The organism is Micromonospora sp. DH13 (assembly GCF_020873825.1).
In the GTDB taxonomy this organism is placed as follows: Bacteria; Actinomycetota; Actinomycetes; order Mycobacteriales; family Micromonosporaceae; genus Micromonospora; species Micromonospora haikouensis.
The window spans coordinates 54,101-110,007 of record NZ_JAHWGR010000003.1 but is presented as its reverse complement, the minus strand read 5'-3'; the positions used below and the strand labels follow the sequence as shown (position 1 = coordinate 110,007).

The following is a 55,907-nucleotide window of genomic DNA, read 5'->3' as shown; positions in this document are numbered from 1 at the left end:
GTCGCCCTCGGTGAACAGGTCCATGGTCAGGCCACCAATCCGGTGAGTACGGCGAAGGGGACCACGAGGTAGCCGGCGCAGAGCACGACGGCGAAGCCCAGCGCGGCGGCGCGCGCCCGGCGCTCCCCGGCGGGGGTCTGCTGGCCGAGGCTGCGGAACGCGCTGAACGCGCCGTGGCGCAGGTGGAACCCGAGCGCCACGACCGCCAGCGTGTAGAAGAGGGTGACGTACCACCGCTCCGGTGCGAAGTCGGCGACCACGTTGCCGTACGGGCGGCCCGGGACGCCCTCGGGGTTCAGGTGACCGGTGGTCAGGTCCAGGATGTGGTAGATCACGAAGAGCAGGATGATCACGCCGCCCCAGCGCATCGTGCGGGCCGCGTAGCTGCCGTTGACCTTCTTGCGGTGCGCGTACCGGACCGGGCGGGCGGCGCGGGCGCGCACCGCGAGCACCGTGGCGGCCCCGATGTGGGCCAGCACGGCCGCCAGCAGTGCGGTGCGCTGGATCCACAGGAACCAGGTCGACGGCAGCAGCGGGGTGCCGATCTCGCGCAGCCAGTGCGCGTAGTGGTCGAACGCGGTCTCGCCCGTGAAGATCTTCAGGTTGCCGAGCATGTGCGCGACGAGGAACAGCACCAGCAGGATGCCCGTCACCGCCATGACGGCCTTCAGGCCGACGTTGGACCGGATGGGCGACCGGGATTTCGTGAGTACCACCTGACCGACGCTAGGAGACCTGGGATCAGTCGTCCAATGCATCGAACTCGCAGTGTCGATAGCCGTAGGCTATGACGATGCAGCTGCACCAGCTCCGGTACTTCGTCGCCGTCGCGGAACTACGACATTTCACCCAAGCCGCCGACCTGGTCGGCATCACCCAGCCCTCGTTGAGTAAGCAAATTCACGCCCTGGAGACCGGCCTCGGGGCCCCGCTGTTCGAGCGGGTGCGGGGCCGGATCGCCCTCACCGCCGCCGGCGAGGTGCTGCTCCCGCTGGCCCGGCGCATCCTCGCCGACGTCGACACCGCCACCCGGGAGGTGCAGGAGCTGGTCGGGCTGCGGCGTGGCCGGGTCCGCCTCGGCGCCACCCCGAGCCTGGCCACCTCGCTCGCCCCGCCCGTGCTGCGCCGGTTCCGCGACGCCCACCCCGCCGTCGACCTGCGGGTGGAGGAGGGTGGCTCGCAGGACCTCGTCCGCGACCTGCTGCGTGGCGACCTCGACCTCGCGCTGATCATCATGCCCGCCCAGGGCGCGGACCCAGGGCTGCACGCCGAGGAGATCCTGCGGGAGAGCCTGGTGGTGGCCTCGCTGGCCGAGGTGCCCGGCACCTCGGCCGCCGGCGAGCTGCGGGTCACCGACCTGCGGGGCCAGCCCCTGGTGATGTTTCGGGAGGGCTACGACCTGCGCGACGCCACCCTCCAGGCGTGCCGGGAGGCCGGCTTCGAACCCACCCTGTCGGTCGACGGTGGCGAGATGGACGCCGTGCTCAGCTTCGTCGAGGCGGGGCTCGGGGTGGCGCTGGTGCCCGGCATGGTGGTGGCCCGCAGGCCCGGCGTCCGGGTCACCCGGCTGGCCCCGCCCGGCGTCCGCCGGACCATCGCCGTGGCCCGACGCCGCGACGTGGTGCCCACCCACGCCGGCCGCGAGCTGCGCCGCATCCTCCTGGAGTACGTGCGGGAGGCGGCCGGACGGGACGCCCTGCCGCCCGGGGTGGAGCTCCGCTGAGGCGTCGGGGCACTGGTCCGAATTATGGGCGAATATTCCCTATACGCCCCATATCAGGGCCTTCGTGCCTGGTTCGTCGCCTATGGTGAAGCCTTGCGCAGGCAAGACGCCCGTCGGCCTGCCGGGGAACAGTCCAAGCGCGCGGGCTCGCGTGGCAGGGAGGCCACCACATGAGGATCCTGGTTACCGGCGGCGCCGGCTTCATCGGCTCGCACTTCGCCCGGTGCCTGCTGGGAGGGCGGTACGTCGGCTTCGAGGACTGCCACGTCACGGTGCTCGACAAGCTGACCTACGCCAGTGACAGGAACAACCTGCCCGCCCACCACCCCCGGCTGACGTTCGTGCGCGGCGACATCTGCGACCGCCCGCTCCTGGCCGACCTGGTCCCCGGGCACGACGCCGTGGTGCACTTCGCCGCCGAGTCGCACGTGGACCGCTCGATCGACGACCCCGCGCCGTTCTTCGAGACCAACGTGATGGGCTCGCACCATCTGCTGGCGGCCTGCGCCCGCGCCGCCGTCGGCCGGGTCGTGCACGTCTCCACCGACGAGGTCTACGGGTCGATCACCGAGGGCTCCTGGACCGAGCGTTGCGTGCTGGAGCCCAACTCCCCGTACGCGGCGTCCAAGGCGGCCAGCGACTGCATCGTGCGCTCCTACTGGCGCACCTACGACGTCGACGTGTCGATCACCCGCTGCGCCAACAACTACGGGCCGTACCAGCACGTGGAGAAGGTGATCCCGCGCTTCGTCACCAGCCTGCTCACCGGCGGGGACATCACCCTGCACGGCGACGGCGGCGCGGTGCGCGAGTGGCTGCACGTCGACGACCACTGCCGCGCGATCGCCCTCGTGCTGGCCAAGGGCCGCGCCGGGGAGGTCTACAACATCGGCGGCGACGTCGAGCTGACCAACCGGGCGCTGGCCGAGAAGATCCTGCTGCTGGCCGGCGCCGGCTGGGACCGGGTGCGGCACGTCGCCGACCGCAAGGTGCAGGACCAGCGGTACAGCCTGGACTACACGAAGATCTCCGAGGAACTGGGCTTCGAGCCGCAGATCCGGTTCGCCGACGGGCTGGCCGAGGTCTTCCACTGGTACCGGGAGAACCGGGCCTGGTGGGCGCACGCCCACCCGGAGGCACGCCTCGGCGCGCTGGCCAACTCCGTGCGGGGCCTGCCGACCGGCCGGGCCGTGCCAGCCCCGGTGCACTGACCCGGCTCGGCGGCCCTCGGCCCCGGCTCAGCGGCCCTCGGCGTCGTCCATCGCCCGGTAGATCCGCTGCTCCGACACCGGGTACGGGGTGCCGAGGGCCTGGGCGAACACGTTCACCCGCAGCTCCTCAATCATCCAGCGGATCTGCCGCACCGCCGCCGACCCGCGCCGGCCCGGCGGCAGCGCGGCGAGCAGGTCGGCGTACTCCTTCTGCACCGCGGCCACCCGGTCCTGCTGCTGGCGGTCCCGCTGCGGGTTGCCCGGCAGCCGGTCCAGCCGCCGCTCGATCGCGGTGAGGTAGCGCAGCAGGTCGGGCAGGCGGGCGTAGCCGGTCTCGGTGACGAACCCCTTGTGCACCAGGCCCGACAGCTGGGCCCGGATGTCGGCCAGGGCGGCCACCACGGCCAGGTTCTGGGTCTTGCCGAGGCGCTGCTCGACGGCGTACGCGGCGGCGAGCACCTGCCGCACCCGGCCCATCACGTCGACGACGGTGTCCACCAGGTCGGCGCGGACCCGGTCCCGCAGAGCGGCGAAGCCGTCGGCGTCCCAGGCCGGGCCGCCCGCGTCGGTGACCAGCTTGTCGATCGCCGCCCCGGAGGCGTCGGCGATCAGCTCCTGCACGCCGCCGTGCGGGTTGCGGCTCAGCGCCAGCTTCGCCTCGTTGGACAGCCGCCCCTGGAGGAACTTCGCCGGCGACGGGACGGTCAGCCGCAGCAGCCGCCGGGTGCCCGCCCAGTGCGCCGCGGCCTGCTCCGCCTCGGAGTCGAAGACCTTCACCCCGACCGTGGACCCCTCGTCGACCAGCGCCGGGTACGCGGTGACCGCGTACCCGGCGCGCACCTGCTCGATGGTGCGCGGCAGGGTGCCGAAGTCCCACTGCGTCAGGCCCGTCCGGGCGACGTCCGGGGCGGCGGCGGCCACCACCTGGCGTACCTCCTGGCGGAGCTGGCGTTGCAGCGCCGGCAGGTCCTTGCCCTCGGCGACCGGCTTGTTCTCCTCGTCGAGCACCCGGAAGCTGACCCGCAGGTGGGCGGGGAGCTTCCCCGGCTCCCAGGCGTCGCGGGGCACGGTGACCCCGGTCATCCGGCGCAACTGCCGGGTCAGCGCGTCCAGCAGCGGCTCCTGCCCGGGGGTGATCGCCGCGAGCGCGGCCCGCGCGTAGTCGGGGACGGGGACGAAGTTGCGCCGCACCGCCTTGGGCAGCGACCGGATCAGCGCGATCACCAACTCCTCGCGCAGCCCGGGGACCTGCCAGTCGAAGCTCTCCGCCGGCACCTGGTTGAGCAGCGGCAGCGGGATGTCCACGGTCACGCCGTCGGTGGGGGTGCCCGGGTCGAACGTGTACGTCAGCGGCAGGGTGACCCCGTCGGCCCGCCACTCGTCGGGGTAGTCGGCCTCGTCGAGCCCGCCCCGGCCGGCGTTGACCAGCAACTCCCGCGTGAAGGTGAGCAGGTCGGCCCGCTCCCGCCGCTCCTTCTTCCACCAGGCGTCGAAGTGCCGGCCGGAGACCACGTCGGCCGGGATCCGCTCGTCGTAGAAGGCGAAGATCGTCTCGTCGTCGACGAGGATGTCCCGCCGCCGGGCCCGGTTCTCCAGCTCCTCGATCTCGGTGAGCAGCTTCTGGTTGTCCCGCCAGAACTGGTGGTGGGTGGACCAGTCGCCCTCCACCAGGGCGTGCCGGATGAACAGCTCGCGCGACAGCGCCGGGTCGATCCGCCCGAAGTTGACCTTCCGGGCGGTGACCAGCGGGACGCCGTACAGGGTGACCTTCTCGTAGGCCAGCACCGCCGCCTGCTTCTTCTCCCAGTGCGGCTCGCTGTAGCTGCGCTTGACCAGGTGTTGCGCGAGGGGCTCGACCCACTCCGGTTCGACGCGGCCGGCGACCCGCCCCCACAGCCGGGACGTCTCCACCAGCTCGGCGGCCATCACCCAGCGCGGCGCTTTCTTGAACAGCGCCGACCCGGGGAACAGGGCGAACTTCGCCCCCCGCGCCCCGAGGTACTCGTGCTTCTGCGGGTCCTTCAGCCCGATGTGCGACAGCAGGCCCGGCAGCAGCGACTGGTGCACCTTCGGGGTGTCGATCTCCTCCGGCAGGTCCGCGCCGGCCCCGCGCCGGCCGTCACCCTTCTCCGCCGTACGCAGCACCTGGCGCACCTGGCTGACGATGTCCTGCCACTCGCGCACCCGCAGGTAGTTGAGGTATTCGGCCCGGCACATCCGGCGGAACGCGCTGGAGGACAGCTCCCGCTGCTGTTCGCGCAGGTGCCGCCACAGGTTCAGGTACGCGACGAAGTCCGACTCGGAGTCGGCGAACCTCGCGTGCGCCTGGTCGGCCTGGGCCTGCTTCTCGGCCGGCCGCTCGCGCGGGTCCTGGATGGACAGCGCGGCGGCGATGACGACGACCTCGGTGGCGCAGCCGTTGCGCTCGCCCTCGATCACCATCCGGGCGAGCCGGGGGTCGACGGGAAGCTGCGCCAGGCGCCTGCCCAGCGGGGTGAGCCGCTTCGCCGGGTCGGTCTCGGTCGGGTCGAGCGCGCCAAGCTCGTGCAGCAGGTTGACCCCGTCGGCGATGTTGCGCCGGTCCGGCGGGTCGATGAACGGGAACGCCGCCACGTCGCCCAGCCCGATCGAGGTCATCTGGAGGATGACGGAGGCGAGGTTGGTGCGCAGGATCTCCGGGTCGGTGAACTCGGGGCGGGAGTCGAAGTCGGACTCGTCGTAGAGGCGGATGCAGATGCCGTCCGAGGTGCGCCCGCAGCGGCCCTTGCGCTGGTTGGCCGACGCCTGCGACACGGGCTCGATGGGCAGCCGCTGCACCTTCAGCCGGCTGGAGTAGCGGGAGATCCGGGCGGTGCCCGGGTCCACCACGTACTTGATGCCGGGCACGGTCAGTGAGGTCTCCGCGACGTTGGTGGCGAGCACCACCCGCCGCGCGGTGTGCGGGGCGAACACCCGGTGCTGCTCGGCGGCCGACAGCCGCGCGTACAGGGGCAGGATCTCGGTGCCCAGCAGCGACCGCTTGGACTGCACCAGCTTGCCCAGCGCGTCGGCGGTGTCCCGGATCTCGCGCTCGCCGGAGAGGAAGACCAGGACGTCGCCCGGCCCCTCGGCGGCCAGCTCCTCGACGGCGTCGCCGATGGCCTGGATCTGGTCGCGGACGTTCTCCTCGTCGTCGCCGGAGTCGTCCTCGCTCTCGCTGACCTCGACCAGCGGCCGGTAGCGGACCTCGACCGGGTACGTGCGCCCGGACACCTCGACCACCGGCGCGGGCCGGCCCTCGGCGTCGGCGAAGTGCCTGGCGAACCGGTCGGTCTCGATCGTCGCCGAGGTGATGACCACCTTGAGGTCGGGGCGGCGGGGGAGGAGCTGGCGCAGGTAGCCGAGGATGAAGTCGATGTTGAGGCTGCGCTCGTGCGCCTCGTCGATGATCAGCGTGTCGTACTGGCGCAGCATCCGGTCGGTCTGCAGCTCGGCGAGCAGGATGCCGTCGGTCATCAGCTTGACCAGGCTGCGGTCGCTCACCTGGTCGGTGAAGCGGACCTTGTAGCCGACCACGTCGCCCAGCTCGGTGCCGAGCTCCTCGGCGATGCGGTCGGCGACCGTGCGGGCGGCCAGCCGCCGGGGCTGGGTGTGCCCGATCAGCCCGTGCACGCCGCGCCCCAGCTCCAGGCAGATCTTGGGGAGCTGGGTCGTCTTGCCGGAGCCGGTCTCGCCGGCCACGATCACCACCTGGTGGTCCCGGATCGCGGCCGCCAGATCGTCCTTGCGCTCGCTGACCGGCAGCCCCGCCGGGTACGTGATCCGGGGCACCGCCGCCCGGCGGTCGGCGAGCCGCTGCTCGGCCCGGGCGAAGTCGGCGGTGATCTCGGCCAGCGCGGCCTCGCGCCGCTGCGGGTCGCGCAGCCGGCGCACCCCGTCGAGGCGCCGCTGCAGCCGGCGCTGGTCGCGGAACATCAGGGCGGGCAGGCGGCGGTGCAGCTCGCGGAGGCTGTGGGACGCGGCGGGCCCGTCGGTGGGCTCGGCGGCGGCGGTGGGCCCGGCGGCTGCGGCGGGAGCGGCTGGATTCTGCATGTCGTCGCCAAGGATAGGCAGCCGCGTGCCGGACCGCCCCCGGGTTACCGGTCGCCAGGGCTGCCGCCGGGGCGGCCGCCGTCTAGAGTTGACCGCCGATCGACGCCGACCACGGGGGCCTGGGATGAGCATGCGAGACACCGACCGGGCGCTGGTGCAGGCGGCCACGGCCGTGGCGAAGCTGCGCTGCCGCAGCGACCGGCACACCGTCGCCGCGGCCGCGCGTACCGCCGCCGGCCGGGTGTTCACCGGCGTGAACGTCCACCACGTCACCGGCGGGCCGTGCGCCGAGGTGGTGGTGATCGGGGCCGCCGCCACCCAGGGGGAGACGGAGCTGGAGACCATCGTGGCGGTGGGCGACCGGGGTCGGGACGTCCTGACCCCCTGCGGCCCGTGCCAGCAGGTGCTGCGGGACTACTTCCCGTCGATCCGGGTCATCGTCGGCCCGGCGGACGCGCTGCGCGCCGTGCCGGTCGCCGAGCTGCTCCCGGCGAGTAGGGTCGCTGACCGTTAGAAACCGTTTCGTCCTCATAAAGGAGTAACGACGCCGTTTCGGCACTTTGGTGAGCAATGCTCGTTCTAGCCTCGCGGCATGGTGACCCGTAGACGACTCATCGCCGCCGGTGCGGCCGGCGGCGCGGCCCTGCTGCTGCCCGCCGGTCGCACCGCAGCCGGCGCCCCGACCGCCCCGACCGCCCTGATCGACCCCCGTGCCGTGCCCAAGTACGTCACCCCGCTGCCCGTGCCGACGACCATGCCCGCCTCCCGCACCAGCGGCGGCGTCGACGAGTACGTGGTCGCCGTCCGCCAGTTCCGTCAGCAGGTCCTCCCGGCCGGGCTGCCGGCCACGACGGTCTGGGGCTTCGGCTCGCCCGCCCACCCGCGCAGCTTCGCCTACCCCGGCCCCACCATCGCCGCCACCGTCGGCCGCCCGGTCCGGGTGACCTGGTGCAACCAGCTCGTCGACGAGCGGGGCCGCTACCTGCCGCACCTGCTGCCGGTCGACCCGACGCTGCACTGGGCCAACCCGACCGGCGGCGTCGACGGCCGGGACCACCGGCCGCACTTCACCAGCACCCCCGGCCCGTACCGGGGACCCGTCCCGACCGTCGTGCACGTGCACGGAGGGCACAACCGGCAGGAGAGCGACGGCCACCCCGAGGCGTGGTTCCTCCCCGTGGCCCGGGACCTGCCCGCCGGGTGCGCCGACGGCGGCTCGGCCTACAGCGAGTTCCGGGACCTGGCAGCCGAGCGGACCGGCGTCCGCTGCGCCCCCGGCACAACCAGCATGGAGTACGCCAACGACCAGCGCCCGACGACCCTCTGGTACCACGACCACACCCTGGGCATGACCCGGGTGAACCTCTACGCCGGGCTGGCCGGCTTCTACCGGCTCAGCGGCGGCCCCGACGACCTGCCGTCCGGGGCGCTGCCCGGCTCGCTGCCGGAGCAGGCGTCGTACGACCTGCCGCTGCTGATCCAGGACCGCACCTTCCGCCCCGACGGCTCGCTCTGGTATCCCGAGAGCCGCGCCGACTTCGACGACTACCCCGGCCCGTACCTGCCGGGGACCGACGTGCCGCCGATCTGGAACCCCGAGTTCTTCGCCGCCACCATGGTGGTCAACGGCGCGGCCTGGCCGGTGCTGCGGGTGCAGCGGCGGCGCTACCGGTTCCGGCTGCTCAACGGCTGCAACGCCCGGTTCCTGATGCTGTCGGTCACCGACCACCCGACCCGCCGCCCGGCCCGACCGGCGCTGCCGCTGTGGCAGGTCGGCAGCGACGGCGGGTTCCTGCCCGAGCCCGTGGCCGCGCCCCGGATCCTGCTCGCCAACGGCCAGCGGGCCGACGTCGTGGTCGACTTCACCGACGTGCCGGCCGGCACCGAGCTGTACCTGGTCAACGAGGGCCCCGACGAGCCGTTCGGCGGCGGCGCGCCGGGGACGGACTTCCCCCCGGCCGACCCGCGGACGACCGGGCAGGTGCTCAAGTTCGTGGTGGGCGACCGGGCCGGCGCCGATGCCAGCGTGCCGCCCGGGCAGCTGTCCCTGCCGGAGTGCGCCCCGCTGCCCGCCGCCCGGGTCGTCCGGCGGCTCTCGCTCAACGAGCAGGAGTCCTCGGCCGGCCCGGTACGTGCCCTGCTGGGCGTCGTCGCCGCCAGCGGCCGGCCGGTGCCGCTGGGCTGGGACGCGCCGGTGACCGAGACCCCCGCCCTCGGCGTCACCGAGGAGTGGGAGTTGCGCAACTGCACCGAGGACGCCCACCCCATCCACGTCCACCAGGTGCAGTTCCAGGTGCTCGGTCGGGGGCACGACGGCCGCACCCCGCCCGGCCCCGCGGAGCGCGGCTTCCACGACACCGTGGTCGCGTACCCGGGGCAGTTGACCCGGATCAAGGTCCGCTTCGACCTGCCGGGACGCTACGTCTGGCACTGCCACCTGCTGGAGCACGAGGACAACGAGATGATGCGCCCCATCGAGGTGCTGCCGTCCGGTGCCGCCGAGGGCGGGGACGGTTCCTCCCGGCGCACGGGGGCCGCGGGCTGACCGGCCGACTCCTGCGGACGTGGCGGGGCGGCGGGGGCGGGGGCGCGACGGCGGCCGTGGCCCTGCCCCGCGACGGTGCCGCTCGACAGGAGGAGGAACCACCGGGGATCCGTCTGAGTCGGTCCTTCGACCGATCTGATCCTCGGATTTCGGGACGCGCCCGTCGGTCGTTAGGAAGAACGTGCTGCTGATCGAAAAGGAATCGAACTTCCGCTCGCCTTCCGCGCCCCGGGCCTCGTCCTTTCGCCCTGACATAGAGGGTGTTCGGGCCCTCGCGATCACTCTCGTCGTCCTCTACCACGTGGGAGCGCCGGGATTCGATGCGGGTTTTGTCGGAGTCGACACGTTCTTCGTGATCTCCGGCTACCTGATCACCGGGCTGTTGGTCCGGGAGCGGCAGTCGACCGGCCGCGTGGACGTGCGCCGGTTCTATGCCCGCCGCGTCCGCCGGCTGCTGCCCGCCTCGATTCTGGTGGCGGTCGCCACCTTCGGCCTGGCGAGGTTCGTCGTGCCCCCGCTGGAGTTGGCCGACGTACGGCAGGACGGCCTCGCCACGCTGGGTTACCTCTCCAACTACTGGTTCGCGCACCAGAGCACGGACTACCTGAACGACCACTCCGGTGCGTCGCCGTACCAGCAGTACTGGTCCCTGGCCGTGGAGGAGCAGTTCTACCTCATCTGGCCGGCCCTGCTCGTCGGCGGCTGCCTCGTGCTGGGCCGGCTCGGTGTGGTGCGGGCATCCAGGCTGGTCGTCGGCGGGGTGCTCGTGTCGTCCTTCGCGTTGTGCGTCGTCGTCACGTCGTTCGCTCAGCCGTGGGCGTTCTTCGGACTGCCCACCCGCGCCTGGGAGTTGGCCCTCGGCGGTCTGGTCGCGCTCCTCGCCGGCCACGTGCGATCCTGGCCGGCGGCGCTGGCGCAGGCCCTCGGGTGGGGTGGCCTCCTGCTCGTCCTCGCAGTGCCGGCGCTGCTGGTGGATGCCGTCGCCTTCCCCGGCTGGGCCGCCGCGGTGCCGGTCGTCGGTGCCGCCCTGGTCATCTGCGCCGGCGAGGGCCGTCGTGGCCGGTTGCAGGCGCTACTCGGTAGCCCACCGCTGACCTTCGTCGGTCGGCTGTCGTACTCGATCTATCTCTGGCACTGGCCCCTGCTGGTCCTGACCGGGGGCGTGCGTGGTGGTTCACTGTCCGGGCCGGCGCGGGCTGCCGTGGTCGCCGGAACCGTGCTCGCGGCGTGGCTGACCTACCACCTGGTGGAGAACCCGGTACGCCGCCAGGGGTGGCTCGCTGCCCGTCCGTGGTGGGCGCTGACCGCCGGTGCGGCCGGCACCCTCGTCGCCGCCGGCCTTGTCGTGGTGCTCGCGATTCCACCGACCCTTCACGTCGACCGTCGGGCCGAGCCGATCGCCGGTGCGACGTTCGGGAAGGCCGACTGGACCGGCTACGTCCCGAGCAACCTGGCCCCGTCGCTGGCGACCGCCGGAAGGGACTTTCCTGCCGTCTTCTCCGACGGCTGCCATGCCGGTACCCCGGACGTGGTCGTGCATGACTGCGTGTACGGCAGGCCCGATTCCGACATCACGCTGGTCCTGCTCGGTGACTCGCACGCCGCCCAGTGGTTTCCGCCGCTGCGGGCGGTGGCTGAGCGGCACGGCTTTCGCCTCGTGTCGTTGACGAAGTCGGGGTGCCCGAGCGCCAGCGTGCGAAAGATGAGCATGGTGCTCAAGCGGGAGTACCACGAGTGCGCCGAATGGCGTTCGCGCGTGTTGGACCGGATCGACAGGGAGAAGCCCGATCTGGTGATCACCACCAACAGCACGAACGCCACCTACGATCCACCCATCCCGCAGGCCGAGTGGCTGAATGGCTTGGGGAAGACCCTGGACCGGCTCTCCTCCGTGCCGCACCTGACCGTTCTGGCGGACACCCCGTACGCCGATGCGGACATCCCGACCTGCTTGTCGGCCCGGCTCTCCGATGCGCTGTCCTGCGCCTTCCCCCGGAACCCCGCTGTCAACGACGGCTTCGGTCGGGCGGAGGCCGCACTGGTGCGCGGCAAGGGGCGGGAGGTGCTGGACCTCAACGACTACCTGTGCTCGCCGCAGGAGTGCCCGCCGATCATCCGCGACACGCTGGTGTACATCGATCGGCACCACCTCAGTCCGCAGTTCACGCTCGCCTTGTCCGACGTCTTCGACCGGTACGTGGTGGCCCGCGTCAAGGCCGCGCCGGCACCCGAGGTCGACTAGCACCGCCCCTCGGCGTGGCGAGCGCGGCACGGCCGCCCTGCTCAGCGGGGGTGGCGACGGATCCGATCGACGGTCGCCGGTTAGGGTGACCCGCCTCCTTGGGTTTAAGGTAAGGCGTACCTAAGTCGAGGGAGATTCGTGACCACCGTCGCCGCGCGGCCGATCCGGGCCGGCACACCGACGACCCGGGGCCTGGGCCGCCGGGCTGCCGTCACCCTCGGCGCGGCGGCCGTGCTCGCCCTCGCCGTGCTCGCCAGCTTCGCCCTCGGCAGCCGCCCGCTCGCCCCCGGCGCGGTCTGGCACGCGCTGGTCGCCCCCGACGGCGGCGACGCCACCACCATCGTCCGCGAGCTGCGGCTGCCCCGCACCGCCCTCGGCCTGCTCGTCGGGCTCGCGCTCGCCGTGGCCGGGGTGCTGTTCCAGGCGCTGACCCGCAACCCGCTCGCCGAGCCGCGCATCCTCGGCATCAGCGCGGGCGCGTCGTTCGGCGTGGTCCTCGCCATCGCCGTCTTCGGCGTCGGCACCCTCGCCGGGTACGTCTGGTTCGGCATCGCCGGGGCGCTCCTGGCCGGCCTGGCGGTCTTCGCCGTCGCCAACCGGGCCCGCGACGGCGCGTCGCCGGTCACCCTCGCGCTGACCGGCGCGGCGCTCGACGCCAGTCTCGGGGCCCTCGTGTACGCGCTGCTCAGCATCGACGCCCGCACCTTCGAGGAGTACCGGTTCTGGGTCGTCGGCGGGCTGACCGGCCGGGGCGTCGGGGTCGCCGGGCAGGTGCTGCCGTTCGTCCTCGCCGGGCTGCTGCTGGCAGCCCTGGTCGCCCGGGGACTCGACGCGCTCGCCCTCGGCGACGACGTGGCCCGGGGCCTGGGCCACCGCGTCGGGCTGGTCCGTCTCGGCGGCGGCGCGGCCGGGGTGCTGCTCACCGGCGCGGCCGTGGCGGCGGCCGGGCCGATCGCGTTCGTCGGACTGGCCGTGCCGCACCTGGCCCGCGCCCTGGTCGGCGCGGACCACCGGTGGACCCTCGCCGTCGCCGCGCTGCTCGGGCCGGCCCTGCTGCTCGGCGCCGACGTGGCGGGCCGGCTCGTCGCCCCACCCGGCGAGGTGCCCGCCGGGGTGGTGACCGCGCTCGTCGGCGCGCCCCTGCTGGCCTTCCTGGTGCGCCGGGCCCGGGTGGTGACCGCGTGAACCTGCTCGCCCCCACCGGTGGACGTGTCGCCCCCGCCGGCCGGTCGCTGCTGCGGCTCGGCCCGCTGCGGGTGCCGGTGCGCCGCCGCCCCGTGCTGGTCGCCGCCGCGCTGGTCGGGCTGCTCGTCGCCGCCGGGCTGCTCAGCCTCTCCCTCGGCACCCCGTACGTCGCCACGCCCGACGTGCTGCGCGCGCTCGCCGGCGCGGGCACCCCGTACGACCTGGTGGTGCTCGACCTGCGGCTGCCCCGGCTGGTGCTCGCGGCGGTGGCCGGCGCGGCGTTCGGCGTCGCCGGCACGCTGATCCAGAGCGTGGCCCGCAACCCGCTGGCCAGCCCCGACGTCATCGGCATCACCCAGGGCGCCGGGCTCGCCGCGACGGTGGCCCTCACCAGCGGGGCCGCCGCCGTGCTGGTCGCCCCGGCGGCGCTGCTCGGCGGCCTGGCCGCCGCCGTCGCGGTGTTCGCCCTCGGCGCCCGGCACGGGCTGGCCGCCCAGCGCTTCGTGCTCGCCGGGGTGGCGGTCGCCTTCGGCCTGCGGGCGCTCATCGAGGTGGTCCTGCTGACCGCCGACCCGATCGACGGGCTGCGCGCCCAGATCTGGCTGCTCGGCACCCTCGCCGGCAAGGGCTGGACCGAGGCGGCCTGGATCGCCGCGACCCTGCTGGCGCTGCTGCCGGTGCTGCTCTGGGCCGGCTGGGCGCTGGGCAGCACCGCCCTGGACGACGACACGGCCCGGGGCATCGGGGTGCGCCCCGTGGCCCGCCGGGTCACGCTGGCCGGCACCGGCGTGCTCGCCGCCGCGATGGTCACCGCGCAGGTCGGCGCCGTCGACTTCGTCGCCCTCGTCGCCCCGCAACTGGCCCGCCGGCTGGTCCGCGCCGAGCGGCCCCCGCTGCTGTGCTCCGCCCTGCTCGGGGCGTTGCTGCTGGTCCTCGCCGACCTCGCCGGCCGCCGGCTGTTCGCGCCCACCCAGCTCCCGGCGGGCGTGCTGACCGCCGCGATCGGCGGACCGTACCTGATGTTCCTGCTGCTGCGCGGCCGGCGGAGGGCGTCGTGACGACCCCCGCGCCCGCCGCCCCGCACACCCTTTCCGGCGCGCCGGACCCCGCCGACCCCTCCCGAGGAGCCGCGATGCTCTCCACCCGCGACCTGGTCGTCGGCTACGACGAGCGGACCGTCCTGGACGGCCTCGACGTGACGCTGCCCGCCGGGGCGTTCACCGTCATCGTCGGGCCGAACGCCTGCGGCAAGTCCACCCTGCTGCGCACCATGGCGCGGCTGCTGACCCCGCGCTCGGGCACCGTGCTGCTCGACGGCACCGCCATCCGGGACCTGCCGACGCGGGAGGTCGCCCGGCGGCTCGGGGTGCTGCCGCAGAGCCCGCTGGTGCCCGAGGGCGTGACGGTCGCCGACCTGGTCGGCCGGGGGCGGCAGCCGTACCAGCGGTGGTGGCGGCAGTGGTCGGCGGCCGACAGCGCCGCCGTCGACGAGGCGATGGCCCTCGCCGACGTGGCCGGTCTCGCCGACCGCCCGGTGGACACCCTCTCCGGCGGCCAGCGGCAGCGGGTCTGGATCGCGATGACCCTCGCCCAGGACACCGAGGCGCTGCTGCTGGACGAGCCGACCACCTTCCTCGACCTGGCCCACCAGGTGGAGGTGCTGGACCTGCTGCACCGGCTGCGCGCCGAACGGGGCCGCACCGTCGTCGCCGTGCTGCACGATCTCAACCAGGCCGCCCGTTACGCCGACCACCTCGTCGCCATGCGCGCCGGGGCGGTGGTCGCCGCCGGCCCGCCCCGGGAGATCCTCACCGCCGCGCTGGTCCGCGACGTCTTCGGGCTCGACTGCGTGGTGGTGCCCTGCCCGGTGAGCGGCGCGCCCCTGGTCGTGCCCGCCCTCACCACCCCCTCCCCGGCCGCCGTTCCCGCCCCCGCCCCGGCGGCTTCCGCCTCCGCGGCCTCCTCCGTCGCCTCTGCCGCCGGCCCGTCGGCCGGCTGAACCCCTCGGATCGGCCTTCGGCCGGCTGAACCCCTCGAAAGGAACCCCACCATGCGTCGTCTCGCCGCCGTGCTCACCGCGGCCGTCGCCCTCGGCGTCGGGCTCACCGCCTGCGGTGAGAGCGACCCCGTCGCCGACACCGCCACCGGACAGACCCGGGAGATCACCCACGCCATGGGCACCACCAAGGTGCCCGCCGAGCCCAAGCGGGTCGTCGTCCTCGACACCGACAAGATCGACACAGCGCTCTCACTCGGGGTCACACCCGTCGGCGCGGCGACCGCCGGCGAGGCGAGGAGCTGGCCCACCTACTTCGGCGAGGAGAAGCTGACCGGCATCAAGGAGGTCGGGGTGCTCACCGAACCCGACCTGGAGGCGATCAACGCCCTCAAGCCCGACCTGATCCTGGGCAGCAAGTTCCGCCAGGAGAAGTTCTACGACGAGCTGGCGGCCATCGCGCCGACCGTGTTCACCGAGAAGGTGGGCATCACCTGGAAGGAGAACTTCCTCCTCGACGGCCAGGCCCTGGGTAAGGAGCAGCAGGCCAAGGACCTGCTGGCCGCGTACGAGAAGCGGGCGAAGGACTTCGGCGCGAAGCTCGGCGACGCCGCCGACCGCACCGTCTCCATCGTGCGTTTCATCCCCGGCGCGATCCGGGTGTACGGGCCGGACTCGTTCTCCGGCATCGTCGTCGGCGACACCGGCCTCGGCCGCCCCGAGCGGCAGCAGCTCGCCGGCAAGGAGGACAAGCGGTTCGACCTGGTCAGCGCCGAGCGGGTCAACGAGGTCGACGCCGACGTCATCTTCGTGACCGCGTACGGCGAGAAGGCCGCCGCCGAGCAGGCCACCGTCACCGGCGGCACCCTGTGGAAGGGGCTGTCGGCGGTCAAGGCGGGCCGGGCGCACGTGGTCTCCGACGAGACCTGGATGACCGGGATCGGCGTCGGCGCCGCCAACAAGATCATCGACGACCTGGAGAAGTACGTCCCGGCGGCCTGACCCCGCCCGGCCCCGCCCGCCCTCGATTTCGGCGCCGGCCCGCCGCATCCGTGCCGCTCGCCGTTGGTCTCCATGCGCGATCGCGCCACCTCCCTCGACGCTGTGGGAGGTGGCGCGATCGGACTTCGGCCGGGCGGCGGGTGGGTCAGGCGGCGGTGGACCAGATCGCGCGGAACGCCGCCGCCTCGCCGGCCAGCCACTGCTCGACCTGCTCGGGCTTGACGCCGTCGGGCATCCGGTGCGCCACGCCCCGCCGCACGTCGACCAGGACGGGCACGGCGTGCGGCAGGACCGCGTCCATGTGCCGGGCCATCAGGTGCAGGGTGGCCAGGGCCGCCTCCTCGCTGGGCGGGGTCTCGTCGAAGTGCAGGCGGACGGCCTCGGCCCGGCCGTCGGCGGCGTGCCGGATGCCGAAGTGCGGATTGATCTTCACCGGGAGGTCGCCGAGCATGGCCAGGGCGTCACGCGTCTGCGCCAGGTCGACGCCCGTCGGCTCGCCGAGGGAGTGCAGCCAGGCCGTCGCGCCCGGCACGAGCGCCCGGTAGAGCGGCTGCCAGCGCGGCTTGACCGCGTCGGCCACCTGCGCCAGGTGGGTGCCGCCGGTGTGGAACGCGACGTCGGCCTTGAGCGCCTTGACGAACTGACCGTGCGGGTTGAAGCCGTGCTTGCTGGCCCGCTGCTTGCGCAGGCCCCCGACGAAGCTTGCCTTGGTGGGCCCGGTGCGGTCGACGTACCGGGTGAAGCCGAGGAGGGTGGCGTAGGGCGGGAGGGTGCTGGAGGTGGGCGCGGTCACGGAAGTCCTCCCAGGTCAGGACTTGGTTTAGTACATACATTCTAATCGACGGGTCTGACATCGCCCAGGGGAAAACAGGGTTGGTCGCCGTTGGTTGACCGGTCCGATCAGACGACGGACGGGCCGGGACTCGGCACAAGGATGATCTTGCCGCGGATGCGGCCGGACTCGGCGTCGCGATGCACCGAGGCCAGTTCGTCGAGCGGACGCGACGCGGCGACGTCGACCCGGACGGTGCCGGCATCGACGAGCCTGACCAGTGCGGCGAGGTCGCCGACGTCGTTGCGCGCCACGAAGCGCACTGCGCGCACCGGGGAACCCGTGGGCACCTCGACCGGGGCCGTGGCGGACACGACAACGCCACCCGGCCGAACCAACCGCGCCAGAGCCGCCGCCTGCCTCGCGTCCACCACGACGAGGTTGAGGATCGCGTCGACCGGGCCGTCCACGGCGTCGGCCAGGCGGATGGCCGTGTAGTCGACGATCTGGTCGGCGCCGAACCGGCTGACCGCCTCGGCGCTGCGCGGGCTGGCCGTCGCGACGACATGGGCCCCGGCGTGCTTGGCAAGCTGGACGGCGAACCCGCCGACACCACCGCCCGCCCCGTTGACGAGCACCCGCTGCCCGGACGTGAGGCCCGCGTGCTCGAACACCGCCTGCCAGGCCGTGACACCCGCGACGGGGATGGCGGCGGCGTGCGTCAACGGGATGGCGGTGGGTGCCGCGACGACGGTGTCGGCTCTGGCGGTGACGTACTCGGCTGCGGCGCCGCCGACGCGACCGATGACCCGGTCGCCGACGGCGAGGCCGTGCCCGCCGTCGCCGACCTCGACGACGGTGCCGGCAACCTCTGCGCCCAGCGTGAACGGCAGGTCCGGCGCGAATACTGCGCGCAGCAGCCCACGCCGTAGCCCGATCTCGGACGGGTTGAAGGAGGTCGCGGCGACGTGGATCAACACCTCGCCCCGGCCGGGCACCGGTCGGGGGACGTCATCCTGGCGGATGACGGACGCGTCGCCGTACTCGTGAATTCGCATCGCCTGCACCCGTCGAATCTATGGCGATCCCGGAAGACTACCCATGCTTGGCGATCCTCGATTCATGTTAGACCGTCTCGACGGCGATACTGTGCCGCATGGACGTGCTCAGCGACGTGATCACGGTGCTGCGGACCGGTCGACCGCGCTCGGCACGTGTGGCCTGGCACGCGCCGTTTGCGCAACACTTCGCGCCCGTGCCGGGAGCCGCCGGCTTCCAGATCGTCCTGCAGGGGCCGTGCTGGCTCGTCCTGCCCGGCAGCGACCCGGTGCCGCTGGCCGCCGGGGACGTCGTGTTCCGCCCCCACGGACGCGGACACACGCTGGCCGACAGCCCGTCGACCCGGCCGACGGCTCCAGCCTGCCACCCGGACGACCCGCAGCCGCTCCAGAGCTACGCCACCAGCACCGCCGGCGGCCCCACCGGCACCGACAGTCCGGCCACCGTGACGCTCTGCGGCGCGTACGAACTCGACCCGGCCCGGACCCATCCGCTCCTTGAGGACCTGCCCGAACTCGTCCACCTCCCCGCGCACCTCGGCAGGCACCCCGCACTGCGCGCCACCGTGGACCTGCTCGCCGCCGAGTTGGAACGACCCCGCCTAGGCACGGACGCCATCGTTCCGGCGCTGCTGGACACACTGCTGCTCCACATCCTGCGCGCCTGGCTCGACGAGCAGCGCTCATCGGTCACCACCGCCGGTTGGGCGGCGGCGCTCAACGACCCGGTCACCCTCGCCGCGCTGCAGGCCATCCACCGTGACGCGGCGCGGCCGTGGACCGTCGCGACACTCGCCGCCGAGGCCGGACTGTCCCGGGCACCCTTCGCCCGCCGCTTCGCCACCCGGCTCGGGCAGCCGCCGCTGACCTACCTGACCTGGTGGCGGATGACCACCGCCGCCCGACTGCTCCGCGAGTCCGACGCGCCGCTGCGCGCCATCGCCGCCCAGGTCGGCTACGCGTCCGAGTTCGCCTTCGCCACCGCGTTCAAGCGCCAGCACGGCACCGCCCCCGGCCGGTACCGGCGCGGGGCGTAGGTGGCGCCGAGGGGCGCGAGGACGGCTACCGGCTCTGTCGCGTACGCGGCCCGGCGGGGAACCGTCGTCGCGCTGCCGAGCAACCCGGCTCGTGGTCAGGGGCCGCCCAGGACGACGGGGTTGGTGAGCGCGGCCATCTGCCCGTCGGGATGGCGCACCTCGACCCGGACGAACATCGCATCCGCCGCGTCGGTGCGCCAGGTCAGGGCACCGGAGCCGCCGTCGGGCAGGCGCACGCGGTGCACGGTGCCCCGGTCGGTGTGGAAGGTGACGGTGCCGGACGGCACGCCGCGTACGTCCACCCGTACGACGATGGGCCCGTCGCCGGTCTCCAGCCGCTGGCCGATCCCGGCGCCGGCATCGCCGGTGGCGGCGGTGAGCGACAGCTCGACGGCGGCCGACCCGGCGATCCAGCTCCGGCCGGCCCGGATGCCGGCGAGGATCGCGGCGGTGGTCGACTCCTCGGCCAGCACGACGGTGTGCGGCACCCCGAGCTGACCCGCCAGGTGCGTGTCGCTGCAGCCCAGCGCCGGCCGCCACCGCCCGCCGTGGATGTCGGCGGCCAGGCCCCGGCCCCACTCGGCCAGCGCCGCCTCGTTGTCGGCGTTCCAGGGCAGGTCCGAGCGCCACCGCCCGTTCCACACCTCCACCGCGTCGAACCCGTCGAACGGGTACGCGAAGACGCCGGAAGGGTACGGCGCGTGGGGGTGCGCCGCCACGCAGAGCCCGCCGGCCCGGTGCACCTGCTCCAGCTGCCGGTCGATCATCCCGTCGCGGACGCCGTACCGCCAGTCGACGACCTGCCCGGGGGCGATGCCGAGCGCCAGCCAGTGCCCGGTCCGGGTGGTGACCTCCTGGCCCAGGATCACCAGCAGGTCGTCGCCGGCGAGCGGACCCCAGGCGGCGTGCGTGTCCGACGTGTTGTGCTCGGTGACCGCGATGAAGTCCAGGCCGACCGCACGGGCACCGGCCATCACCTGCTCCGGCGTCAGCTCCGCACCGTGCGAGCGCGCCGAGTGCACGTGGCAGTCGCCCCGGTACCAGCCGTGCCCTCGGCCCCGCCGGATGCCCACGGTCAGAGCTGGCCGACGTCCGTGATCCGGACGACGGCCGCGCCGACCTCGTCGGAGGCGGCCAGGTCGACCTCGGCGCTGATGCGCCAGTCGTGGTCGCCGTCGGGGTCGTCGAGGATCTGCCGGACCGTCCACCGCTCCCGGCCCTGCTCGATCATCAGCAGCGCCGGGCCGCGGGCGTCCGGCCCGGTGCCGATCGAGTCGTACGCCTCGAAGTACGGCTCCAGCGCGTCGGCCCACGCGTCGGCGTCCCACCCGTCGGCGGCGTCCAGCTCGCCCAGCAGATCCCAGCGGCGCAGGGCGGCCAGCTCGACCCGGCGGAACAGCGCGTTGCGCACCAGCACCCGGAACGCCCGCGCGTTGCGGGTGACCGCCGGCGGCCGGTCGTCGAGGGCGGCGTGCGCCTCGGCGGCCTCGGCGACGTCCGACGGGTTCTTCAGCCGCTCCCACTCGTCGATGAGGCTGGAGTCGACCTGGCGGACCAGCTCGTGCAGCCACTCGATGAGGTCGATCAGCTCCTCGGTCTTGGCGTCCTCGGGCACGGTCTGCCGCAGCGTCTTGTACGCGTCGGCGAGGTAGCGCAGCACGAGGCCCTCGGAGCGGGTGAGGGAGTAGAACTGCACGTACTCGGTGAAGGTCATCGCCCGCTCGTACATGTCCCGCACGACGGACTTGGGGGAGAGCTGGTGGTCGGCGACCCACGGGTGCCCCCGCCGGTACATCTCGTACGCGGCGTCCAGCAGCTCCGCCAGGGGCTTCGGGTGGGTCACGTCGTCGAGCAGTTCGAGGCGGGCCTCGTACTCGATGCCCTCGGCCTTCATCGCGGCGACCGCCTCGCCGCGGGCCTTGAACTGCTGCGCGGACAGCACCTGGCGCGGGTCGTCGAGGATCGATTCGATCACGCTGAGCACGTCGAGGGCGTACGACGGGCTCTCGGCGTCGAGCAGCTCGATCGCGGCCAGCGCCAGCGGCGACAGCGGCTGGTTGAGCGCGAAGTCGAGCTGGAGGTCGACGGTGAGCCGCACCCGGCGGCCGGTCTCGTCCGGCTCGGGCAGCTCCTCGACCACGCCGCCGGCCCGCAGCGCCCGGTAGATGGCGATGGCCCGGCGGATGTGCCGCCGCTGGGCGGCGCGGTCCTCGTGGTTGTCGGTGAGCAGGTGCCGCATCGCGGCGAACGCGTCGCCGGGGCGGCCGATGACGTTGAGCAGCATCGAGTGGCTGACCTGGAAGCTGGACGTCAGCGGCTCCGGCTCGGCCTCGACGAGACGGTCGAAGGTCGGCTGGCCCCAGCCGATCGAGCCCTCCGGCGGCTTCTTGCGCACGACCTTGCGTCGCTTCTTCGGGTCGTCGCCGGCCTTGGCGAGGGCCTTCTCGTTCTCGATGACGTGCTCGGGGGCCTGCACGACGACCCGGCCGAGGGTGTCGAAGCCGGCCCGCCCGGCCCGGCCGGCGATCTGGTGGAACTCGCGGGCCTTCAACAACCGGGTACGCACGCCGTCGTACTTGCTCAGGCCGGTGAACAGCACCGTGCGGATGGGCACGTTGATGCCGACGCCGAGGGTGTCCGTGCCGCAGATGACCTTGAGCAGGCCGGCCTGCGCGAGGGTCTCCACGAGCCGGCGGTACTTCGGCAGCATGCCGGCGTGGTGCACGCCGATGCCGTGCCGCACCAGCCGCGACAGCGTCTTGCCGAAGCCGGAGGTGAACCGGAACCGGCCGATCGCCTCGGCGATCAGGTCCTTCTCGGCCCGGGTGCAGACGTTGACGCTCATCAGCGCCTGGGCGCGCTCCAGGGCGGCGGCCTGGGTGAAGTGCACGACGTACACCGGGGCCTGCTTGGTCTCCAGCAGCTCCTCGAGGGTCTCGTGCAGCGGCGTCATCGCGTACGAGAAGAGGAGCGGGACCGGCCGCTCGGCCGAGCGCACGACGGCGGTCGGCCGGCCGGTGCGCCGGGTCAGGTCGTCGACGAAGCGGCTGGTGTCGCCGAGGGTGGCCGACATCAGCACGAACTGGGCCTGCGGCAGCTCGATGATCGGCACCTGCCACGCCCAGCCCCGGTCCGGCTCGGCGTAGAAGTGGAACTCGTCCATGACCACCTGGCCGACGTCGGCCCGCGCGCCCTCGCGCAGCGCGAGGTTGGCCAGCACCTCGGCGGTGCAGCAGATGATCGGGGCGTCGGCGTTGACGCTGGCGTCGCCGGTGAGCATGCCGACGTTGTCGGCGCCGAAGACCTCGCAGAGGGCGAAGAACTTCTCCGAGACCAGGGCCTTGATCGGGGCGGTGTAGAAGGTCGTCCGGTCGTCGGCCAGGGCGGCGAAGTGGGCGGCGATCGCGACCAGGCTCTTGCCTGAGCCGGTCGGCGTGTTCATGATCACGTTCGCGCCGGAGACGATCTCGATGACCGCCTCCTCCTGGTGGGGGTAGAGGTCGAGGCCGCGCTCCTTCGCCCAGCTGGCGAACGCGTCGAAGAGGGTGTCGGGGTCGGCGCTTGTCGGCAGCGCGGCGGTGAGCGTCATAGCCCGTCCATCGTGCCTGTCGCAGGCCCCTCCGCGCCAACCGGGTGTTAGGAAGGGCCCCCTGTACAACAGAATGCGTTAACAGGGGGCCCTTCCTTGCACCGCACGCGCCGCGCGCCGCGCCTCGGCCGGCACCCTCACGCGCGGCGGTGGACCAGGTCGAACACCGGGCGGCCCGCCGTCAGGGCGCGCCGCTCGAACTTGGTCACCGGCCGGTGCTCCGGGCGCGGGGCGTACCCGCCGTGCACGTCCACCAGCCCCGGGTCGGCGGTCAGCGTCTCGCGCATCGACTCCGCGTACTCGGCCCAGTCGGTGGCGCAGTGCAGCGTCCCGCCGGGCGTCAGCCGGGAGCGCAGCAGCGCCACGTGCGTAGGCTGGATGATCCGCCGCTTGTGGTGCCGCGACTTGGGCCACGGGTCGGGGAAGAAGACGTGCACCGCGTCCAGCGACCCGTCGGGCAGCGCCCGGACCAGGTCCAGCGCGTCGCCCCGGGCGACCCGCACGTTGCCCAGCCCGAGGCGCTCCACCAGCCCCAACAGGTTGGCGATTCCCGGCGTGTGCACCTCGACCGCCAGATAGTCTCGGCCTGGGTCGGCGGCGGCCATCGCGGCCGTGGCGTCCCCCATCCCCGACCCGATCTCCAGCACGACCGGGGCCCGGCGGCCGAACAGCGCCGCCAGGTCCACGGGCGCGGCGGCGGGATCGTCGGCGACCGTCAGGCCGTACGCCGACCAGAGCCGGTCGAGCGCGTCGAGCTGGCGGCCGGTCATCCGGCCCCGGCGGGGGTGGAAGGTGCGGATCCGCGACGCGTGCGGCGGCACGGTCACGACGGGGTTCGCTTCGGTGGAGGTCACAGCGGTCCGAGCGTACGCGACCAGCGCGCCGGATCGGCTGTGAGGTACGACCGGGGATGAGAAGATTCATCCCGTACGGCAGGCCGGGCGGGCCGCTGCCCGGCGACGCACTACCGCGCCGGAGGGGTCATGGGGGCAGCCACGCACCAGTGCGCCGGACCGGCCACGGGCCCCGGCACGGGGCTGGCCACGCGGATCGGCGCCGCGTTCGCCGTCGCCGTCGCCGCGTTCGCCGGCCCGCTCGCGGCGGGCGCGCGGGCCGCCGGGGCACCCGAGGCCGTCCCGGTGGCCGCCCCCGAGCCCCCGGTCGGCCCGCCCGGCCCGGCCGGTGGGCAGCAGCCCGGCTCGCAGCCCGGCTGGCTCGTCTTCGTCGAGGTCACCCCCAGCACCGTGCAGCCCGGCTACCTCGTGGGGATCCGGGCGAGCTGCCACGACAACTCGGTGCCGGCGATCGTGGTCTCCGACGCCTTCGGCCGGGTCGCCGTGCACCCGCAGCGTGGCCTGCTCACCGGCACCCCGATGGTGCGCGAGCGCATCTGGCCGGGTAACTACCGGGTCAAGCTCGAATGCCGGGGCGGTGAGACCGCCACCACGATGCTCCAGGTGGTCAAGAAGCAGCCCTCGCCCGCGCCCACCCACCAGCCGACCTACCAGCCGACCCACCATCCGACGTACCCGCCGACGCACCATCCCAGCCGGGGGCCGAACACGGGCTTCGGCGGCACCGCCCGGGGCGCCACCGACGGGCTGCTGCTGCCGGGCGGCGTGGCGTTGACCGTGGCCGGGGTGACGATCGGCGTGGCCACGGCCCGTCGACCGCGGTTCGGCCGCGGCGGAAACCGCCGCTGAGGCCGGCCGTGGCGTCGGCAGGTACCGCCCCGGGTGCGGCGTCCGCGCGTACCGTCCGGGCGGTGGCGTCCGCGCGGACCGCCCCGGGTGCGGCGTCCGCGCGTACCACCGGGTGGGACGGCCGCCGCCGGCCCTGGTCGGTGCCGGCGGCCGTGGCCCTGGTGCTGCTCGGCGTCTTCGCCACCGGCGCCGGGCTCGGCCGCGCGGCGGGGCCGTTCGAGTGGGCGACCCGGCCGGCCGAACGGGCGGCAGCCGCCGTCGACGACGCGCCCCGTCCGGCCGTGGGCCGACCGGTGAGCCTCCGGGTGCCGGCGATCCGGGTGTCCGCGCCCGTCGGCCCGGTCGGGCAGGCCGCCGACGGGTCGATCGCCGTGCCGCCGCTGAGCGCCGCCGCCGAGACCGGCTGGTACGACCGCAGCGTGATCCCCGGCGAGCCGGGCCGGGCCGTCATCGTCGGCCACGTGGACACCCGCGACGGTCCGGCCGTCTTCTACGACCTGGGCAGGCTGCGGGCCGGCGACCGGATCGAGGTGACCCGCGCCGACGGCGACGTGGCGGTCTTCGCGGTGGACTCCGTCGAGCACTTCGGCAAGGACGAGCTGCCCGCCGACCGGGTGTACGGCGACGACGGCCCGCCGGAGCTTCGGCTGATCACCTGCGGCGGCGCGTGGGTCGGCGGCCGCACGGGCTACGCCGACAACGTCATCGCCTTCGCCACCCTCCTGCCCCCCGACCCCCGACAGCCGCGGTGATCAAGAGGTTCGCGTCATCACCGAGATCGACTCTGCCGCTTTTCTCTTGATCACCGAGGCGGGGCGGGCAGGGTGAACTCGTTGCCGTCGGGGTCGGCCAGGACGACCGCACAGTCCGCGCCCGTCTCCAGCCGGGTCGCCCCGAGGGCGACCAGCCGGTCGACCTCGGCCTGCTGGTCGCCTGCGGGCGGGGCGAGGTCGAAGCGTTGCCGGTTGCGTGCCGTCTTCGGGGCGACGGGCGGGCCGCCCCACGCGACCTTCGTGCCGCCGTGCGGTGACTGGATGGCGGTCTCCTGGTCCTGGTCCCAGACCAGCGGCCAGTCCAGCGCCCGGCTCCAGAACAGCCCGACGTCGCGGGTGCCGTCGCAGGCCAGCTCCCCGAGCAGGCCGCACCCGGCGAGGAAGCGGTTGCCCGGCTCCATCACGCAGAACTCGTTGCCCTCGGGGTCGGCCAGCACGATGTGCCCCTCCTCGGGGCGCTGCCCGACGTCGAGGTGGCCGCCGCCGAGCCCCAGTGCCGTCGTCACCAGGCGCTGCTGGTCGGCGGGGTCGGTGCTGGTCAGGTGCAGGTGCAGGCGGTTGGCTCCCGCCTTTTCGGTGGGGCTCGGGACGAACCGGAGGCTGGGCTGGGTGTCGTCGCCGGGGAGGAGCGCGCCACGGGCGTCGCCGGTGACCTCCCGGCCGAGCATGCCGGCCCAGAACCGCGCCAGGCGAACGGCGTCGTGCGCGTCGAAGGTCACCGTGAGCAGTGGCGAGGGCATCCCCGCACAGTAGACACGGGCCCGTGGGTGGGCAACGCAAATAGCCCGGGCTGGGAACGGTGGGGTGGGGCCGGTCAGGCGGTGGGTCCGGCGAGGATCGGGGCCGGCCGGAAGCCCTTGACGACCAGCCAGACCCCGAGCGACAGCTCCCACGCGGCCACCGGGATGGTCAGCACCGCCGAGAGCGCGGACGCCTGCTCGTTGAGCCCGAACATGGTGGCCACGGCCGAGGCGACGAGCAGGGGCGCCCCGACGAGCCCGAGCACGGGAATGATCCGGGGCACGAGCGCGGAGCGGTACATCAGGTAGCCGAGCAGCAGCGCGTTGGCGGCGGGGACGAGGCCGGGGCCGAGCAGGAACGTCCAGTCGCGGACCGCGACGAGCGACGCGCCGACGGCGACGAGGGTGGGGGCGTCGGTGCCGGCCGTGGAGGTGAACTGCTGCCGCAGCGTCACCACCGCCAGCAGGCTCGCGACGCCCACGACGATGATCGCGGCTTCGAGGACGCGGGCGGTGACGAAGCCGAGCGCGGCGGCCTCGTGCTGACGCCTGACCACGGGGAAGAGCGCGACGGCCGTGCCCACGCAGGCGACGGCGTTGACGAGGTCGAGCAGGCAGCCCGCGATCACCCGGGTGTCGCTGCCGGCGCTGACGATGTAGTCGGGGTTGCTGAGCACCGGGTCGATGAGCGCCACGGCGGGGAGCGAGGCGAGGAAGGTGATCAGATAGAACACGCCCGCGACCAGCGCCGTCCTCCTCCCGGGCGAGCCCACCCGCATCCGTGTGGCTGTGGTTCCCGTGCTGGCGGTCATCTCCACCCTCCCCTTTCCCGGCGGCGAGGTGTACGTCGTACACCTTCGCGGCCCACGGTAAGGTGTACGACGTACACCGTCAAGGGCGCGATCGTGGAGGACTTGTCATGCCGGGCTTCGACGTGGGTGCGCGCGAGCGGCTCAACCGGGAACGCGTGCTACGGGCGGCCGTCTCGCTCGCCGACGAGGCCGGAATCGCGGCGGTGAGCATGCGGCGGCTCGCCCAGGACCTGGGCGTGGTGCCGATGGCGCTCTACAAGCACGTCGCCGACAAGGAGGAACTGCTCGACGGGATGGTGGACACCGTCATCGCCGGGATCGCGCCGCCGGAGCCGGGCCTGCACTGGAAGAGCGCGGTGCGGCAGCGGGTGCTCGCGGCGCGGCGAATGGTGCTCCGGCACCCCTGGGCGCGGCAGGCCATCGAGTCGCGCACCAGCCGGACGCCGACCGTCCTGGCCCACCTCGACTCGCTGGCCGGCGCGTTCCTGGCCGGCGGCTTCTCCGCCGACCTCACCCACCACGTCATGCACGCCCTGGGCAACCGGGTCTGGGGCTTCAGCCCCGAGCTGTTCAACGCCCCCGGGCCGGCCGCTCCGCGACCGCCCGCCCCGGACGAGCAGGAGGCGACGGCACGCGAGTTCGCGCGGCGGTTCCCGCACATCCTGGCCATCGCCACCGCGGCCACCGGGGGCGACCTGGCGGCCGTGGGTCAGGGCTGCGACGAGCAGTTCGAGTTCGAGTTCGCCCTCGACCTGCTGCTCGACGGCGCCGAACGGCTGCACCGGACGGGCTGGCGGTCGGCCGCGCCGGCAGTGCCGTGACGGGTCGAACCCGGGGTCAGGACCCCTGCCCGTCGGCGGCCGGCACCTGCTGGACCACCTCGAACTCCAGCAGGGTCGCGCCGGTGGAGACCGGGCGTCGCTGCTCGCCGCCCGCGCCACCCGCGTGCGCGGCCCGCGCCGGCCCGGCCGCCCAGTTCTGGTACGCCTCCTCCGACTCCCAGCGCGTGTAGACGAAGTAGCGCGTCTCGCCGCCGACCGGGCGCAGCAGCTCGAAGCCGAGGAAGCCGGGGGAGCCCTCCACCGCGCCGGCCCGCGCCGCGAACCGCCGCTCCAGCTCCTCGCCCGCGCCCTCGGGGACATCGATCGCGTTGATCTTCACGACTGCCATGGCCCCACCCTACTCAGAACGCCTCCACCGCCGGGACCAGGTCGGCGTCCACCACGATCGGGGCGTGGTCGGAGGGACCCTTGCCCTTGCGGGCCTCCCGGTCGACGTACGCGGCCCGGACCGCGCGGGCGAACGGCGCGGACGCGTAGACCAGGTCGATGCGCATGCCCTTGTTCTGGTGGAACATCCCGGCCCGGTAGTCCCAGTAGGTGAACGGGTGCGGCCCCTTCATCGGGGTCGGCACCACGTCGGCCAGCCCCAGGTCGCGCAGGGCGGCGAGGGCGGCCCGCTCGGCCGGCGTGACGTGGGTGGAGGTGACGAACAGGGCGGGGTCCCACACGTCGGCGTCGGTCGGGGCGACGTTGAAGTCGCCGCAGACGGCCAGCGGCAGCCCGCCGGTCAGCTCCTGCTCCAGCGCGTCGCGCAGGGCGGCGAACCAGGCCAGCTTGTACGCGTAGTGCGGGTCGTCGAGGGCGCGGCCGTTCGGCACGTACACGGACCAGACCCGCAGCCCGTCGCAGGTGGCCGAGACGGCCCGGGCCTCCGGCTCGGGGAAGCCCGGCTCGCCGGGGAAGCCGACCGTCACGTCGGCCAGCCCGACCCGGGACAGGATCGCCACCCCGTTCCACCGGCCGTCGCTGTGGCTGGCCACCGTGTAGCCCAGCTCGCCGACCTCGGCCACCGGGAACGCCCCGTCCGGGCACTTCGTCTCCTGGAGGCAGACGACGTCGGGGACGGTGGTGGCCAGCCAGTCGAGCAGCCGGGGCAGGCGGGCCTTCACCGAGTTCACGTTCCAGGTCGCCAGGCGCATGCCTCCAGCCTGCCGCATCCCCGCCCCGGCCGCCCGGTCAGCTGCCCGGGGTGTCGCCCGGCCGGCCCTGCTCGGCCAGGAACCGCTCCAGCTCCGCCCCCAGCTCGTCGGCGGTCGGCAGCGGACCGCCCTCGGTGGCGAGCAGGTTCTTCTCGCCCCGCCCCCGGGCGAACGCGTCGTACTGCTCCTCCAGGGCCGAGACCAGGGCGGCGGCGTCCTCGGTCTGGGCGACCTGCCGGTCGATCTCCACCCGCACCACCTCGGCGGCCGAGCGCAGGCCGTCGCGGGGCAGCAGCAGGCCGGTGCTGCGCGACACCGCTGCCAGCAGCACCTCGGCGGCGGCCGGGTACTCGGCCTGGGCGACGTAGTGCGGCACGTGGGCGGCGAAGCCGAGCGCGTCGCGGCCCTGCTCGCCGAGGCGGAACTCCAGCAGGTGCCCCACGCTGCCGGGGACCTGGACGCGCTGCAGCCACGGCTCGTACCCGGAGATCAGCTCGCGGCGGGTGGCGTGCGCCGTCACCCCGGTCGGGCGGGTGTGCGGCACCGCCATCGGGATCGAGTTGAGCCCGACGGTGAGCCGGACGTCGAGTCGGGCGGCCAGCCCGCCGACCGCGGCCACGAACCGCTCCCACTGCAGGTCCGGCTCGGGGCCGCTGAGCAGCAGGAACGGGGTCTCGTCGTCGTCGTGCAGCAGGTGCACCTCCAGCTTGGGGGCGTCGTACTCCTCCCAGTGGTCCTCGACGAAGGTCATCGGGGGACGCCGGGACCGGTAGTCGTAGAGCTGGTCGACGTCGAAGCTGGCGACGGGGCGGGCGTCGAGGGAGGAGAACAGCTGCTCACGGGCCAGCCGGGTGGCGCTTCCGGCGTCGACGAAGCCGGTGAGGGCCTGGAGCAGGACCGGCTGTCCGAGTTCGGGCAGATCGTCGGAGAGCTCGTAGAGCTCGTGTGGGTCGAGCACCGGTGCGGACCTCCCTGGGCTGGCGCGTACGGGACCGTGACGCGCACGGCTCCCGGTTCGGGCAACGTACCCGCCATCCTCGTGCATTCCTGCGTCGGGCGGTCCCACGCCCGATCCATGATCACAATCAGGCAACGGCCCCGGTCCCCGGCTGCCCTCCCGACTCGGCGGGCCGCCCCACCGCCACCCTCGGGGATGGGCCGGACGGGTGAGGCGGGATCGGCCGATCGGCGGGGCGGGCGGGGAGGGGGCGGGTCGCCCGGGTTTCGGGACGTTGTCGGCCGCCCGGTGCGCCCGTCGATGCGTACCGGAGGTTCGTCCGGCCCGTCCCGTCCGCGCCGGGCCGTGACGGCGGTCGCCCGGGTGTCCGCATCGCCGGCCCGTCGGTGTGGCGAGGGCCACCCTGAGGGCCTGGGTTATCCCGGAATGACCTGCCTAGCCTCGTCGAATGCGTGACGACGGCATCCTCGACGACCAGCGCGGCCCGGACACGGCGGTGGGCCGTTCGGACGTTTCCCCCTCGTCCGAACGGCCACCCACCACCATCGCCGGCGGCGCACGCCCCGGGCGCCTCCGGACTTCCCTCACTTCCCTCGCTGGCCTGGTTCCTACCCCCTCCGGGTGGCTGCGTAACCTCCCGATTCCGAACGCGTCGGCGGACCGGCCGGCGGCCGGTGACCCCGGCCGCGTCGGGCCGCCCCGCCGGGGCCGTCGGGCGGGGGTGGCCGTTGCCGCCGGAGTGGTCTGCTGCCTGGGCCTGGCCGCCCTGGCCCAGGCCCGGGAGGAGCCGGCGGGCACCGGGCGGGGCGCGCCCCCCGCCGCCGACGCGGACCTCGCCCGCCGCGCCGCCGCCGAGGCCGCCTCGCGGTCGCTGGACCGCGCGCCCGGCCCGACGCCCACCCCCTCGGCGAGCCCCACGCCCACGTCTGCGGCCAGCGCCCCGTCGGCCACCGCGTCGCCGTCGGCCAGCCGCAAGCGCGCCGCGCCGAAGCGGCCCGCCGACCCCGCGCCGGTGGCCGGCCTGACCCGGGCGCAGATGGCGAACGCGAAGGTGATCGTGCGCACCGGCCGGGAGCTGGGCTTCCCCCGGCGCGGGCTGGTCATCGCGGTGGCCACCGCGATGCAGGAGAGCAACCTCTACAACGTCGCCAGCGGGGTGCTGCCCGAGTCGCAGGAGTATCCGCACCAGGGCATCGGCTGGGACCACGACTCCGTCGGGCTGTTCCAGCAGCGCGCCAGCAGCGGCTGGGGCGAGGTGGGGCAGCTCATGGACCCCGCGTTCGCCACCCGGCAGTTCCTCGCCGCCCTCGCCGAGATCCCCGGCTGGGAGGACCTGCCGCTGACGGTCGCGGCCCAGTCCGTGCAGATCTCCGCCTACCCGGACCTCTACGCCCAGCACGAGTGGCGGGCCGCGGAGGTGGTGGACGCCTTCCTCTCCGCCGGGATGTGACCCCCGGTTGCCCGCAGGCGTCCCGCGCGGGGCGTGCCGGCGGCGACCCGTCGGACCCCTCGATCGACCACAGTGGACGATTGGCGCTTGCCGGGGCAGGGTACACATGGAGGAGGACGACCGACAGGAGGACGACATGTCAGCACTGGTGCAGCGGCTCACCCGGTTCCTCCGGTCGCCGCAGGGGCAGCAACTCGTCGACCGGGGCCGCCGCGAGCTGGCCAAGCCGGAGACGCAGCGCAAGCTGAAGCAACTCGCCTCCCGCCTGTCCAGCCGGCGCTGACCGCGCCGACGCCGCCGCACCGCCCGTCTCCGACCCCGGGAGCCTCCGTGACCGATTCTGCCCCCGTCGACGGCCAGCCCACCGTCCCCATGCCGGTCGCGTCGCCTCCGGCGGCACCGGCGCCACCGCAGACGGCAGCGGCGGTGCCGGAGGCGGCACCGGGGTTGCCGGTCCCGGCGGTCGCCGCCGAGGACGCGCCGGAGGGGCCGCCGGCCCGGCTCTGGGACCGCATGCGGGAGGACCCGCAGTACGCGCCGGAACACCTGGCCCTGGAGGCGGTGCGCCGCCTCGGGCCGGAGGCGGCGCGGTGGGCCGCCCGCGCGCGGGCGGAGCGCCCCGGTGCCCCGACGGAGGAGCTGGCCGAGCAGGCCGTCCGCCGGTTCGTCAACCGGGCCCGGCTCTCCGGGGCGGTCTCCGGCGCGGCCGGGCTCCCCGGCGCGGTGATCGACGTCGGGGTGCTGGCCTGGACCCAGGCGCGAATGGTCCTGCACATCGCGGCGGCGCACGGGATCGACCCGACGCACCCGGACCGGGCCACCGACCTGCTGGTGCTGCAGAAGGTGCACAAGGTCGCCGAGACCGCCCGCCTGGCGCTGGGGGTGGCCGCCGGGCGGGAGCGCGCCGGGGCCCTCTTCGGCTCCGGCGGGCAGGCCGCGCTCGGCAAGGTGATGCTGCGACTGGGCGTCCGGCTGGCCCAGATGGCCGGGGTCCGCGCGGCGAAGCGGATCTTCGCCAAGGTGATCCCGGGGGCCGCGATCATCCTCGGCACCTGGGCGAACTCGTCGGCGACCAAGGACCTGGCCGAGCGGTCGCGGCAGCTCTACCGCAGCATGGGTCCCGCCGGGGGCGTCCCCCGGCCCCGCTGAGCGTGCCCCGTCGGCCCGGCCCCGCCAGCCGAAGCCGGCGGGCCCGGCTCGGCCCGGTCAGTCGAAGCCGGCGGCGCGCCAGGTCACGTCGGCCAGCCGACCCTGGCCGGCGACGTTGGGGTGGAACCAGTCCAGCGCGTTGACCAGGTCGAGGGTGAAGCGGACGCGGTGCACCGCCCCGCCGTCGTAGCGGCACCGCGAGCCGTACGCCCGGCAGGCCGACTTCAACTGGGCGTTGTACGCGTCGATGCGGTCCCGCACCTTCGCCCGGCGCGTCACGTCGGCGGGCGCGGTCGAGGTGGCGTTCGCCAGCAGCGCGGGGCACACCCCGTGCCCCCACGCCCGCACCGCCCGGGAGTCGGTGTGCCCGACCTCCCAGAGCCGGTACAGGTCGGGGACGCTGACCACCAGCACCCGCGCCTTGGGGCGGCCCTTGCGCAGCACCCGCAGGCCCTCGTCCACCTGCTTGCGGAACGTCGCCGCCGGGGTCATCGCGGCGACGTCGTCGCGGCACGCGTCGTTCGCGCCGATCAGCACCGTCACGTAGTCGGCGCGGTCGCGGACGGCCGCCTCGGCCTGCCCGGCCAGCGCCGCCGCCCGCGCGCCCGGCTTGGCGTGGTTGTGCGCCGCGCCGCGCAGCTTGGGGTTGCGGTCGAGCAGCCGCTGGTAGTGGCTGTCCACCCGCAGCCCGTCACCCGTGGACCAGGAGTTGCGCTCGCACGAGCTGAGCATCAGGCAGGAGCCGAAGCCGGTGCTGATCGAGTCGCCGAGGGCGGCCATGACGGCCGGCGTGCCCGGGACCGGTGACCCGCCCGAAGGTCGCGGGCCGGCCTCGCCGTCGCTCTCACAGGCGAGCGCGACCAGGGCCAGCAGGCAGGCGACGGCGGCGACCCAGCGTCGAGGCATCTTCCTCAGTCCCGCTTCCCCAGTGCTGCTTTCCTGTCGCGTTTCCTGTCGCGCGGCGGAGTGCGACAGCCAGCCAACCCTACGTGCGCCACCGGCGCGGCCGGTGGCCTGCTGTCGGCTTTCCGGCACTCGACGCCCCGGGCGTCCCCGCGTGTGGTAATCGGCTCGCCCGTGACCCGATGCCCGGTTAACCGGGCCGATCGGGGGTAGCCCGCAGGGATGACGAGATCGCAGCCCCGTCGCGCCCGCGGCACCGTGGGCCACGCGTACAGCGCGTTGAACCTCCGCCTCGTGCTCGCCGGCTTCGGGCTCGTGACCATGGTGATCTTCGCCGTGCTGGCGGTGTGGGCCGGCGTGGGGTGGCTCGGCGTCGTCTGCGCCGTCTTCGCCGTCGTCGCCGCGGTCGACCTGGTCGTCATCCAGCGCCGCCGTGCCGCGCGCCGCCGGGAATCCCCGGGCGCGCGGCACTCGCTGTTCGAGTGACAGGAGTACGAGATGTCCATCGCCACCACCAACCCCGCCACCGGACAGGTGCTCACGTCGTACGACCCCATGTCGGACGCCCAGCTCGACGCCGCCATCGAGCGGGCTGACCTGGCCTTCCACGACCTGCGCCGGACCACCGTCGCCCAGCGGGGCCGGTGGCTGACCGCCGCCGCCGACCTGCTCGACGCCGAGCGCGACGAGACCGCCCGGCTGATGACCACGGAGATGGGCAAGACGTACGCCGCCGCGCAGGCCGAGGTCACCAAGTGCGCCTCGGCGTGCCGGTTCTACGCCGCCCACGCCGAACGGATGCTCGCCGACGAGCCCGCCGACGCCCGCGCCGTCAAGGCCGCCCGCGCCTTCGTGCGCTACCAGCCGATCGGGCCGGTGCTGGCGGTGATGCCGTGGAACTTCCCGCTCTGGCAGGTGATGCGGTTCGCCGCGCCCGCCCTGATGGCCGGCAACACCGGCCTGCTCAAGCACGCCTCGAATGTGCCGCAGACCGCCCTCTACCTGGAGGACCTGTTCCGCCGCGCCGGCTTCGGCGAGGGCTGCTTCACGACGCTGCTCGTCGGCTCGGACGCCGTCGACCGGATCCTGAGCGACCCCCGGGTGCGCGCCGCGACCCTCACCGGCAGCGAGGGCGCCGGCCGGTCCATCGCCCAGATCGCCGGCCGGGAGCTGAAGAAGACCGTCCTGGAGCTGGGCGGCAGCGACCCGTTCGTGGTGATGCCGTCGGCCGACCTGGACCGCGCGGCCGAGGTCGCCACCACCGCCCGCTGCCAGAACAACGGGCAGTCCTGCATCGCCGCCAAGCGCTTCATCGTGCACACCGACGTCTTCGACGCGTTCGCGCAGCGGTTCGCGGCGAACATGGCCGCGCTGCGGGTCGGCGACCCGATGGACCCCGCCACCGACGTCGGCCCGCTGGCCAGCGAACGGGGCCGCGACGAGATCGACGCCCAGGTCCGCGACGCCGTCGAGCAGGGCGCCACCGTGCTCTGCGGCGGCGAGAAGCCGACCGGGCCGGGCTGGTTCTACCCGCCGACCGTGGTCACCGACCTGCGGCCGGAGATGCGGATGTGGTCGGAGGAGGTGTTCGGGCCGGTCGCGGGGCTGTTCCGGGTGTCGTCGTACGCCGAGGCGGTCGAGGTGGCCAACGGGACCGCCTTCGGCCTCGGCGCGAATGCCTGGACCACCGACCCGCAGGAGCAGGAGCGCTTCGCCACCGACCTGGACGCCGGCAACGTCTTCGTCAACGGGATGACGACCTCCTTCCCCGAGCTGCCCTTCGGCGGCGTGAAGAACTCCGGCTACGGCCGCGAGTTGTCCGCGCTGGGCATGCGCGAGTTCTGCAACACCAAGACCGTCTGGGTGGGCCGGGGCGAGGCGACGGCCGGCGCGGGGGCGCACGCCGAGTAAACGGGCGCCGGCGTGGGTAGGAGGTGCGCCCATGACGGTGTTCGGCTTCCACGCGTCCCACGAGCAGATCCACCCGGCCAGGCTGCTGGAGGCGGTGATCCACGCCGAGCGGGCCGGCTTCGACGCCGCCATGTCCTCGGACCACTTCTCCCCGTGGAGCGCCCGGCAGGGCGAGTCCGGGTTCGCCTGGTCCTGGCTGGGCGCGGCCCTCCAGGCCACCAACCTGCCCTTCGGCGTGGTCAACGCGCCGGGCCAGCGTTACCACCCGGCGATCATCGCGCAGGCCATCGGCACCCTCGGCGCGATGTACCCGGGCCGGTTCTGGGCGGCGCTGGGCACCGGCGAGGCCAGCAACGAGCACATCACCGGCGACCCGTGGCCCCGCAAGGACGTGCGCAACGCACGGCTGCGCGAGTGCGTCGACGTGATCCGGGCGCTGCTGGCCGGCGAGGAGGTCAGCCACGACGGCCTGGTCACGGTCGACCGGGCCAAGCTGTGGACCCGACCCGAGCAGCCGCCGGCCCTGATCGGCGCGGCCGTCAGCGCGGCCACCGCCCGCTGGTGCGCGCAGTGGGCCGACGGGCTGATCACCGTCAACGCCCCCACCGGCCACCTGCGCGAGATGATCGACGCCTACCGCGACGCCGGGGGCCGGGGCCCGCTGCACCTGCAGGTGCACGTGAGCTGGGCGCCCGAGCAGGCCGAGGCCGAGGCGATCGCGTACGACCAGTGGCGCAGCAACGTCTTCGCGCCGCCGATCTGCTGGGACCTGGAGACCGCCGAGCACTTCGACGTGGTCTCCGCCGACGTGCCGCTGGCGAAGGTCACCTCGACGGTCAACGTCTCGGCCGACCTCGGCCGGCACGTCGGCTGGCTCCAGGAGTACGTGGAGCTGGGCTTCGACCAGATCGCCCTGCACCACGTCGGGCAGCAGCAGCGGGCCTTCATCGACACGTTCGGCGCCCAGGTGCTGCCGAAACTGCGGGCCGCGTGATCGGTGCGCGCCGGATGGGGCCCTAGGCTCGTACCCCATGGAGCCCCTGTTCGAGGTCGTCGTCTTCCTCGCCATCGCGACGCTCGGCGCGGCGCTGGCCCGCAAGCTCGGGCTGCTCGCGCCGATCCTGCTCGTGGTGGTCGGCCTCGCGCTCTCCTTCGTGCCCGGCTTCCCCCAGGTGCGGCTCGAGCCGGACCTGGTGCTGGTGGGCATCCTGCCGCCGCTGCTCTACGTGGCGGCCCTGGAGACGTCGGTGCCGGCGTTCCGGCTCAACCTGCGGCCGATCCTGCTGCTCGCCGTCGGGCTGGTGATCTTCACGGCGTTCGCGGTGGGCCTCGTGGTGCACCTGCTGCTGCCGGCGGTGCCGTTCGCCGTCTGCCTGGCCCTCGGCGCGGTGGTCGCCCCGCCGGACGCGGTAGCGGCCACCGCCGTGGCCCGCCGGATCGGCCTGCCCCGCCGGGTGGTGACGATCCTGGAGGGCGAGAGCCTGATCAACGACGCCACCGCGCTGGTGCTGCTGCGGGTGGCCACGATGGCGACGATCGGCACGTCGGTCGGGGTCGGCGACGTGGCCTGGGAGGTGCTCGTGGCCACCGGCGGCGGCATCGTGATGGGCCTGCTCGGGGTGGTGGTCTTCGGGTTCCTGCACAAGCGGATCACCGACCCGCTGCTGGACAACGCGGTGTCCCTGATCGTGCCGTTCGCGGTGGTCTTCGCCGCCGAGGAGATCCACGCCTCCGGGGTCGTCGCCGTGGTGGTGACCGGCCTCGGGATCGGGCACAAGATGCCGCTGCTGATGTCGGCGGCCTCCCGGCTGCAGATCGGCGCGTTCTGGCGGCTGGTCCGGTTCCTGCTGGAGGGGCTGGTCTTCCTGCTGGTCGGCCTCCAGCTGCGCGAGGTGGTGCGGGACCTGGACGAGCCGCTGGGCTTCCTCGCCGCGATCACCGGCGCGGTGCTGGTCACCGTCTTCCTGACCCGGTTCGTGTGGCTCTTCCCGGCCACCTACCTGGCCCGCCTGGTGCCCCGGGTGCGGCAGCGGGACCCGGCCCCGTTGGCGAAGTTCCCCATCGTCATCGGCTGGGCCGGGATGCGGGGCGTGGTCACCCTGGCCGCCGCGCTGGCCCTGCCGCTGACCCTCGCCGAGGACCGCCCCTACCCCCGGCAGTTGTTCATCTGGCTGGCCTTCGCGGTGATCGTGGTGACGCTGGTCGGCCAGGGCGCGACGCTGCCGGCGGTGGCCCGCCGGCTGAAGCTGCCCCCGGACGACCCGGTGCAGGACGCGCTCTCGGCGGCGGGCGTGCAGCAGCAGGCCAGCCGGGCCGCCCGGGAGCGGCTCGACGAGCTGGCCGAGTCGGCGCCGACGGCGGTCGTGGAGCGGCTGCGCCGGGTGGCGCAGGAGCGCACCAACCTGGCGTGGGAGCGGCTGGGCGGCACCGAGCGGGAAACGCCGTCGCAGGCGTACGGTCGGCTGCGGCAGGAGATGATCGACGCGGAGCGGGAGGTGTTCCGGGCCGCCCGCGACTCCGGCCGGATACCGGAGGAGGTGCTGGTGCGGGCGTACCGCGACCTGGACCTGGAGGAGTCGCTGCTGCGGCGGGAGGAGGAGTCATGAGCTGCGAGCACCTGGCGGGGGCGGGCACGGCCGAGCCGGCCACCACGACGGAGTGCCCGGACTGCGTGACCGTCGGCAACGCCGACTGGGTGCACCTGCGGTCCTGCCTGACCTGCGGGCACGTGGGCTGCTGCGACTCGTCGGCATACCAGCACGCGTCGAAGCACTTCGCGGAGAGCGGGCACCCCGTGATGCGCTCGATCCAGCCGGGGGAGGCGTGGCGCTGGTGCTTCGTCGACGAGGAGATCGGCTGACCGGCCACCCGGGAGGGCGGGGCCGACGCGGCTCGTATGACGCAGCCGCTATGCGGGCGGATCGGCCAGGCTGGATCTATCATCGACGCACATCGATCGGGGCGGTGTTGCCGCCGTGACCTCCGAGGAGTGCGTGTGATCCGACGACACCTGCTGCGTACGGCCGGAGCCCTGGCCGCGACCGTCCTGGCCGCCGCCGGGGTGCTGGCCGCCACCGGCACCAGCGCTTCCGCCGTCCGCACCGTCTACTACGACGCGAGCCGGGCCGGCGAGTTCCGCACCAACTTCGACCAGGCCGCCCAGATCTGGAACAGCAACGTCAGCACCGTCCGGCTGCTGCCCGCCACCCCCGGCAACATCACCATCTACGTGGACAACGGCTGGCCCCGGGCGCAGACCACCTCGCTGGGCAACGGCCGGGTCTGGATGGGCTGGGAGGCGGTGAACGAGGGCTACAACCGCACCCGCATCGCCACCCACGAGATCGGCCACATCCTCGGCCTGCCCGACAAGCGCACCGGCCTCTGCTCCGACCTGATGTCGGGCAGCAGCGCGCCGGTGTCCTGCACCAACGCGACCCCCAGCGCCGCCGAGGCGTCCCGGGTCAACCAGCTCTTCGCCGGCGGCCTCGCCGCGACGACGGTGGTCGGGAAGACGTACGTCTGGAACGCCGACGACGCCGGCGGCGTCACCGCCGGGATGCAGGGCGTCGCCTGACCCGCAAGGCACCGCCTGCGGCCGGAACGCCGAAAGGGTGGCCCCCCGAACGGGAGGCCACCCTTTCCGGCTGGACGGGTCAGGACAGGGTGCAGGGCGCGCCGTTGACCGTGACCAGGCCCGGCGCGGGGTTCGCGCCGCCGCCGGTGGTGGCGTTGAAGCCGAAGGTCGTGGCGCCGCCCGGGTCGATCCGGGCGTTGTACGACTCGTTCTTCGCCGTCACGGTGGCCCCGGACTGGGTCACCTTCGCCATCCACGCCTCCCGCACCTTCTGGTCACCGGTGAAGGCGAACTTCGCGGTCCAGCCGTTCACGACGGCGGTGCCGGTGTTGCGGATGGTCACCTGGGCGGTGAACCCGGTGCCGCCGTGCCAGGTGCCGTAGTTGTCGTACGACACCGAGCAGGTGGGCACCGGCACGGCCGGCGCGTCGTCCTGGTCGGCGAGGAACGAGGCCAGCCAGGTCAGCGCCGAGTTCCAGTTGATCGCGATCTCGTTGGTCGAGTACGAGTTGATGTCGTCGACGTAGCAGAACATCGGCTTGCAGCCGGCGAGCAGGTTCGACGAGAACGGGTCCTGCAGGCCGGCGTTCGCGCCACCGGCGAGGGAGCCGGCGGGCGGGTTGGGCGAGGTGGGGTCGAACTGGTTGGCGTACATCCGGCTGTGCTGGTTGCGCGCGGTGTGCTCGCCCCACCCGGTCACGTACGAGATGTTGAGCGCGTTGCGGCCCAGCAGGTAGTCGGCCGCCTGCACGGCCCCGTCGCGGTACTTCGCATCGCGGGTCAGGTCGAAGGCGGTGCCCAGCACGACCGCGTTGTTGGTGATGTTGCCGTTGGCGCCCCAGAAGTAGCTGTTGGCGTCGCCGGGCATGGGCAGCCCGTACGCCTGGCCGGCGGCGATCTCCAGGTAGCGGTCGGCGGCGGCGGTCACCGAGGCGCGGACCCGGGTGCGCTCGGCGGCCGGCAGGCCGCTGGGGACGGTGGCCAGGTCGAGGCGGCCCAGCGCGGCGACGCCCTGCCAGCCGAAGCCCTGGTCGCCGAAGACGGCACCGGTGTGGTGCTTCGAGGCGGTCAGGTCGGTCAGGTACGCGGCCTCACCGGTGGTCAGGAACAGCTCGGCGGCGGCCCAGTAGAACTCGTCGCTGACGTCGGTGTCGTCGTACGTGCCGCCGCCGGTGCCGTCGGTGGGGCTGGCGTAGATCGCCGGGTGCGCCTTGGCGGCGGCGTACGCGGTCTTCGCGGCGGTGCCGCAGCGGGTGGCGAACGCCGCGTCGTACGGGGCGAACAGGCGGGCGCACTGGGCGGCGACGGCGGCCAGGTTGAGCGTGGCGGCCGTGGACGGCGGGTGCAGCTCGCGCGGCTGCGGGTCGGCGGCCGGGTCGAGCGGCAGGCCCGTCCAGTTCTTGTCGTGGATCTTGTGGTGGGCCATCCCGGCCAGCGGCTTGCCGGCCGGCACCTGCATGCGCAGCAGGAACTCCAGCTCCCAGCGGGCCTCGTCGAGGATGTCGGGCACGGCGTTGCCGCGCTCGGGCACCCGCAGCGTGCTGTCGGCCAGCCCCGCGCCGCCGTCGGCGGTGGCCGCCGTCTTGGTGCGCTCGAAGGTGTTCAGCAGCTGGTAGGTGGCGATGCCGCCGTTGACCACGTACTTGCCGTGGTCGCCCGCGTCGTACCAGCCGCCGCGCACGTCGAGGGAGTAGTCGCAGACCCCCGGCTGGCAGGGCACGCTGGTGTCGCCCTGGTTGGGGGCGACGCCGAGGTGACCGGCGGCGCGGGCGTACTCCTCGCCGACCAGGTCGCCGTCGATGGCGATGCCGCTGCGCTGGATGTAGAAGAACTGGAGGGCGTCGCTGCGCAGCTTGTCGTAGAGGGTGCCGGAGATGTCGAACGGGTGGCTGGTCTCGCCGTCGGCGACGAGCGTGTAGCCGGTGCCCGGCGTGCGGAACGACGAGAAGTCGACGGTCTGCACGTTCTGCCCGGACGCCTCGTCGACCCCGCGCGGCTTGCTCTGCCCGCTGGCCACGACCGCGCCGGCGGCGGAGCGCAGCTGCCAGGCGAACGGGGTGGTGGCCTCGGTGACCACGGTGGCGTTCTTCGGGCCGCCCGGCAGGTAGCCGACCTGGTTGACCCGCACCCGGGGCCCGGTGTCCGGCTCGTACGGCACCGGCGGCTCGCCGCCGCGCAGCGAGACGTTGTCGAGGCAGATGGTCTGCTCGGCGGCGGCACCGCCGACCTGGAAGATGATCTGCGCGCTCGGGTTGTCCTCGCTCGCGGTGAACGTCTTGGTGAAGTGCGCGCTGGTGCCGGTGGCGGCGGCGTCCACGCTGGCGTACTGCGTGTAGGGGGCGGCGCCGAGCTGGAGCACGGCCTTGACGTTCGCCCCGGGGGTGGCGGTGATGTCGAAGGACAGCTCGTACTCGGAGCCGCCGGTCAGCGGCACGGCGTCCTGCCCGATGCCGGCGTCCCAGGGGTTGGCCAGCCCGCCGTCGACGGTGGCGCAGAGCAGGCCGTCGGTCACCCCGAGCGGGCCGGTGCCGTAGGAGAACCAGGGGGAGACGCCCTCGCTGAAGTCGCCGTTCTTCAGCTGCTCGGGGGCGTCCGGGGGGACCTCGGCGTGGGCCACACCGGCGGTGGTGCCGGTGAGAGCCAGGGCGGTCGCCGCGGCGAGTGCCGCGAGGCGGCGTCGACGTCGTCGGGATGGCGTCACGGGGGATCCTTCCGGGGGACGGGGCTGCGCCGATGCTGGGAGCGCTCCCACTATCCGCCTGATATTTCCAGCGGGTGTCTGCCGTGTCAATTGAGGTGGCTGAATAAGATTGATCGGCCCGTCCCGCCGCGTGAGATTCGCCGCGCCACGCGGCGTCGTCGCGATCTCCTAGAGACAACTGCGCCCTCCAACTGGCAGGCTGCGTGCCATGACCCTGAAGCTGCGTTCCGTGGGGGCGAGCGACCGCGGGCTGATCCGCAGCGGCAACCAGGACGCCCTGCACTCCGGCACCTGGCTCGTCGCCGTCGCCGACGGCATGGGCGGGATGGCCGCCGGAGACCTGGCCAGCCGCATCGCGATCGACGCGGTCGGACCCCTGGACCTGGCCACACCCGAGGACGCCCTCGTCGCCGCCCTGCAGAGCGGCATCGAGCAGGCGACCGCGCGGATCGCCGAGGCCGTGCGCGAGGACCCCGAGCGGCAGGGCATGGGCACCACCCTGACAGCCCTGCTCTTCGCCCGCACCGGAAGCTGCCTCGCCCTGGCCCACGTCGGCGACTCCCGCGCCTACCTCTACCGGGAGGGGGTGCTCAAGCAGATCACCCGCGACGACACCTTCGTGCAGATGCTCGTCGACCAGGGCCTGATCACCCCCGACCAGGCCGCGAGCCACCCCCGCCGGGCCGTGGTCACCCAGGCGTTGCAGGGCGGCGAGGTCTCCCCGGCGTACGCGACCATGGTGCCCCGGGCCGGCGACCGCTGGCTGCTGTGCAGCGACGGCCTGTCCAACGTGGTACGTCCGGACACCCTCGCCGAGGTGCTGGCCGGGCACCCGGACCGCGACGAGTGCGCCCGGCGGCTGATCGACCTGGCGCTGCGCGCCGGCGGCCCCGACAACGTCACCGTCGTCATCGCCGACGTGGTCGCCGAGGACTGACCCACCGCCTGCCTGCTGGCCGCCGCCCGGGTGGCCGCCGCCCGCCCGGTTGGCCGTCGCCTGCCCGCCGCGCGCTCGCCGGCCGGGTGGCCGCCGCTGGCCGGGTGGCCGCCGCTGGCCGGGTGGCCGCCGCCATGTCGGCGACATCGCGGTGTCCGGGGCCTCGGGACACCCCCATGTCGCCGACATGGCGAGCCCGAGCCCGGCGGGGCCGGGCGGGCGGGGCCCGGGCCCCGAGCCCGGCGGGCCCGGGTCAGCGGCGGCGGGGGGCCGCCCGGCGGGTCGGCTCGGCCGTGGTCGGGTCCTCCGGCCAGGGGTGGCGGGGGTAGCGCCCGCGCAGCTCCGCGCGGACCTGCGGATAGCCCGTGCGCCAGAACGACGCCAGGTCGGCGGTGACCGCCACCGGCCGCCCGGCCGGGGAGAGCAGGTGCAGCAGCACCGGCACCCGGCCGCCGGCGACCCGGGGCGCGTCGGCCCAGCCGAACGTCTCCTGGAGCTTCACCGCGAGCACCGGGGCGGCCGGGTCGGCGTAGTCCACCCGGACCCGGGAGCCGCTGGGCACGGCGATCCGTTCCGGGGCCAGCTCGTCCAGCCGGGCCGCCAGCGACCAGGGCAGCAGCCGGCGCAGCGCGGCGACGACGTCGACCCGGGCCAGGTCGGCGCGGCGGCGGGCAGCGGCCAGCTCCGGGCCCAGCCAGTCGGCCGCGCCGGCCAGCAGCGCGTCGTCGGTCACGTCCGGCCAGTCCGGCCCGAGCGCGTGCCGGCAGAACGCCATCCGCTCGCGCAGCGCCCGCGCGGCCGGCGACCAGGTGAGCAGCGCCAGGCCGTCGCGGCGCAGCCCGTCGCGCAGCGCGGCGGCCACCAGCTCCGGCCCGGGGTGGGCCAGCGGCCGGGCGACCAGCTCGATCGCGCCGAGGCGGACCACCTCCCGGGCCACCACGTCCCCGCCGGACCAGGCCACCTCCCGCCCGGAGCGCAGCAGCGGCCCGCCGGCCTCCCGCGCCGTCGCCTCGTCCAGGCCGGCGGCCAGCCGCACCCGGGCGGTCGGCGCGCCGGGGGACCGGTCGGCCACCGCGACGGCCAGCCACGCCGTGCCGGCCAGCGCCGACCCCGGGGCCAGCTCCGCCGCGGTCCCGCCCGCCATCAGGTACGTCGACCCGCCGGCCCGCCGGAGGCGGGCCAACCGCTCCGGGTACGCCAGCCCGACCAGCAGCCCGGCGGCCAGCTCGTCGGGCAGCGGCCCCTCCGGCCGCTCCCGCCCCGGCGCGCCGTCGGCGCGGTCGCGCCCCGACGGCTGGCTGATCCGGTCCCGTCCGGGCGTGCCGTCGCGGCCGGGGGCGTCGGGGCGCGCCGAGGTCGTCGGGGCGGTCGCCCCGGTGGGCAGGGCGGCGCGCAGCCGGCGGGTCTCGGCGCGCCAGCGGGCGGTCGCCGCCGGGTCCGTGCCCGCCCGCAGCCGCCGCCACGCGGCGGTCAGGTCGTCGCCCGGCCCGGCGACGGTGTCGTCGGCGAGCAGCGCGACGACCTCGGCGGCCCGGTCCGCGCCGACCACCGGCGCGCCGTCCAGCAGCGCCCGGGCCAGCCGGGGGTGCGTCCCGGCCCCGGCGATGGCCCGCCCCCGGTCGGTGATCCGGCCCGCGGCGTCCAGCGCGCCGAGGGTGGTCAGGGTGTCCCGGGCGACCGTCATGGCGGCGGCCGGCGGCGGGTCCGGCAGGGCCAGCCCGGTGCCGTCCGGGTCGCCCCAGGCGGCCAGCTCCAGGGCGAAGCCGGTGAGGTCGGCGGTGGCGATCTCCGGCTCCGGCTGGGCGGCGAGCCGGGCGTGCGTCGCCTCCGACCAGCAGCGGTAGACGTGCCCGGGTGCCTCCCGGCCGGCGCGTCCGGCCCGCTGGGTCGCCGCCGCCCGGGACACCGGCACGGTGACCAGCGCCCCCAGCCCCCGGGACAGGTCCACCCGGGGCACCCGGGCCAGCCCGGCGTCGACCACCACCCGGACCCCGGGCACGGTCAGGCTGCTCTCCGCCACGGCGGTGGCCAGCACCACCCGCCGCCGGCCGGCGGGGCGCAGCGCCGCGTCCTGCTCGGCGGCGCGCAGCCGCCCGTGCAGCGGCAGCAGGTCCACGGTGCCCCGCAGGGCGGCCAGCCGACCGGTCACGGCGGCGATCTCGCCCACCCCTGGCAGGAAGACCAGCACGTCCCCGTCGTGCTGGGTGAGCGCCCGGCGCACGGTGGCCGCCACGTGGTCCAGCAGCGCCGAGTCGACCCGGCCGGAGGCGGTCACGGGGGCCGGGCGGGGCGGCGGGGCCCAGACCCGGGCCACCGGGTGCAGCGCCGCCTCCGCCCGCACCACCTCGGCCGGCGTGCCTCCGGTGCCGAGCAGCGCGGCGAAGCGGCCCGCGTCCGGGGTCGCCGACATGGCCAGCAGCCACAGGTCCGGGCGCAGCGCCTCGCGCGCCTGCGCGGTGAACGCCAGCGCCAGGTCGGCGTCGAGCTGCCGCTCGTGGCACTCGTCGAGCAGCACCGCGCCGACGCCGGGCAGCTCCGGATCGCGGTGCAGCCGGCGCACCAGCAGGCCGGTGGTGACCACCTCGACCCGGGTGGCGGCGCTGACCCGGCGCTCGCCGCGCACCGCGTACCCGACCCGGTCGCCGACCCGCTCGCCGAGCAGGGCGGCCATCCGGTGCGCCGCCGCGCGGGCGGCCACCCGGCGCGGCTGGGCGAGCACCACCCGGCCGGCGACCGCCCCGGCCACGGCCAGCGGGGCCAGGGTGGTCTTCCCCGTGCCGGGCGGTGCGACCAGGACCGCGCCGCCGGCCGCGCGCAGGGCGTCGAGCAGCGCCGGCAGCGCGGGGCGGACCGGCAGGTCGAGGGTTACGTCGGCGAGCACCGTCCTACTGTCGCACCGGCCCCCCGGGCGTCAGCGGGGGCGTACGGCGTCGAGGCCCGCGACGAACGCGCCCCACGCCTGCGGTGCGAAGACCAGCGCGGGGCCCCCACGGTCCTTGGAGTCGCGGACCGCGACCCGACCGTCGGCTGTGGCCACCTCGACGCAGTTGCCGTTGCCGCTGCTGCGGCTGCTGGTCCGCCAGGCCGCCCGGGACAGGTCGAGCGCGGTCATCCCCGTTACCTCGTCTTCTGCTGGCGTGCCGCGATGCGGTCACGCAAAGTTACGAGAAGCCTCCTCCAGGCGGGTCAACGAATCCGCCGGACTGAGCGCCATCCGGCACAGCTTCTCGTGCAACAGGCTATACCCGCGCACATGATCGGCTTCCTCCAGAGCCAGTCCCATCGTGAGGTTATCCAGGTAAACCACGGATGCGTCGGCGTCGTCGGAAAAGCCCAGGATGACGTAGGGAGTGGTCATCGCCGGGTGCCCGCCGGCCGCGAACGGAAGTACCTGCACCGTGACGTTCGGTAGTTGTGCGACGTGGTGGATGTGGGCCAGCTGCTCGGCCATCGCCGCCGGTTCGCCGACCGGTCGCAGCAGCACCGCCTCGTTGAGCACCACCGACAACTCGACGGGGTTCTCCCGGTGCAGCACGTCCTGCCGGCGCAGTCGGGCGGCGACCTTGCGCTCGATGCGTTCCTCCCCGGCGGTCAGCCGGTAGATCGCCCGGGCGTACGCCTCGGTCTGGAGCAGGCCGGGCACGGCCTCGGCCTCGTACGTGCGCAGCGACGCCGCCTCGGCCTCCAGCCCGACGTAGAACTCGAACCACTCGGGGAGGACGTCGCTGTAGTTCTGCCACCAGCCGCGCTGCTGCGCGCCCCGGGCGATCTCGATCAGCGCCTCGGCGTCGGCCCCGGTGACCTGGTAGAGGGCCAGGGCGGCCCGGACGTCGCGGGGCTTGATGCCGATCTGGGCGTTCTCGATGCGGGAGAGGTTGCTCTTGGACATGTCGAGCTGGCGGGCGGCGACGTCGAGGGTCATCCCGGAGCGCTCGCGCAGGTGGCGCAGCTCGCGGGCGATACGACGGCGGCGGACGGTCGGGCTGGCGGTCACCCTCCGAGTCTGTCACGCCAAGATCCCCAGGTCGTTCGGACACGGAGTGCAACTGTCGAAAGTGGGAGTTGCGTTGCAACCCGCTGACGTGCATCCTTTCACCCGGCGTCGATCAGTTGTGGACAATCCGTTCGGGAGGCTCGTGTGCTCACCGCCGACGAGTTCTATCTGATCGCCCACAACGACAGTCGGGGCAAGCCCAAGCTGCATCCCAGCGCGGCGGGCATCGGCCTGGCGGCGGCCCTGCTCGGCGAGTTGGTCCTGTTCGGACAGGTCACCGTCGCCGCCGGGAACGTGACCGTCGTCGACCGCCGCCCGCCCGCCGACGCCCTGGCCCACACCGTCCTGGACCAGTTGGTCGGCGAGTCCCAGCACCAGTCGGTGCGCACCTGGTTGAGCTTCCTCGGTCAGAGCGCGGCGACCTCGGTGGCGGAGCGGCTGGCCCGTGCCGGCGTGCTGCGCCGGCAGGAGACCCGCCGCCTGCTGCGCACCAGCGTCAGCTACGTCCCGGTCGACCTCAACGCGGTGGCCTGGCCGGCGACCCGGCTGCGGGCCCTGCTCGACCGGCCGGAGCCCCCGACCGTGCCGGACGCGCTGCTGCTCGGCCTGGTCTCCGCCGCCGGCCTCACCCGCGAGGTGCTGTGGAGTGCCGGCCCCCGCGCCCACCACCGGCTCAGTGTTCTCATCCCGGCGTTGCCCCCGCCCCTGAAGGAGCTCGTCGCGCACACCGAGGCCGCCGTCGGCGCGGCCGTGCTGCGCGGCATGCCCTGACGGCCGCCGGCCCCTCACCCCCCTCCTCGAACCGGAGCAGTCGATGCCCCCCACGACTACATTCGAACGACCGAGCAACGTCTCCGACGCCCTGGCCCGTGGCCGCCTCGGCGTGCCGTCGGTGATCTTCTTCGTGCTGTCGGCGGCCGCGCCGCTGACCGTGGTGGCCGGCGTGGTCACCACCGGCTACGCCGTCACCGGCGTCACCGGGATGCCGCTGGCCTTCCTGGTGGTCGGCGCGGTCCTCGCCCTCTTCTCCGTCGGGTACGTGGCGATGGCCCGCCGGGTGGAGAACGCCGGGGCGTTCTACGCGTACGTCTCGCGGGGGCTGGGCCGCCCGGCCGGCGTCGGCGCGGCGTGGGTCGCCCTGCTGGCGTACAACGCGCTCCAGGTCGGGTTGTACGGCGCGGTCGGCGCGGCGGCGACGCCGGTGCTGGAGCGGCTGTTCGGCGCGTCACCGGCCTGGTGGGTGGTGGCCCTGGTCGCGTGGGCCCTGGTCGCCGTGCTCGGCCTGCTGCGGGTCGACGTCAACGGCATGGTCCTGGCGGTGCTGCTGGTCGCCGAGATCGCGGTGATCCTCGTGTTCGACCTCGGGCAGCTCGGCCACCCGGCCGGCGGCTCGGTGAGCCTCGCCGCGCTGTCCCCGGACAGCCTGCTCGTCCCGGGGGCCGGCGCGCTGCTGGTGCTCGCCATGACCGGCTTCGTCGGCTTCGAGTCCTCCGTGGTGTTCAGCGAGGAGAGCAAGGACCCCCGGCGCACGGTCCCGATGGCCACCTACCTGTCGGTGGCGATCATCGCCGGGCTCTACGCCCTGTCGTCGTGGGCGATGACCGTGGCCGTCGGGCCGGACCGGATCTCGGCGCAGGCCGGCGAGCAGAGCGTCGAGCTGATCTTCAACCTGGCCGGGGCGCACCTCGGCGACACCGCCGTCACCATCGGCCAGGCGCTGTTCATGACCTCCGTGCTGGCCGCGATGATCTCGTTCCACAACACCACCGCCCGGTACGCGTTCGCGCTCGGCCGGGAGCGGGTGCTGCCGGCGGCGTTCGGGCAGACCTCGCCGCGCACCGGCTCGCCCCGGGTGGCCTCGCTCGCGCAGAGCGTGCTGGGCCTGCTGGTGATCGTGCTGTACGCGGTCAACGGCTGGGACCCGGTGCTCCAGCTCTTCTACTACGCCGGCTCCGGCGGCGGGTTCGGCGTGCTGCTGCTGATCGCCACCACGTCGATCGCGGTGATGGCCTACTTCGCCCGCACCCGGGCGCAGGAGAACCTGTGGCGGCGGCTGATCGCCCCGGGACTGGCCGCCGTGGCGCTGGTCGCCATCATCACGGTGGCGGTGGACAACTTCGCCATTCTGCTCGGCGTCGCCCCCGACTCCGCGCTGCGCTGGGCCGTCCCGGCCGCGTACCCGGTGGCCGCGCTGGTCGGCGTGCTCTGGGCGCTGGTGCTGCGCAACAGCCGGCCCGACGTCTACGCCCGGATCGGGCTGGGCGCGGAGAGCGCCACGCTGCTGGCCGCCCAGGGCTTCGACGGCGAGCCGGCCCGCGTGGGCGCGGGGGCGCACAGGTGAGCGACGTACGCATCGAGCGGCTCGGCCCGGCGGAGACCCGGCTGGTGGCCGAGCGGATCGCCGAGGCGTTCCTGGTGCTGCCGGCGACCCACTGGCTCGTGCCGGACGCCACGCGCCGCCGGGCCGTGCTGGCCGACAACTTCGAGATCCTGGTGGGCCACGCCATGGCGCACGGCCAGGTGCACGCCACGGCCGACCGGGCGGGGGTCGCGGTGTGGTTCCCGCAGACCGGCGACGACGTCCCACCACCGGCGGACTACGACGCCCGGCTGGCCGCCGCGTGCGGCGCGTGGGTCGACCGGTTCCGCCACCTCGACGACCTGTTCGCCGCCAGCCACCCGCACGACGGGCACCACCACCTGGCGTTCCTCGCGGTCACGCCCGACCGGCAGGGGCGGGGGATCGGCTCGGCGCTGCTGCGCCACCACCACGCCTGGCTGGACGCCAACGGCGTGCCCGGCTATCTGGAGGCGAGCAGCGAGATCGGCCGGGACCTGTACGCCCGGCACGGCTACCGGCCCCGGGAGGTCTTCCGGCTGCCGGACGGCACCCCGTTCTTCCCGATGTGGCGGGAGCCGGCGACGACCGGCTGAGGGAACCGACACGCGAGGGGGCCCGGCGCACGCGCGCGCCGGGCCCCCTCGTCTTTCGTGCGGGCGGGCCTAGTAGGTGCCGTCGAGCTGGCCCCGCAGCTTGGTCAGCGCCCGGGCGAGCAGCCGGGACACGTGCATCTGCGAGACGCCGATCTGCTCGGCGATCTGCGACTGGGTCAGGTTGCCGTAGAAGCGCAGCGTGAGGATCTTCTGCTCGCGCTCGTCGAGCGTGGCGAGCGCCGGGCCGAGGGCGACCCGCAGCTCGGCCAGCTCGAACTCGTTGTCCTCGCCGCCGAGCATGTCGCCCAGCTCGGTGGCCCGGTCGCCGTCGCCGGTCGGGGTGGACAACGACACCGCGTTGTAGGCGCGGGCGCCCTCCAGGCCCTCCAGGACCTCTTCCTCGGTGAGCTTGAGGTGGGCGGCGATGTCGGCGACCGTGGGGGAGCGGCCCAGCGTCTGGAGCAGGGAGCTGTTGGCGTCGGAGATCGCCAGGCGCAGCTCCTGGAGGCGACGCGGGACGCGGATGTCCCAGGTGCGGTCGCGGAAGTGCCGCTTGAGCTCGCCGATGATGGTCGGGATGGCGTAGCCGGCGAAGTCGACGCCGCGCGACGGGTCGAACTTGTCGATGGCCTTGATCAGGCCGACGGCGGCGGTCTGCGCGAGGTCGTCGGTCGGCTCGCCCCGCCCGCTGTAGCGGTGGGCGAGGTGGTTGGCCAGGGGCAGCCAGGCCTCGATCGCCCGGTCCCGCATCGCGGCGCGCGACGGGTGGTTGGCGGGCAGTGCCGCCATCGCGTTGAGCAGATCGGCGGCGCTGTCGGTGAGCGCACGCGGGTCGAGCTTGGCCGTGGTCTCCGGCGCTGTGGTCGTCTGCTCGCTGGTCGTTGGCGCGGTCATGGGTGGTCCTCCCTGCACCTCGTCCGCGGATAAAAGACGTGACGCTTTGGTTTAGCTTCAGATGGGCCGTTCGGGACTCACCTTAGCCTGATCGGCTCCCAGAAATCTAGCCGAAAGTACGATGTACTTAAGGTGTGTTCGAGGACGAAACCCCCAAAAAGGGCAGCGACGTACGAATCTGTGATCGTGATTACCGGTTCCCGGTCGGTTATGGGTCCGAACTGTCGGCTTTCCGTCGTTGTCCCGCGCGCGGGACGGCCCGTAGCGTCGCGGGGAACCTTCCCCCGCCCGGAGGCGCCGTGCTCGACCCCGCCGACCCGCACCTCGTCGTGCACAGCCGCATGGTCTACCTCTGCTGGCTGCCGGCGGCCCCGGACGCGGTCGTCGCCCTACTGCCGGCCGGCCTGCGCGCCGGGGCGGACCCCCACGTCTTCATGAACCAGTACGTGGTCGACGACGAGACCCAGACCTCCGGCCTCGGCGCGTACTCGCTGACCTACCTCGGCATCTGCGTCGCCGGCCTGGGCGCCCCGGGCGGCTGGTGGACGCACTACCTCTGCTCCAGCCCCCGGATGCGCGGCTACGCCGCCGCGCGCGGCGCACCCGTCGGGGCCGGGCACACCTGGCTGGAGCGGCGCGGCGACACGCTGGTGGCGCAGACCGAGGTCGACGGCGTCCCGCTGATCCGCACCCGCGTCCACGTCGGCCACACCGGTCACCTCATCCGCAGCGGCCACCACCGCTACGTGACCGCCCGCGACGGCGAGCTGACCGGCGGCGTCCACCCGTACGTGGCCGAACCGGTGACGCCGTTCGAGGTGGAGTCCGTCGACTTCCTCGACCCCGACCACCCCGTCCACGCGTTGCGCCCGGCGAACCCGCTGACCATCACGGAGGGCTTCTACTCGCCGCGCGCCTCCTTCGCGTACCCGGGCGGGACGGGCGGGTACGCGCCTGCTCACCAGGTGCCGGAGCGGCGCGCCCGCAGCGGCCTGCCGTCCGGGTCGTAGACCAGCCGGTACGCCGGCAGCGCCCAGGCCCGGGTGTACCACGGCAGCCGCTCGGGGCGGTGCGGGCGCAGCCGGCCCGGCGGGCGCGGGCCCACCCGCCCCGCGTCGTGCCAGCGCTGCAGCGCGTCGGCCGCCGAGGTGATCGCCCGCACCGCCGAGGCCGGGTCGAGCAGGTCGGCGTCCTCGCCGCCGTCCGGGTCCCGGTCCAGGTGCTCGCGCCACAGCCGCAGCCGCAGGTCCCGGGCGAAGCGGCGGGCCCCGTCGCCCAGCCCGGCCGGGTCCAGCGGGGCGCGGTCGTCCCGGGTCTCGTCGAGCACCGCGCAGGACAGCTCGCTGTCGTGGGTCCAGGAGCGGCGGTTGAAGTTGTCGCTGCCGACGCTGGCCCACACGTCGTCGACCACGCACACCTTGGCGTGCACGTAGACCGGGTCGCCCGCATGGTTCTCCACGTCGAAGACGTGCACCCGGTCGGGCGCGGCCTTCCCGCACAACGCCAGCGCCTGCTCCCGCCCCACCAGGTTCGGCGGCAGCGCGAACCGGCCGTCGACGTCGGGGTGCCGGGGGACCACGGCCACCAGGTGCAGCTCCGGGTTGTCCCGCAGCGCCCGGGCGAACAGGTCGGCCACCTCGGTCGACCAGAGGTACTGGTCCTCCAGGTAGATCAGCCGGCGGGCCCGGCGTACCGCCTTGGTGTAGCCGCGCGCCACCGTCCGCTCGCCGTCGGGGGCGAAGGAGTAGCGCGGGCGCACCGCCGGATAGGTGCGCAGCACCTGGATCCGGTGCGGCCCGCACGGCGGCGGGTCGGCCGGCTGGTCGGGCAGCGGGTCCGGGCGCAGGTCCGACCCGCGCAGCCGGTCCCGCAGGTAGGCCAGGGGGTTCTCCGAGTCCAGCGGCATCGGGTCGGTCCACCGCTCGCGGAACGTGGTGTCCAGCGCGCCGACCACCGGCCCGCGCAGCGCGAGCTGCACGTCGTGCCAGGGCGGGTGGTCGCCGTACCGGGGCGACATGAGCACGGCCTGCCGGTCGCCGCGGTGCTCGGCGTCGTCGCGGCGGCTGTGGCACAGGTCGATCCCACCGGCGAAGGCGACGTCGCGTTCCGGGTCCCCGGGATGGCGCAGCACGACGAGCTTCTGGTGGTGCGAGCCGCCCCGGCGGACCCGCTGGTCGAGCAGCACCTCGCCGCCGGCCGCGCAGATCGTCTCGCTGAGGCTGCGGTTCTCCGCCTCGCTGAACGACAGGGCGTCGAGGTGCGAGCGCCACAGCAGGCCCTTGACCACCACCCCGCGCTGGGCGGCCCGGCTGAACAACTGGGCGACGGTCGGGCCGTCCGGGCGCATCAGCTCGTCGGGGTCGCCGCGCCAGTCGGTGAAGAACAGATGGTCGCCGGCCCGCAGCGCCTCCACCTCGCTGACCAGCCGGTCAAAGTAGGCCGAGCCGTGAATCAGCGGCTCGGCGAGGTTTCCGGTCGTCCAGACGGGTATCCGTGAGACCGGGTTGGCGCGTTCGGCCGCGGTGAGGAACCAGTCCCGCATCGGCACGCTCCAGCTCCCGAGGTCGACAACGTCCTCACCGTAGGACCCCCGCGCCGGGTCCGCACGCCGACCGGCACCCCCGGTGACCTGGCCGACGATCCGCGCGGAGCCACATCCGAGAAAGCGAAGCGCACACCGAGGAGGCCGCACGATGCCCGCCGAGCCGACCGATGTCATGACCGAGCAGCACGAACAGCCGGTGGAGGGCGAGCGGGGGGCGCTCGTCGCCGTGTTGGTGATGGTGCTGCTGGGGGTGGCGGGGATCTTCGCGGTCTCCTGACCGGCAGCCAATTTCGGGTACGCCGAAGGGCGTCACCGGGGACGAACCCCGGTGACGCCCGGCACGGCCCGCGTCAGGGGCGCTCGCCCTGCCCGCCGGTGTGCGGCAGCCGCTCCGCCGGGACCACCCCGAGCCGCCCGGCCTGGAAGTCCTCGAACGCCTGGATCAGCTCGTCCCGGGTGTTCATCACGAACGGCCCGTAATGGGCCACGGGCTCCCGGATGGGCTGCCCGCCCATGATGTAGAGCTCCAGGGCGGGAGCGTTCGAGTCCTGCGTCGCGTCGGCGGTCACCCGCAGCGCGTCGCCCGGACCGTGGACGGCGAGCTGCCCGGTGTGGAACGGCCGGCGCTCGGTGCCGACCGTGCCGCGCCCGGCGAGCACGTAGACCAGGGCGTTGAAGTCGGCCCGCCAGGGCAGGCTCAGCTCGGCCCCGGGCTGCACCGTCACATGGGCGATGGTGATCGGGGTGTGCGTCGAGCCCGGCCCCTGGTGCCCGGCGACCTCACCGGCGATGACCCGGATCAGCGCCCCGCCGTCCGGCGTGGTGAGCAGCGCCGACTCCTTGCCGCGGATGTCCTGGTAGCGCGGCGGCTTCATCTTCGCCACCCTCGGCAGGTTGACCCAGAGCTGGAGGCCGTGGAACAGGCCGCCGCTGACCACCAGGTGCTCCGGCGGGGCCTCGATGTGCAGCAGGCCGCTGCCGGCCGTCATCCACTGGGTGTCGCCGTCGGTGATCGTGCCGCCGCCGCCGAGCGTGTCCTGGTGGTCCATGATCCCGTCGATCATGTAGGTCACCGTCTCGAAGCCCCGGTGCGGGTGCCACGGGGTGCCCTTCGGCTCGCCCGGGGCATAGTCGACCTCGCCCATCTGGTCGAGGTGGATGAACGGGTCCAGCTCGTGCATCGGCACCCCGGCGAAGGCCCGGCGGACGGGGAAGCCCTCGCCCTCGTAGCCGCTGGGGGCGGTGGTCAGCTTGCGGACCGGGCGGTAGCGGGTGGACTCGTCGAGCCGGGGCAGGCGGGGCAGGACAAGAACGTCGTCGACCGTGATGGCGGGCATCTCGAACTCCTTTACTCGCTGAGGGTGGACGAGGCGTCGCGGTCGGCGCGCAGCCGCCGGCCGAGGCGTTCGAAGACCCGGGTCAGGCAGGCGACCTCGGCGTCGTCGAGGTCGTCCATCAGGTGGGCGCGCACGGAGCGCAGGTGGTGCGGCGCGGCCTCGCGCAGCGCCAGCAGCCCGGCGGCGGTGAGCACCGCCTCGCTGCCGCGCCCGTCCTCGGCGCACGACTGCCGGGCCACCAGGCCGCGCTTCTGCATGGTGGTGATCTGGTACGTCAGCCGGCTGGGCGAGAAGACCAGTCGACCGGCCAGCTCGCCCATGCGCAGCCGCTGCCCCGGCGCCTCGGAGAGCAGCACCAGCACGTGGTAGTCGGCGAAGCTCAGCTCGCTGTCGGCCCGCAGGTCGTCCTCGATCTGGGTGAACAGCCGCTGGCTCGACTCGATGTAGGCCCGCCAGCAGGCCATCCGCTCGCTGTCCAGGCTCTCCGTCATGCCGCAACAGTAGCACTCTTTCAAATTTTGACAAGTGCTCTGAGTTGGGGGTGAGCTGCGCTACTTTCCGTGCCTGTAGGACCTCGCTTCGGATTTGAAGGAGAAACGTCCGGCGGCCCCGGGCGGGGGCTGACAGACTGCTGGACCATGGACGACGTACGCTTGGCCGCCCCCGGGGTGCTGCTGCGCCCCTGGCGCGCGGCCGACGCCCCCGCGGTGCTGGCCGCCCTGCGCGACCCGGCCGTGACGACCTGGAACCCGCAGGGCGACATGGACGAGGCGCGGGCGCGCGAGTGGGTGCGCCGCCGGGCCGACTGGTCCGCCGGGGACCACGCCTCCCTCGCCGTCGCCGACCCCGGCGACACCGCGCTGCTCGGCTCGGTGTCGCTGAGCGGCATCGGCGGCGGCCACGCCAACATCGGCTACTGGACCGCCCCCGCCGCCCGGGGGCGGGGCGTGGCCACCGCCGCCGTCCGGCGGCTCACCGGCTGGGGCTTCGCCATGCTCGGCCTGCACCGCGTCGAGCTGTTCCACGCGGTGGCCAACCCCGCCTCCTGCCGGGTCGCCGAACGGGCGGGCTACCCCCTCGAGGGCACCCTGCGCGAGTCGCACCGCTACGGCGACGGCCGCCGCCACGACGAGCACCTGCACGCCCGTCTGGCCACCGACCCCTGACCGACCCACCCGGGGGCCACCCCGCCGGGGGTGAGCTGGGCGGGTGGCCGGCTCATGTCGGGCAGGTGGGGGTGTCCCGGGGGTCCGGATGCCCCCATGTCGCCGACATGGAGTCGATCATCGCCGGGGCGGGCCAGGATCGGTCAGGGGCGGGCGCGGGCCCAGGTGAGGAAGCGGTCGGTCAGGTCGCCGGGCGGGGTGGCCGGGTGCAGGGCGGTCAGGTGCTCCCTCGCCTCCTCCCGCAGCACCGCGAGGTAGACCAGCAGCGAGGTGCGGTCGCCCCGGTATTCGGACAGCAGCGACAGTCGGGCCGCGCCGCAGGGCCACGGGGCGCCGCAGCGCCCGCACAGCCACACGGGGCGTACCGGCAGGTGGGGGCGCGGGCGCGGCATCAGCGGTACCGCAGCGCGACGGCGCGCGCCTCCTCGTCGGTGACCGGCAGGAACCACAGGAAACGTCGGACGATCTCCGGCGGGGTCGGCCCGTCGGGGTGCCCCCGCAGGTCGCGGATCGCCGGGCGGAGGAACAGGGTGAACGCCGCCAGCAGGACGGCGCGCAGGTTGTCGTCCAGGGGCAGGGCCCGCCAGGTCGGGCAGGGGAACGGCTCGCCATCGTGCGTGCACCGCCAGGCGGGCCGCCCCGCGCAGTGCAGCTCCAGGTCGACCGGCACGTCAGTGGGGCGCACCGCAGACGCCGCCTTCTCCGCGTCGAGCCGTTCTGGCTTTCCCGCGTCGAGCCGCTCTGGCTTTCCCGCGTCGAGCTGTTCTGGCGCGACCGACCCCGGCTCGCGTCCTGTGTGGTGTGTCATGGCGTCTCCCGGTCCCGTCGATCCGCGCCCTTCGACACCCCAACTTGCCGTGTGTAAGCGGACACGAACAGCCCGTGCTGGCTATGGTGCCCAGACATCCCACACGACCACGGGGGAGACCATGAACGATGCGTTGCGCCTCGCTCTGCGCGACAGCGGGCACTCGATCGAGTCGCTCGCCGCCCGGCTGGGCGTCGACCGCA

At 74.2% G+C, this 55,907-nt stretch carries 52 protein-coding genes and 1 pseudogene (2 of these 53 running past the window's edge); 29 read left to right on the top strand and 24 right to left on the bottom strand.

The annotated features are described in order from the left end of the window. Together LPA42_RS04080 and LPA42_RS04075 are read right to left on the bottom strand one after the other, a co-directional pair. Window positions 1-24, bottom strand: partial view of a fumarate reductase/succinate dehydrogenase flavoprotein subunit gene (locus LPA42_RS04080; protein WP_077937151.1) — the 5' end (the start) only. It extends 1,914 nt beyond the left edge of the window; 24 of the gene's 1,938 nt are visible here — the first part of the coding sequence; its start codon is at window positions 22-24; its stop codon lies beyond the left edge, outside the window. A gap of 2 nt (window positions 25-26) precedes the next feature. Further along, the gene (locus tag LPA42_RS04075) at window positions 27-758 is read right to left on the bottom strand and encodes a succinate dehydrogenase cytochrome b subunit (RefSeq protein WP_074475878.1); all 732 of its coding nucleotides are present in this window, start codon (window positions 756-758) and stop codon (window positions 27-29) included. A 29-nt stretch (window positions 759-787) separates the two neighbouring features. Here LPA42_RS04075 and LPA42_RS04070 point away from each other — a divergent pair, with 29 nt between their 5' ends. Both LPA42_RS04070 and rfbB read left to right on the top strand, forming a co-directional pair. Next, entirely contained in the window at window positions 788-1,723 is a 936-nt protein-coding gene (locus tag LPA42_RS04070) for a LysR family transcriptional regulator (protein ID WP_077937152.1), read from the top strand. A 170-nt stretch (window positions 1,724-1,893) separates the two neighbouring features. Continuing rightward, complete coding sequence (gene rfbB, locus LPA42_RS04065) at window positions 1,894-2,934, top strand: dTDP-glucose 4,6-dehydratase (RefSeq protein ID WP_077937153.1); 1,041 nt, start codon at window positions 1,894-1,896, stop codon at window positions 2,932-2,934. A gap of 27 nt (window positions 2,935-2,961) precedes the next feature. Here rfbB and hrpA read toward each other — a convergent pair whose 3' ends face one another. Further along, entirely contained in the window at window positions 2,962-7,005 is a 4,044-nt protein-coding gene (gene hrpA / locus LPA42_RS04060; protein ID WP_228986325.1) for an ATP-dependent RNA helicase HrpA, read from the bottom strand. A gap of 124 nt (window positions 7,006-7,129) precedes the next feature. Between hrpA and LPA42_RS04055 the strand changes: the two genes are divergently transcribed. From LPA42_RS04055 to LPA42_RS04025, 7 genes are all read left to right on the top strand, one after another. Continuing rightward, the gene (locus LPA42_RS04055; RefSeq protein WP_077937156.1) at window positions 7,130-7,519 is read left to right on the top strand and encodes a cytidine deaminase; all 390 of its coding nucleotides are present in this window, start codon (window positions 7,130-7,132) and stop codon (window positions 7,517-7,519) included. Window positions 7,520-7,597: 78 nt separating this feature from the next. Next, window positions 7,598-9,550, top strand: a complete 1,953-nt coding sequence (locus LPA42_RS04050) for a multicopper oxidase family protein (RefSeq protein WP_077937157.1) — start codon at window positions 7,598-7,600, stop codon at window positions 9,548-9,550. A 181-nt stretch (window positions 9,551-9,731) separates the two neighbouring features. Further along, window positions 9,732-11,792: an acyltransferase family protein gene (locus LPA42_RS04045; protein WP_077937158.1), complete on the top strand. Its 2,061-nt coding sequence runs from the start codon at window positions 9,732-9,734 to the stop codon at window positions 11,790-11,792. Between the two features lie 138 nt (window positions 11,793-11,930). Continuing rightward, entirely contained in the window at window positions 11,931-12,977 is a 1,047-nt protein-coding gene (locus tag LPA42_RS04040) for an iron ABC transporter permease (RefSeq protein ID WP_077937159.1), read from the top strand. Continuing rightward, window positions 12,974-14,035, top strand: a complete 1,062-nt coding sequence (locus tag LPA42_RS04035) for an iron chelate uptake ABC transporter family permease subunit (RefSeq protein WP_228986323.1) — start codon at window positions 12,974-12,976, stop codon at window positions 14,033-14,035. Before LPA42_RS04040 ends, LPA42_RS04035 begins: the two co-directional genes overlap by 4 nt. Window positions 14,036-14,109: 74 nt before the next feature. Next, window positions 14,110-14,976: an ABC transporter ATP-binding protein gene (locus LPA42_RS04030; protein ID WP_043962824.1), complete on the top strand. Its 867-nt coding sequence runs from the start codon at window positions 14,110-14,112 to the stop codon at window positions 14,974-14,976. Window positions 14,977-15,027: 51 nt separating this feature from the next. Then, the gene (locus LPA42_RS04025) at window positions 15,028-15,975 is read left to right on the top strand and encodes an ABC transporter substrate-binding protein (RefSeq protein ID WP_077937162.1); all 948 of its coding nucleotides are present in this window, start codon (window positions 15,028-15,030) and stop codon (window positions 15,973-15,975) included. A 145-nt stretch (window positions 15,976-16,120) separates the two neighbouring features. Here the strand turns inward: LPA42_RS04025 and LPA42_RS04020 are convergent, their stop codons facing one another. Together LPA42_RS04020 and LPA42_RS04015 are read right to left on the bottom strand one after the other, a co-directional pair. Then, the gene (locus LPA42_RS04020) at window positions 16,121-16,768 is read right to left on the bottom strand and encodes a hypothetical protein (RefSeq protein ID WP_077937163.1); all 648 of its coding nucleotides are present in this window, start codon (window positions 16,766-16,768) and stop codon (window positions 16,121-16,123) included. A gap of 107 nt (window positions 16,769-16,875) precedes the next feature. Then, window positions 16,876-17,805, bottom strand: a complete 930-nt coding sequence (locus LPA42_RS04015) for an NADP-dependent oxidoreductase (RefSeq protein WP_198956511.1) — start codon at window positions 17,803-17,805, stop codon at window positions 16,876-16,878. Window positions 17,806-17,903: 98 nt separating this feature from the next. Here LPA42_RS04015 and LPA42_RS04010 point away from each other — a divergent pair, with 98 nt between their 5' ends. Continuing rightward, the gene (locus LPA42_RS04010; RefSeq protein WP_077937165.1) at window positions 17,904-18,842 is read left to right on the top strand and encodes an AraC family transcriptional regulator; all 939 of its coding nucleotides are present in this window, start codon (window positions 17,904-17,906) and stop codon (window positions 18,840-18,842) included. A 95-nt stretch (window positions 18,843-18,937) separates the two neighbouring features. On the opposite strand, the gene LPA42_RS04005 is transcribed toward LPA42_RS04010, so the two are convergent. The 3 genes from LPA42_RS04005 to trmB all read right to left on the bottom strand — a co-directional run bounded on the left by LPA42_RS04005 (window position 18,938) and on the right by trmB (window position 23,285). Further along, window positions 18,938-19,915, bottom strand: coding sequence for a CehA/McbA family metallohydrolase (locus LPA42_RS04005; RefSeq protein WP_228986322.1), 978 nt, complete (start codon window positions 19,913-19,915; stop codon window positions 18,938-18,940). A 2-nt stretch (window positions 19,916-19,917) separates the two neighbouring features. Then, complete coding sequence (locus LPA42_RS04000; protein ID WP_077937166.1) at window positions 19,918-22,431, bottom strand: RNA helicase; 2,514 nt, start codon at window positions 22,429-22,431, stop codon at window positions 19,918-19,920. A gap of 137 nt (window positions 22,432-22,568) precedes the next feature. After that, the gene (trmB, locus tag LPA42_RS03995; protein ID WP_198956512.1) at window positions 22,569-23,285 is read right to left on the bottom strand and encodes a tRNA (guanosine(46)-N7)-methyltransferase TrmB; all 717 of its coding nucleotides are present in this window, start codon (window positions 23,283-23,285) and stop codon (window positions 22,569-22,571) included. 129 nt (window positions 23,286-23,414) lie between these two features. Here trmB and LPA42_RS03990 point away from each other — a divergent pair, with 129 nt between their 5' ends. Both LPA42_RS03990 and LPA42_RS03985 read left to right on the top strand, forming a co-directional pair. After that, entirely contained in the window at window positions 23,415-24,134 is a 720-nt protein-coding gene (locus LPA42_RS03990) for a hypothetical protein (RefSeq protein WP_077937167.1), read from the top strand. A 140-nt stretch (window positions 24,135-24,274) separates the two neighbouring features. Then, window positions 24,275-24,886, top strand: a complete 612-nt coding sequence (locus tag LPA42_RS03985) for a class F sortase (RefSeq protein ID WP_228986348.1) — start codon at window positions 24,275-24,277, stop codon at window positions 24,884-24,886. A gap of 50 nt (window positions 24,887-24,936) precedes the next feature. On the opposite strand, the gene LPA42_RS03980 is transcribed toward LPA42_RS03985, so the two are convergent. Beyond that, window positions 24,937-25,647 carry a VOC family protein gene (locus LPA42_RS03980; protein WP_077937169.1) on the bottom strand — a complete coding sequence of 237 codons (711 nt, stop codon included), beginning with the start codon at window positions 25,645-25,647 and terminating at the stop codon, window positions 24,937-24,939. Between the two features lie 74 nt (window positions 25,648-25,721). After that, window positions 25,722-26,459, bottom strand: coding sequence for a DUF4386 domain-containing protein (locus LPA42_RS03975; RefSeq protein ID WP_077937176.1), 738 nt, complete (start codon window positions 26,457-26,459; stop codon window positions 25,722-25,724). A gap of 107 nt (window positions 26,460-26,566) precedes the next feature. On the opposite strand from LPA42_RS03975, the gene LPA42_RS03970 reads away from it, so the two are divergent. After that, window positions 26,567-27,280, top strand: a complete 714-nt coding sequence (locus LPA42_RS03970; RefSeq protein ID WP_077937170.1) for a TetR/AcrR family transcriptional regulator C-terminal domain-containing protein — start codon at window positions 26,567-26,569, stop codon at window positions 27,278-27,280. Between the two features lie 16 nt (window positions 27,281-27,296). Here LPA42_RS03970 and LPA42_RS03965 read toward each other — a convergent pair whose 3' ends face one another. The 3 genes from LPA42_RS03965 to LPA42_RS03955 are packed head-to-tail and all read right to left on the bottom strand — an operon-like array spanning window position 27,297 to window position 29,398. Beyond that, on the bottom strand, window positions 27,297-27,629 hold the full coding sequence (locus LPA42_RS03965) for an antibiotic biosynthesis monooxygenase (protein ID WP_077937171.1): 333 nt from the start codon (window positions 27,627-27,629) through the stop codon (window positions 27,297-27,299). A 13-nt stretch (window positions 27,630-27,642) separates the two neighbouring features. Continuing rightward, window positions 27,643-28,440, bottom strand: a complete 798-nt coding sequence (locus LPA42_RS03960; protein WP_077937172.1) for an exodeoxyribonuclease III — start codon at window positions 28,438-28,440, stop codon at window positions 27,643-27,645. Window positions 28,441-28,477: 37 nt separating this feature from the next. Further along, complete coding sequence (locus tag LPA42_RS03955) at window positions 28,478-29,398, bottom strand: proteasome assembly chaperone family protein (RefSeq protein WP_077937173.1); 921 nt, start codon at window positions 29,396-29,398, stop codon at window positions 28,478-28,480. A gap of 721 nt (window positions 29,399-30,119) precedes the next feature. Between LPA42_RS03955 and LPA42_RS03950 the strand changes: the two genes are divergently transcribed. The 3 genes from LPA42_RS03950 (at window position 30,120) to LPA42_RS03940 (ending at window position 31,997) form a co-directional block, all read left to right on the top strand. Next, complete coding sequence (locus LPA42_RS03950) at window positions 30,120-30,848, top strand: peptidase M23 (protein WP_228986321.1); 729 nt, start codon at window positions 30,120-30,122, stop codon at window positions 30,846-30,848. A gap of 136 nt (window positions 30,849-30,984) precedes the next feature. Beyond that, window positions 30,985-31,131 (top strand): hypothetical protein, encoded by a 147-nt coding sequence (locus LPA42_RS03945; protein ID WP_176734219.1) that lies wholly within the window; start codon window positions 30,985-30,987, stop codon window positions 31,129-31,131. Window positions 31,132-31,178: 47 nt separating this feature from the next. Next, window positions 31,179-31,997 (top strand): EcsC family protein, encoded by an 819-nt coding sequence (locus LPA42_RS03940; protein ID WP_096761620.1) that lies wholly within the window; start codon window positions 31,179-31,181, stop codon window positions 31,995-31,997. A 57-nt stretch (window positions 31,998-32,054) separates the two neighbouring features. Here the strand turns inward: LPA42_RS03940 and LPA42_RS03935 are convergent, their stop codons facing one another. After that, window positions 32,055-32,903 (bottom strand): GDSL-type esterase/lipase family protein, encoded by an 849-nt coding sequence (locus tag LPA42_RS03935; RefSeq protein ID WP_077937178.1) that lies wholly within the window; start codon window positions 32,901-32,903, stop codon window positions 32,055-32,057. 219 nt (window positions 32,904-33,122) lie between these two features. Here LPA42_RS03935 and LPA42_RS03930 point away from each other — a divergent pair, with 219 nt between their 5' ends. From LPA42_RS03930 to LPA42_RS03905, 6 genes and pseudogenes are all read left to right on the top strand, one after another. Further along, window positions 33,123-33,386: a DUF6343 family protein gene (locus LPA42_RS03930; protein WP_077937179.1), complete on the top strand. Its 264-nt coding sequence runs from the start codon at window positions 33,123-33,125 to the stop codon at window positions 33,384-33,386. A 12-nt stretch (window positions 33,387-33,398) separates the two neighbouring features. Beyond that, complete coding sequence (locus LPA42_RS03925; protein ID WP_077937180.1) at window positions 33,399-34,811, top strand: NADP-dependent succinic semialdehyde dehydrogenase; 1,413 nt, start codon at window positions 33,399-33,401, stop codon at window positions 34,809-34,811. 31 nt (window positions 34,812-34,842) lie between these two features. Further along, window positions 34,843-35,805 (top strand): TIGR03885 family FMN-dependent LLM class oxidoreductase, encoded by a 963-nt coding sequence (locus LPA42_RS03920; protein WP_077937181.1) that lies wholly within the window; start codon window positions 34,843-34,845, stop codon window positions 35,803-35,805. A 37-nt stretch (window positions 35,806-35,842) separates the two neighbouring features. After that, a complete protein-coding gene (locus LPA42_RS03915) occupies window positions 35,843-37,417 on the top strand; it encodes a Na+/H+ antiporter (protein ID WP_077937182.1) in 1,575 nt (524 codons plus the stop codon). After that, window positions 37,414-37,671, top strand: a complete 258-nt coding sequence (locus LPA42_RS03910) for a UBP-type zinc finger domain-containing protein (RefSeq protein ID WP_077937183.1) — start codon at window positions 37,414-37,416, stop codon at window positions 37,669-37,671. The genes LPA42_RS03915 and LPA42_RS03910 overlap by 4 nt, the downstream gene beginning before the upstream one ends. A 135-nt stretch (window positions 37,672-37,806) precedes the next feature. Beyond that, window positions 37,807-38,295, top strand: a pseudogene (locus LPA42_RS03905) (snapalysin family zinc-dependent metalloprotease); the annotation flags it as partial. A gap of 172 nt (window positions 38,296-38,467) precedes the next feature. Here the strand turns inward: LPA42_RS03905 and LPA42_RS03900 are convergent. Then, window positions 38,468-41,089 carry a glycoside hydrolase family 9 protein gene (locus tag LPA42_RS03900; RefSeq protein WP_077937185.1) on the bottom strand — a complete coding sequence of 874 codons (2,622 nt, stop codon included), beginning with the start codon at window positions 41,087-41,089 and terminating at the stop codon, window positions 38,468-38,470. Window positions 41,090-41,297: 208 nt separating this feature from the next. Here LPA42_RS03900 and LPA42_RS03895 point away from each other — a divergent pair, with 208 nt between their 5' ends. Beyond that, window positions 41,298-42,026: a PP2C family serine/threonine-protein phosphatase gene (locus LPA42_RS03895; RefSeq protein ID WP_043962844.1), complete on the top strand. Its 729-nt coding sequence runs from the start codon at window positions 41,298-41,300 to the stop codon at window positions 42,024-42,026. Window positions 42,027-42,279: 253 nt separating this feature from the next. Here LPA42_RS03895 and hrpB read toward each other — a convergent pair whose 3' ends face one another. From hrpB to LPA42_RS03880, 3 genes are read right to left on the bottom strand one after another with little or no spacing between them, the layout of a single operon-like run. Next, window positions 42,280-44,907 carry an ATP-dependent helicase HrpB gene (gene hrpB, locus LPA42_RS03890; protein WP_228986320.1) on the bottom strand — a complete coding sequence of 876 codons (2,628 nt, stop codon included), beginning with the start codon at window positions 44,905-44,907 and terminating at the stop codon, window positions 42,280-42,282. A 30-nt stretch (window positions 44,908-44,937) separates the two neighbouring features. Then, window positions 44,938-45,138, bottom strand: coding sequence for a DUF397 domain-containing protein (locus LPA42_RS03885; RefSeq protein WP_077937186.1), 201 nt, complete (start codon window positions 45,136-45,138; stop codon window positions 44,938-44,940). Window positions 45,139-45,177: 39 nt separating this feature from the next. Continuing rightward, window positions 45,178-46,020, bottom strand: a complete 843-nt coding sequence (locus LPA42_RS03880; RefSeq protein ID WP_043962847.1) for a helix-turn-helix transcriptional regulator — start codon at window positions 46,018-46,020, stop codon at window positions 45,178-45,180. A gap of 144 nt (window positions 46,021-46,164) precedes the next feature. Between LPA42_RS03880 and LPA42_RS03875 the strand changes: the two genes are divergently transcribed. Genes LPA42_RS03875 through LPA42_RS03865 form a run of 3 tightly spaced genes read left to right on the top strand, consistent with a single transcriptional unit; the run spans window position 46,165 to window position 48,954 of the window. Beyond that, window positions 46,165-46,791, top strand: a complete 627-nt coding sequence (locus tag LPA42_RS03875; RefSeq protein ID WP_077937187.1) for a GPP34 family phosphoprotein — start codon at window positions 46,165-46,167, stop codon at window positions 46,789-46,791. A 43-nt stretch (window positions 46,792-46,834) separates the two neighbouring features. Beyond that, on the top strand, window positions 46,835-48,361 hold the full coding sequence (locus LPA42_RS03870; RefSeq protein WP_077937188.1) for an APC family permease: 1,527 nt from the start codon (window positions 46,835-46,837) through the stop codon (window positions 48,359-48,361). Beyond that, a complete protein-coding gene (locus LPA42_RS03865) occupies window positions 48,358-48,954 on the top strand; it encodes an N-acetyltransferase (RefSeq protein ID WP_077937189.1) in 597 nt (198 codons plus the stop codon). Before LPA42_RS03870 ends, LPA42_RS03865 begins: the two co-directional genes overlap by 4 nt. A gap of 69 nt (window positions 48,955-49,023) precedes the next feature. Here the strand turns inward: LPA42_RS03865 and LPA42_RS03860 are convergent, their stop codons facing one another. Next, entirely contained in the window at window positions 49,024-49,848 is an 825-nt protein-coding gene (locus tag LPA42_RS03860; RefSeq protein WP_077937190.1) for a SigB/SigF/SigG family RNA polymerase sigma factor, read from the bottom strand. 299 nt (window positions 49,849-50,147) lie between these two features. Between LPA42_RS03860 and LPA42_RS03855 the strand changes: the two genes are divergently transcribed. Beyond that, on the top strand, window positions 50,148-50,858 hold the full coding sequence (locus tag LPA42_RS03855) for a hypothetical protein (RefSeq protein WP_077937191.1): 711 nt from the start codon (window positions 50,148-50,150) through the stop codon (window positions 50,856-50,858). Here LPA42_RS03855 and LPA42_RS03850 read toward each other — a convergent pair. The 3 genes from LPA42_RS03850 to LPA42_RS03840 form a co-directional block, all read right to left on the bottom strand. Beyond that, window positions 50,807-52,396, bottom strand: coding sequence for a phospholipase D-like domain-containing protein (locus tag LPA42_RS03850; protein ID WP_077937192.1), 1,590 nt, complete (start codon window positions 52,394-52,396; stop codon window positions 50,807-50,809). The two genes, LPA42_RS03855 and LPA42_RS03850, sit on opposite strands and share 52 nt — an antisense overlap. Window positions 52,397-52,743: 347 nt before the next feature. Continuing rightward, the gene (locus LPA42_RS03845) at window positions 52,744-53,730 is read right to left on the bottom strand and encodes a pirin family protein (RefSeq protein WP_077937193.1); all 987 of its coding nucleotides are present in this window, start codon (window positions 53,728-53,730) and stop codon (window positions 52,744-52,746) included. 11 nt (window positions 53,731-53,741) lie between these two features. Next, window positions 53,742-54,221: a MarR family winged helix-turn-helix transcriptional regulator gene (locus tag LPA42_RS03840; RefSeq protein ID WP_077937194.1), complete on the bottom strand. Its 480-nt coding sequence runs from the start codon at window positions 54,219-54,221 to the stop codon at window positions 53,742-53,744. A 147-nt stretch (window positions 54,222-54,368) separates the two neighbouring features. On the opposite strand from LPA42_RS03840, the gene LPA42_RS03835 reads away from it, so the two are divergent. Then, window positions 54,369-54,896, top strand: coding sequence for a GNAT family N-acetyltransferase (locus LPA42_RS03835; protein WP_077937195.1), 528 nt, complete (start codon window positions 54,369-54,371; stop codon window positions 54,894-54,896). Between the two features lie 143 nt (window positions 54,897-55,039). On the opposite strand, the gene LPA42_RS03830 is transcribed toward LPA42_RS03835, so the two are convergent. Together LPA42_RS03830 and LPA42_RS03825 are read right to left on the bottom strand one after the other, a co-directional pair. Next, on the bottom strand, window positions 55,040-55,288 hold the full coding sequence (locus LPA42_RS03830) for a flavin reductase (RefSeq protein ID WP_091280047.1): 249 nt from the start codon (window positions 55,286-55,288) through the stop codon (window positions 55,040-55,042). Continuing rightward, entirely contained in the window at window positions 55,288-55,704 is a 417-nt protein-coding gene (locus tag LPA42_RS03825; RefSeq protein ID WP_228986319.1) for a hypothetical protein, read from the bottom strand. The genes LPA42_RS03830 and LPA42_RS03825 overlap by 1 nt, the downstream gene beginning before the upstream one ends. Before the next feature lie 121 nt (window positions 55,705-55,825). Here LPA42_RS03825 and LPA42_RS03820 point away from each other — a divergent pair, with 121 nt between their 5' ends. Beyond that, window positions 55,826-55,907, top strand: the 5' end (the start) of a protein-coding gene (locus tag LPA42_RS03820) for a helix-turn-helix transcriptional regulator (protein WP_077937197.1). It continues 689 nt past the right edge of the window; only the first 82 of its 771 coding nucleotides appear in the window; the start codon lies at window positions 55,826-55,828; its stop codon lies beyond the right edge, outside the window.

Coding starts and splice junctions, on each gene's coding strand:
- LPA42_RS04070 (WP_077937152.1), top strand. CDS start 788: ATGACGATGCAGCTGCACCAGCTCCGGTACTTCGTCGCCGTCGCGGAA.
- LPA42_RS03945 (WP_176734219.1), top strand. CDS start 30,985: ATGTCAGCACTGGTGCAGCGGCTCACCCGGTTCCTCCGGTCGCCGCAG.
- LPA42_RS04010 (WP_077937165.1), top strand. CDS start 17,904: ATGGACGTGCTCAGCGACGTGATCACGGTGCTGCGGACCGGTCGACCG.
- LPA42_RS04075 (WP_074475878.1), bottom strand. CDS start 758: ATGCATTGGACGACTGATCCCAGGTCTCCTAGCGTCGGTCAGGTGGTA.
- LPA42_RS03920 (WP_077937181.1), top strand. CDS start 34,843: ATGACGGTGTTCGGCTTCCACGCGTCCCACGAGCAGATCCACCCGGCC.
- LPA42_RS03895 (WP_043962844.1), top strand. CDS start 41,298: ATGACCCTGAAGCTGCGTTCCGTGGGGGCGAGCGACCGCGGGCTGATC.
- LPA42_RS03910 (WP_077937183.1), top strand. CDS start 37,414: ATGAGCTGCGAGCACCTGGCGGGGGCGGGCACGGCCGAGCCGGCCACC.
- LPA42_RS03860 (WP_077937190.1), bottom strand. CDS start 49,848: ATGACCGCGCCAACGACCAGCGAGCAGACGACCACAGCGCCGGAGACC.
- LPA42_RS04025 (WP_077937162.1), top strand. CDS start 15,028: ATGCGTCGTCTCGCCGCCGTGCTCACCGCGGCCGTCGCCCTCGGCGTC.
- LPA42_RS03825 (WP_228986319.1), bottom strand. CDS start 55,704: ATGACACACCACACAGGACGCGAGCCGGGGTCGGTCGCGCCAGAACAG.
- LPA42_RS03930 (WP_077937179.1), top strand. CDS start 33,123: ATGACGAGATCGCAGCCCCGTCGCGCCCGCGGCACCGTGGGCCACGCG.
- LPA42_RS04055 (WP_077937156.1), top strand. CDS start 7,130: ATGAGCATGCGAGACACCGACCGGGCGCTGGTGCAGGCGGCCACGGCC.
- LPA42_RS03870 (WP_077937188.1), top strand. CDS start 46,835: ATGCCCCCCACGACTACATTCGAACGACCGAGCAACGTCTCCGACGCC.
- hrpA (WP_228986325.1), bottom strand. CDS start 7,005: ATGCAGAATCCAGCCGCTCCCGCCGCAGCCGCCGGGCCCACCGCCGCC.
- LPA42_RS04030 (WP_043962824.1), top strand. CDS start 14,110: ATGCTCTCCACCCGCGACCTGGTCGTCGGCTACGACGAGCGGACCGTC.
- LPA42_RS03935 (WP_077937178.1), bottom strand. CDS start 32,903: ATGCCTCGACGCTGGGTCGCCGCCGTCGCCTGCCTGCTGGCCCTGGTC.
- LPA42_RS03835 (WP_077937195.1), top strand. CDS start 54,369: ATGGACGACGTACGCTTGGCCGCCCCCGGGGTGCTGCTGCGCCCCTGG.
- LPA42_RS03965 (WP_077937171.1), bottom strand. CDS start 27,629: ATGGCAGTCGTGAAGATCAACGCGATCGATGTCCCCGAGGGCGCGGGC.
- LPA42_RS03840 (WP_077937194.1), bottom strand. CDS start 54,221: ATGACGGAGAGCCTGGACAGCGAGCGGATGGCCTGCTGGCGGGCCTAC.
- LPA42_RS03925 (WP_077937180.1), top strand. CDS start 33,399: ATGTCCATCGCCACCACCAACCCCGCCACCGGACAGGTGCTCACGTCG.
- LPA42_RS03885 (WP_077937186.1), bottom strand. CDS start 45,138: ATGACCGCGCTCGACCTGTCCCGGGCGGCCTGGCGGACCAGCAGCCGC.
- rfbB (WP_077937153.1), top strand. CDS start 1,894: ATGAGGATCCTGGTTACCGGCGGCGCCGGCTTCATCGGCTCGCACTTC.
- LPA42_RS03975 (WP_077937176.1), bottom strand. CDS start 26,459: ATGACCGCCAGCACGGGAACCACAGCCACACGGATGCGGGTGGGCTCG.
- LPA42_RS03845 (WP_077937193.1), bottom strand. CDS start 53,730: ATGCCCGCCATCACGGTCGACGACGTTCTTGTCCTGCCCCGCCTGCCC.
- LPA42_RS04015 (WP_198956511.1), bottom strand. CDS start 17,805: ATGCGAATTCACGAGTACGGCGACGCGTCCGTCATCCGCCAGGATGAC.
- LPA42_RS03915 (WP_077937182.1), top strand. CDS start 35,843: ATGGAGCCCCTGTTCGAGGTCGTCGTCTTCCTCGCCATCGCGACGCTC.
- LPA42_RS03990 (WP_077937167.1), top strand. CDS start 23,415: ATGGGGGCAGCCACGCACCAGTGCGCCGGACCGGCCACGGGCCCCGGC.
- LPA42_RS04050 (WP_077937157.1), top strand. CDS start 7,598: ATGGTGACCCGTAGACGACTCATCGCCGCCGGTGCGGCCGGCGGCGCG.
- LPA42_RS04000 (WP_077937166.1), bottom strand. CDS start 22,431: ATGACGCTCACCGCCGCGCTGCCGACAAGCGCCGACCCCGACACCCTC.
- LPA42_RS03980 (WP_077937169.1), bottom strand. CDS start 25,647: ATGCCCTCGCCACTGCTCACGGTGACCTTCGACGCGCACGACGCCGTT.
- LPA42_RS03830 (WP_091280047.1), bottom strand. CDS start 55,288: ATGCCGCGCCCGCGCCCCCACCTGCCGGTACGCCCCGTGTGGCTGTGC.
- LPA42_RS03960 (WP_077937172.1), bottom strand. CDS start 28,440: ATGCGCCTGGCGACCTGGAACGTGAACTCGGTGAAGGCCCGCCTGCCC.
- LPA42_RS03970 (WP_077937170.1), top strand. CDS start 26,567: ATGCCGGGCTTCGACGTGGGTGCGCGCGAGCGGCTCAACCGGGAACGC.